General features: G+C 69.0%; 39 protein-coding genes and 7 pseudogenes. 26 read left to right on the top strand and 20 right to left on the bottom strand.

From position 1 onward, the window contains the following. Positions 1 to 273: 273 nt before the first annotated feature. Positions 274 to 696 carry a DUF6207 family protein gene (locus ABD374_RS34175; RefSeq protein ID WP_344500977.1) on the bottom strand — a complete coding sequence of 141 codons (423 nt, stop codon included), beginning with the start codon at positions 694 to 696 and terminating at the stop codon, positions 274 to 276. 528 nt (positions 697 to 1,224) lie between these two features. Here ABD374_RS34175 and ABD374_RS34170 point away from each other — a divergent pair. From ABD374_RS34170 to ABD374_RS34150, 5 genes are all read left to right on the top strand, one after another. After that, positions 1,225 to 1,584 (top strand): STAS domain-containing protein, encoded by a 360-nt coding sequence (locus ABD374_RS34170; RefSeq protein ID WP_344500975.1) that lies wholly within the window; start codon positions 1,225 to 1,227, stop codon positions 1,582 to 1,584. Positions 1,585 to 1,673: 89 nt separating this feature from the next. Continuing rightward, a complete protein-coding gene (locus ABD374_RS34165) occupies positions 1,674 to 2,162 on the top strand; it encodes a hypothetical protein (protein WP_344500973.1) in 489 nt (162 codons plus the stop codon). Positions 2,163 to 2,288: 126 nt separating this feature from the next. Beyond that, positions 2,289 to 2,612, top strand: a complete 324-nt coding sequence (locus tag ABD374_RS34160; protein ID WP_344500971.1) for a hypothetical protein — start codon at positions 2,289 to 2,291, stop codon at positions 2,610 to 2,612. 56 nt (positions 2,613 to 2,668) lie between these two features. Then, positions 2,669 to 2,992, top strand: a complete 324-nt coding sequence (locus tag ABD374_RS34155) for a helix-turn-helix domain-containing protein (protein ID WP_344500969.1) — start codon at positions 2,669 to 2,671, stop codon at positions 2,990 to 2,992. Between the two features lie 551 nt (positions 2,993 to 3,543). After that, on the top strand, positions 3,544 to 4,788 hold the full coding sequence (locus ABD374_RS34150; RefSeq protein WP_344500967.1) for a serine hydrolase domain-containing protein: 1,245 nt from the start codon (positions 3,544 to 3,546) through the stop codon (positions 4,786 to 4,788). A 701-nt stretch (positions 4,789 to 5,489) separates the two neighbouring features. Here the strand turns inward: ABD374_RS34150 and ABD374_RS34145 are convergent. From ABD374_RS34145 to ABD374_RS34130, 4 genes are all read right to left on the bottom strand, one after another. After that, a complete protein-coding gene (locus tag ABD374_RS34145) occupies positions 5,490 to 5,810 on the bottom strand; it encodes a DUF6191 domain-containing protein (protein WP_344500981.1) in 321 nt (106 codons plus the stop codon). Between the two features lie 842 nt (positions 5,811 to 6,652). Further along, positions 6,653 to 8,257, bottom strand: a complete 1,605-nt coding sequence (locus ABD374_RS34140) for a nickel transporter (RefSeq protein ID WP_344500965.1) — start codon at positions 8,255 to 8,257, stop codon at positions 6,653 to 6,655. A gap of 3 nt (positions 8,258 to 8,260) precedes the next feature. Further along, positions 8,261 to 9,472 carry a tetratricopeptide repeat protein gene (locus ABD374_RS34135; RefSeq protein ID WP_344500963.1) on the bottom strand — a complete coding sequence of 404 codons (1,212 nt, stop codon included), beginning with the start codon at positions 9,470 to 9,472 and terminating at the stop codon, positions 8,261 to 8,263. 47 nt (positions 9,473 to 9,519) lie between these two features. Further along, positions 9,520 to 11,007: a DUF4331 domain-containing protein gene (locus ABD374_RS34130; RefSeq protein ID WP_344500961.1), complete on the bottom strand. Its 1,488-nt coding sequence runs from the start codon at positions 11,005 to 11,007 to the stop codon at positions 9,520 to 9,522. A gap of 292 nt (positions 11,008 to 11,299) precedes the next feature. Here ABD374_RS34130 and ABD374_RS34125 point away from each other — a divergent pair, with 292 nt between their 5' ends. Together ABD374_RS34125 and ABD374_RS34875 are read left to right on the top strand one after the other, a co-directional pair. Then, on the top strand, positions 11,300 to 12,001 hold the full coding sequence (locus ABD374_RS34125) for a hypothetical protein (protein WP_344500959.1): 702 nt from the start codon (positions 11,300 to 11,302) through the stop codon (positions 11,999 to 12,001). 537 nt (positions 12,002 to 12,538) lie between these two features. Beyond that, positions 12,539 to 12,667: a hypothetical protein gene (locus ABD374_RS34875; RefSeq protein ID WP_425577428.1), complete on the top strand. Its 129-nt coding sequence runs from the start codon at positions 12,539 to 12,541 to the stop codon at positions 12,665 to 12,667. A 351-nt stretch (positions 12,668 to 13,018) separates the two neighbouring features. On the opposite strand, the gene ABD374_RS34115 is transcribed toward ABD374_RS34875, so the two are convergent. The 4 genes from ABD374_RS34115 to ABD374_RS34100 form a co-directional block, all read right to left on the bottom strand. Then, entirely contained in the window at positions 13,019 to 13,894 is an 876-nt protein-coding gene (locus ABD374_RS34115; RefSeq protein ID WP_344500957.1) for a poly(ethylene terephthalate) hydrolase family protein, read from the bottom strand. An 85-nt stretch (positions 13,895 to 13,979) separates the two neighbouring features. Next, entirely contained in the window at positions 13,980 to 14,630 is a 651-nt protein-coding gene (locus ABD374_RS34110) for a CoA transferase subunit B (RefSeq protein ID WP_344500955.1), read from the bottom strand. Then, entirely contained in the window at positions 14,627 to 15,385 is a 759-nt protein-coding gene (locus tag ABD374_RS34105) for a CoA transferase subunit A (protein ID WP_344500953.1), read from the bottom strand. Before ABD374_RS34105 ends, ABD374_RS34110 begins: the two co-directional genes overlap by 4 nt. A gap of 193 nt (positions 15,386 to 15,578) precedes the next feature. Continuing rightward, positions 15,579 to 16,376 carry an esterase/lipase family protein gene (locus tag ABD374_RS34100; RefSeq protein ID WP_344500951.1) on the bottom strand — a complete coding sequence of 266 codons (798 nt, stop codon included), beginning with the start codon at positions 16,374 to 16,376 and terminating at the stop codon, positions 15,579 to 15,581. A gap of 566 nt (positions 16,377 to 16,942) precedes the next feature. On the opposite strand from ABD374_RS34100, the gene ABD374_RS34095 reads away from it, so the two are divergent. From ABD374_RS34095 to ABD374_RS34080, 4 genes are all read left to right on the top strand, one after another. Then, the gene (locus ABD374_RS34095) at positions 16,943 to 17,851 is read left to right on the top strand and encodes a 3-hydroxyacyl-CoA dehydrogenase family protein (protein ID WP_344500949.1); all 909 of its coding nucleotides are present in this window, start codon (positions 16,943 to 16,945) and stop codon (positions 17,849 to 17,851) included. A gap of 134 nt (positions 17,852 to 17,985) precedes the next feature. Further along, positions 17,986 to 19,863 carry a helix-turn-helix domain-containing protein gene (locus tag ABD374_RS34090; protein WP_344500947.1) on the top strand — a complete coding sequence of 626 codons (1,878 nt, stop codon included), beginning with the start codon at positions 17,986 to 17,988 and terminating at the stop codon, positions 19,861 to 19,863. A gap of 125 nt (positions 19,864 to 19,988) precedes the next feature. Further along, positions 19,989 to 21,641: a tannase/feruloyl esterase family alpha/beta hydrolase gene (locus tag ABD374_RS34085; protein WP_344500945.1), complete on the top strand. Its 1,653-nt coding sequence runs from the start codon at positions 19,989 to 19,991 to the stop codon at positions 21,639 to 21,641. 202 nt (positions 21,642 to 21,843) lie between these two features. Continuing rightward, on the top strand, positions 21,844 to 23,226 hold the full coding sequence (locus ABD374_RS34080) for an MFS transporter (RefSeq protein WP_344500943.1): 1,383 nt from the start codon (positions 21,844 to 21,846) through the stop codon (positions 23,224 to 23,226). 263 nt (positions 23,227 to 23,489) lie between these two features. Here ABD374_RS34080 and ABD374_RS34075 read toward each other — a convergent pair. Beyond that, positions 23,490 to 23,765, bottom strand: a pseudogene (locus tag ABD374_RS34075) (transposase); the annotation flags it as partial. Between the two features lie 273 nt (positions 23,766 to 24,038). Here ABD374_RS34075 and ABD374_RS34070 point away from each other — a divergent pair. From ABD374_RS34070 to ABD374_RS34060, 3 genes are read left to right on the top strand one after another with little or no spacing between them, the layout of a single operon-like run. Then, positions 24,039 to 25,178, top strand: a complete 1,140-nt coding sequence (locus tag ABD374_RS34070; protein ID WP_425577429.1) for a cytochrome P450 — start codon at positions 24,039 to 24,041, stop codon at positions 25,176 to 25,178. 5 nt (positions 25,179 to 25,183) lie between these two features. After that, positions 25,184 to 26,323, top strand: coding sequence for a type III polyketide synthase (locus ABD374_RS34065; protein WP_344500939.1), 1,140 nt, complete (start codon positions 25,184 to 25,186; stop codon positions 26,321 to 26,323). Positions 26,324 to 26,330: 7 nt separating this feature from the next. Further along, a complete protein-coding gene (locus tag ABD374_RS34060; protein ID WP_344500937.1) occupies positions 26,331 to 26,765 on the top strand; it encodes a hypothetical protein in 435 nt (144 codons plus the stop codon). A 4-nt stretch (positions 26,766 to 26,769) separates the two neighbouring features. Here ABD374_RS34060 and ABD374_RS34055 read toward each other — a convergent pair. Next, positions 26,770 to 26,990, bottom strand: a pseudogene (locus tag ABD374_RS34055) (IS5/IS1182 family transposase); the annotation flags it as partial. Between the two features lie 267 nt (positions 26,991 to 27,257). Then, positions 27,258 to 27,620, bottom strand: a complete 363-nt coding sequence (locus ABD374_RS34050; protein WP_344500935.1) for a DUF952 domain-containing protein — start codon at positions 27,618 to 27,620, stop codon at positions 27,258 to 27,260. A 123-nt stretch (positions 27,621 to 27,743) separates the two neighbouring features. On the opposite strand from ABD374_RS34050, the pseudogene ABD374_RS34045 reads away from it, so the two are divergent. Then, positions 27,744 to 28,621 (top strand): annotated as a pseudogene (locus tag ABD374_RS34045) (IS5 family transposase). A 571-nt stretch (positions 28,622 to 29,192) separates the two neighbouring features. On the opposite strand, the gene ABD374_RS34040 reads toward ABD374_RS34045, so the two are convergent. The 3 genes from ABD374_RS34040 to ABD374_RS34030 form a co-directional block, all read right to left on the bottom strand. Then, positions 29,193 to 29,729, bottom strand: a complete 537-nt coding sequence (locus tag ABD374_RS34040) for a cysteine hydrolase family protein (protein WP_344500933.1) — start codon at positions 29,727 to 29,729, stop codon at positions 29,193 to 29,195. A gap of 1,519 nt (positions 29,730 to 31,248) precedes the next feature. After that, positions 31,249 to 32,445, bottom strand: a complete 1,197-nt coding sequence (locus ABD374_RS34035) for a macrolide family glycosyltransferase (protein ID WP_344500931.1) — start codon at positions 32,443 to 32,445, stop codon at positions 31,249 to 31,251. Between the two features lie 58 nt (positions 32,446 to 32,503). Then, a complete protein-coding gene (locus tag ABD374_RS34030) occupies positions 32,504 to 33,157 on the bottom strand; it encodes a CatB-related O-acetyltransferase (protein WP_344500929.1) in 654 nt (217 codons plus the stop codon). 99 nt (positions 33,158 to 33,256) lie between these two features. On the opposite strand from ABD374_RS34030, the gene ABD374_RS34025 reads away from it, so the two are divergent. Both ABD374_RS34025 and ABD374_RS34020 read left to right on the top strand, forming a co-directional pair. Beyond that, complete coding sequence (locus ABD374_RS34025; protein ID WP_344500927.1) at positions 33,257 to 33,883, top strand: TetR/AcrR family transcriptional regulator; 627 nt, start codon at positions 33,257 to 33,259, stop codon at positions 33,881 to 33,883. A gap of 348 nt (positions 33,884 to 34,231) precedes the next feature. Beyond that, positions 34,232 to 34,408: pseudogene (locus ABD374_RS34020) on the top strand (helix-turn-helix domain-containing protein); the annotation flags it as partial. 65 nt (positions 34,409 to 34,473) lie between these two features. Here the strand turns inward: ABD374_RS34020 and ABD374_RS34870 are convergent. The 4 genes and pseudogenes from ABD374_RS34870 to ABD374_RS34005 form a co-directional block, all read right to left on the bottom strand. Further along, a pseudogene (locus tag ABD374_RS34870) lies at positions 34,474 to 34,625 on the bottom strand (YciI family protein); the annotation flags it as partial. 226 nt (positions 34,626 to 34,851) lie between these two features. Beyond that, on the bottom strand, positions 34,852 to 36,531 hold the full coding sequence (locus ABD374_RS34015; protein ID WP_344500925.1) for a membrane-associated oxidoreductase: 1,680 nt from the start codon (positions 36,529 to 36,531) through the stop codon (positions 34,852 to 34,854). 441 nt (positions 36,532 to 36,972) lie between these two features. Then, a complete protein-coding gene (locus ABD374_RS34010) occupies positions 36,973 to 37,143 on the bottom strand; it encodes a hypothetical protein (protein WP_344500923.1) in 171 nt (56 codons plus the stop codon). A 28-nt stretch (positions 37,144 to 37,171) separates the two neighbouring features. Further along, positions 37,172 to 37,528 (bottom strand): PRC-barrel domain-containing protein, encoded by a 357-nt coding sequence (locus ABD374_RS34005; protein WP_344500921.1) that lies wholly within the window; start codon positions 37,526 to 37,528, stop codon positions 37,172 to 37,174. Between the two features lie 513 nt (positions 37,529 to 38,041). Here ABD374_RS34005 and ABD374_RS34000 point away from each other — a divergent pair. The 6 genes from ABD374_RS34000 to ABD374_RS33975 all read left to right on the top strand — a co-directional run bounded on the left by ABD374_RS34000 (position 38,042) and on the right by ABD374_RS33975 (position 42,137). Next, positions 38,042 to 38,299 carry a hypothetical protein gene (locus tag ABD374_RS34000; protein WP_344500919.1) on the top strand — a complete coding sequence of 86 codons (258 nt, stop codon included), beginning with the start codon at positions 38,042 to 38,044 and terminating at the stop codon, positions 38,297 to 38,299. 8 nt (positions 38,300 to 38,307) lie between these two features. Further along, positions 38,308 to 38,676: a PIN domain-containing protein gene (locus ABD374_RS33995; RefSeq protein ID WP_344500979.1), complete on the top strand. Its 369-nt coding sequence runs from the start codon at positions 38,308 to 38,310 to the stop codon at positions 38,674 to 38,676. A gap of 349 nt (positions 38,677 to 39,025) precedes the next feature. Then, positions 39,026 to 39,262, top strand: coding sequence for a chaplin family protein (locus tag ABD374_RS33990; protein WP_344500917.1), 237 nt, complete (start codon positions 39,026 to 39,028; stop codon positions 39,260 to 39,262). Positions 39,263 to 39,328: 66 nt separating this feature from the next. Then, the gene (locus ABD374_RS33985; RefSeq protein ID WP_344500915.1) at positions 39,329 to 39,571 is read left to right on the top strand and encodes a hypothetical protein; all 243 of its coding nucleotides are present in this window, start codon (positions 39,329 to 39,331) and stop codon (positions 39,569 to 39,571) included. 747 nt (positions 39,572 to 40,318) lie between these two features. Next, positions 40,319 to 40,942 carry a cellulose binding domain-containing protein gene (locus ABD374_RS33980; RefSeq protein ID WP_344500913.1) on the top strand — a complete coding sequence of 208 codons (624 nt, stop codon included), beginning with the start codon at positions 40,319 to 40,321 and terminating at the stop codon, positions 40,940 to 40,942. 70 nt (positions 40,943 to 41,012) lie between these two features. Continuing rightward, positions 41,013 to 42,137: a lytic polysaccharide monooxygenase gene (locus ABD374_RS33975; protein ID WP_344500911.1), complete on the top strand. Its 1,125-nt coding sequence runs from the start codon at positions 41,013 to 41,015 to the stop codon at positions 42,135 to 42,137. Positions 42,138 to 42,659: 522 nt separating this feature from the next. Here ABD374_RS33975 and ABD374_RS33970 read toward each other — a convergent pair. Continuing rightward, positions 42,660 to 42,875: pseudogene (locus ABD374_RS33970) on the bottom strand (recombinase family protein); the annotation flags it as partial. Positions 42,876 to 43,709: 834 nt separating this feature from the next. Here ABD374_RS33970 and ABD374_RS33965 point away from each other — a divergent pair. The 3 genes and pseudogenes from ABD374_RS33965 to ABD374_RS33955 form a co-directional block, all read left to right on the top strand. Next, complete coding sequence (locus tag ABD374_RS33965) at positions 43,710 to 45,674, top strand: HelD family protein (protein ID WP_425577427.1); 1,965 nt, start codon at positions 43,710 to 43,712, stop codon at positions 45,672 to 45,674. 259 nt (positions 45,675 to 45,933) lie between these two features. Continuing rightward, positions 45,934 to 46,371, top strand: a complete 438-nt coding sequence (locus ABD374_RS33960; RefSeq protein ID WP_344500907.1) for a VOC family protein — start codon at positions 45,934 to 45,936, stop codon at positions 46,369 to 46,371. Between the two features lie 143 nt (positions 46,372 to 46,514). Continuing rightward, a pseudogene (locus tag ABD374_RS33955) lies at positions 46,515 to 46,734 on the top strand (IS1380 family transposase); the annotation flags it as partial. Between the last annotated feature and the right edge of the window lie 100 nt (positions 46,735 to 46,834).

Here is a 46,834-nt window from a genome sequence, read left to right as displayed (position 1 = left end):
GCGGAGCAGCACGCCAAACAGGTGGCTGCCGCCGCCCTGCGCGAGGCCGGTATCACCGAGGACGATGCCCCGCTGGGCCCGACCGCGGTGACCGGCATCGACACCCAGCCTTTACGCCGTCCCTGAAGGCGGCATCCAGCAGAGGCAGTCGACGGCATCCGCCGGGCACACGCAGCAAGACGCTGCGCATGACGGCAGGCCACCCGCGCAGGCCCGCGAGTTTCATTGACGGTGGGAGAACGGCTCCGTCACTGGTAGCCGACCGCTGCCACGTCATGGTGCGGGGCGTCGGGTGTCCGCGTACACGCGGCCCTTCGCCTTCCTTGGCGTCCCGGGCTCGCGTCGTACGGCGGTGATGCCGGAGGTGGCCCACCGCTGTTCCGGGCCGGTCATCCCCGCGCGTTCGGTGGTCTCATCAGCGGCGGTGACGTCCAGGACCACAAGGCCCGGTGCGCGCAGGTGCCGCTCGTTGATGCTGATGTGCCGTCCGGCGACGTTGCGCGGTGGTGCGGTGCGCCGGTGGCCGTGTGGCCGCCCGGCCGGGTGACTGTCGTACTCGGGTCGGCCTGCCTGCCTGCCGTCGGCTGGTGAGGGGTCGGTCCTGGCAAAGCGTGGCGGTGCTGGTGTCCCGGACGTCGCGCGGACGCAGTCGAACCGGCAGAGCCCGCATGGTTGCGGCGGTGCTCGCAAGCGCACCTGGAATCATCACCAGCCCCTGGGGCTGGACATCCGGCCCCGTCGCCAACGGCGCTGCCGTGCGGCTGACCGGAGTGCGACAACCAGGGTGTCACCGCCACGCCAACGAACGGGGAAGCAGTCGTCCACAGCGCTGAGGGGGGACATCCGCCGGTCGGCGCCGAGTGATGTCCCGGTGAGCGGCTCGTCAGGCAGAGGGGCCTGTGCGGGCTCTGCTTCCACCAGCGCTGTGGTCTCAAAAGCTCGTCGCCGCAGGGCCGTTGGGCGGGGTTGGCGTGAGCGGACTTGGAACCGGGAGGCCCGCTCCGCCTGCCGCTGCCGGGGCGGCCGTGTCTTTCGGTGACGGGGGCATGCACACGCGTCTCAGCAGACAACCTCCTATATCTATCTCAGTCACTAAAGTTTTATTTATGCGACTCAGGAAGATATTCTCCCCTGCAGAGTGCCGGTCAGGCAGTGTGTCCGGCGTGGAGACGAGCCCGCTGCTGTGTGCGCACAAGCGGGTTCCCAGGTGATGAAGGTGGAAACGTGAGCAAGACGACGGGGCCCGAAACTCGCGTCCTGATGCTGCCCGGCAGGGACGGCAGGCGCGTCATCGTCTGTGAGGGGGAGTTCGACATGGGCTCCCAGGCAGCCCTGCGCCAGGCACTGGAAACGGCGCATGACGACGGCATCACGCGGACCGTGGTCGACCTGGCCGGTGTCTCCTTCGCCGACTCCTCCATGCTCAACACCCTGATCCAGGCCCACCGCCGCCAGCACCTGGTCCTCGCCGGCCCCCTCACCCCGCAGGTGAGCAGGCTCCTGGAAATCAGCGGTGCCTACGCGCTCTTCACCATCGCCGCCGACACGGCCAGTACCACCGAACCCACTGCACAGCTTCCGTAGGCCGGACTCATGAGCGGCTTTATGGGCTTTTGGCCAGCCGTCGCGCGGGTCGGTCGACTGGACTGGCGGCCGCTCGACGGCATGCCCCGGTGTCGTCGGCACGGCTTGCAAAGTGGCTGCGGCAGAACATCACCCTGATCGCCGCATCAGCTCTGGACCGTTTCCCTCCCCGTCCGGCGGTGCAGGATGATCGCATGATCAATGCGCGTCGGCCCCTGTCGGCGGAGGCGGTCCCGGACGGGACGTTGCTCACCGGCTTCAACAACGCGTACGCGCAGGCCAAAGACCGTACTGTGCCGCTTGTCCGTGTTTCCCGGGCGCGTGGGCGTGGGACGGTGCAGGCGGACCTGGACACCGCACCGGCGTGGAATGGCATGCCTGGTCTGGGCGGGTTCCTGTGCCGTACGTGCGAGCGCCTGGTGGAGGTGGAGTGCGGTCTGGTGTCGTCCGAGTCGTCGGCCACCGCCACGTACCTCGTGCCCCACGACCCGCGAGACGAGCCGACCGCTCGGAGCCTGGCCGCGTTTTTGCACGCCGCCCTGCACGGAGACATCAAGCCGCTCGCCTTCTTTCGGTGACCACTCTGCGCGGACCTGAGCCCGGTCGCAGACCGCCGGCAGCGCATGGGCGGAGCGTCCGGCAAACCCGTGACACCCTGTTCCCTTCGACTGGACCGCCGGAAGTCCTGGAACGACGCTCTGACGGTGGCCGACAACCAGGCCCTGTACGGCGCCTACGCCGCCTACTTCACACGTCAGGTCGAGGCGCAGGCGGACCCGTCCAAGCAGGTTTCCGACGTGCTGATGGACACCCAGGCGGGCCGGGCCAAGGCCTACTTCTTCCCCCGGGCGACCACGGACGTCATCGTCGACATCCTCAGCACGGTGGACGACCCGGTTGACGGGAAGCCGGCCTGCCACGGCAACTGTGAGCGATCTGGTGGGGGATGCCCGGCATCTGTCACCGTCGGTGCGGGAAGTCCTGCGGCTACGGGCGGTGGCGGCGTTGGTGACGGGGCGGGACCGTGAGGACGTAGCGGCGGTCTTCAGGGTGTGGCTGAAGGCGGTTGACGCGTGGCAGACCGGTGGCCGTGGCGCGTTGGTCATGCAGCCGCAGGGCAGCCGGTGGGAGGCACCAGGTGTTCGGGCAGGCCGAGCAGGCCGCTGTGCGGCAAACGGTCTTCGATCACCGTCCTTGTGGCGTGGGTCTGAGCGGGCATTTGTGGACACGGCGGCTGGTGGGCGAGCTGATCACAAGGCTGTATCGGGTGCGGCTGGCCGAGCCCGGGGCGGGCAAGTACCTGAAGCGGTGGGGGCTGTCCTTTCAGCTCCCGGACAAGCGGGCCGTGGAGCAGGCCCCAAGGTCGTGTGCCGCTGGTACGAGGAGATCTGGCCGGCGATCCGGGTGAAGGAGAGGAAGGACGGGGGGCGAGGTTCTGTTGGCAGACCAGGCCGTCGTCCGCTCCGACCAGGTCACCGGCCGCGTTCGGGGTGAGAAGGGCAGGACCGTTCTCGGGCTGCTTACGCTGGTCGCGGGCGGCAGTCTGCGGAGCAGATCGTCTGTCAGGGTGGTCGCTCGAAGCGAAAGGCGGTGGTTCGCGCCTGAGCGGCGCCCCGTCCGGCAGACACACAGAAATGCCGACACCCCCTCCCTCCCACCGCCCCGGCCCGCCCCGCCCCGCCCGGGACGGTTCTCCTGTGCCCCGGACCGTTTCCGAACCCCGGCGACGTTCCGCGACCTGCCAGCGAAACGGTCCTGGCACCCGGTCGGACGGGATATCGGCACCCCGTGACAGGAACCGATGTGACGCGTTGGCACTCATGCTCCATGGGGATCCCGGACAGCACGCAGTGATCGCTCCTCCCGGGTCCCCACGGCACACCCCACGCGTGTGCCGTTTTTCCGATGAGTCGAGAACGAGGAAGTCACGTGCCCCTGTCGACGCACCGACGTCTGGCCATGAGCGCCACCCTGATCGCCGCCCTCGCCGGCGGTCTCGCCCCCGCCACCGCAGCCTCCGCGGCACCGGCAACCCCCACGGCCACTGCCGGCCCCGCGACCCCCGCCGCGCCCACCCCCACCCCTGCCCCCGACTTGGACGGCGTGACCGCGGCCTTGAACGCCGCCATGGCCAACGGCGCTCCGGGCGCGATGGCCCGCTTCACCGGTCCCGACGGCGTCCGGACGCGCACTGCCGGCGTCCGCGACCGCGTCTCCGGCGAGGCCATGGACACCCGGGCACGCTTCCGCATCGGCAGCGTCAGCAAGACCTTCTCCAGCGTCGTGCTGCTCCAGCTGGTCGACGAAGGACGGCTGGAGCTCGACGCACCGGTCAACCGCTACCTTCCCGGGCTGCTGCCCGACGATCGCATCACGGTTCGTCACCTGCTCACCCACCGCAGCGGCCTGGCCGACTACACCGAGGCCATGTTCGCCAAGACCGTGCCCGGCTTCGAAGCCGTGCGCAACCGCGTCTTCACCTACCAGGAGCTGGTCGACCTCTCGCTGGCCGAACCCCGCACCACCGAGCCCGGTGTGGCCTACAAGTACTCCAACGCCAACTTCGTCGTCATCGGCATGCTCATCGAGAAGGCCACGGGGACCCCGGTCGCCAAGCAGTACGAACGGCGCATCATCAAGCCGCTGAAGCTGCGTCACACCTCTTACGTCCACCCGGAGACCCGGATCAAGGGAACACACGTGCGCGGCTACCTCCACCCCGACGAGGCGGGGGCGCCGCTCGTCGACTCCACGGAGCAGACCGCTTCCTGGGCCCAGTCGGCCGGCGCGGTCATCTCCGACCCGGCCGACCTGAACACCTTCACGACCGCGCTCATGCGGGGCAGGTTGCTCTCGCCCCGGATGCTGGACGCCATGACCACGGTCACCCCGACGGACACCACCCAGACCCGCTTCTACGGGCTCGGACTGCGCCGCTACGACCTGTCCTGCGGCACCCAGGTGTACGGGCACACCGGCACCGTGCAGGGCTTCTACACGTACGCCTTCGCCACCCGCGACGGCCGGCGCGCGCTCTCCGCCATGGCGAACACCTCGAACCGGGGCGCGGCGAACACGGCGCTCGGCGGGACGCTGGAGGCGGCCTTCTGCGGGAAGAAGACCGCGCCCGCGGCGCCGTCGGCCAAGGTGCAGCGCGCGCTCTCCATCCTGCCGGCGGAGGCCGACCTGCCCGAGCGCCGCTGAGGCCGGCCCTGGTCCGAGGCCGCGGCCGACGGAAGGCAGGGCCGACGGCGCGTGTCGTGCATCGCAAGGGATGCAGACCACCGTCTCGCCCGCCGTGGTGAGCGTCGGAGCCCTCCACGCCGGGAGCCGCGGCCACATCATCGCCGACCGTGCCGGGCTCTCCTTGAGCGTGCGCACCTTCGGCCAACTCGTCCGTGACCGCGTCCTGGCCGCGATCGTACGCGTCGTGCGCCGGAGGCCGCCGCCTCCGGCGCTCCCGCCGACCCGGACACCACCGTGGACGTCGGCGTGGTGCTGGCCGGGCGAGGCGGTTCCCGCATGCTGCCGATCTTGGACATCGGGCTCTCGCGATGCACCGTACTGAGCCTCCGCCGACTTGAAGTCGCTGGTCAAAGGGCTGGCGTGCCGATCGGTCAGAATGCTCACCTGGTACAGGACGCCGGTCTGTGGGCTACATCATCCGTCGGAGTTGCCCTGGGGTGGATCGGGCGCCGTATCCACCGACCAGAAACCGCAAGATCACGCCATCGAACTGCTGCCGCAGCCGCTCGGGATACGGACCGTACCTGCCGATCGGAAGGTACGGTCCGACGAATCCCGCACCTCATGGGTCAGCTGTACCCGCGTCATACGCGAGGAACTACCAGATGCCTTATGACAACGAACCCGGAGCATGTGCCGTCGCAGGTTGGGCGATACTCCTACCGCCCGGGGCGCGGCATCCGTATGACCACCGTCCCCGCGGCCGGGTCCACCATCGTCCTGTTCGGCGGGGCCCCGTCATCTTCGTCGTCCGGCATGATCAGTGCCGACTGCCGCTCCTTCAGCTCGCTTTGCTTGCCTGGGCAAAAGCTTGCGTGCAGCTGTTCGAATCCGGTCGCTGATATCTGCCCCTGACGTGCGCTGTTCCGCCACGGCAACCCTCCGGCCCGCCCTGCGCGCAGCAGCAGCTGGTCGACGAAGGCCAGCAGGGTCAGCATGATGACCAGCCCAGGCAGGGTCATGAACAAGACGAATTGCATGTCCCCAGTATCCGGGCCGCAGTTCCAGTCGAGCACGGTTTCGCCCACCTCAAGAACCGGCAGATCCTCGCCGAGTTCCGCACCGACCCAGCACGCACCACCCACCTGCTGCGTGCTCTGCTTGTCCCGACAAGAATCGAAGTCAACCGCTGACGGGCGATCCACTCCGCAGGCTACCGCCCGCGACCAGCGTGAGCACCCCGGAATACCATCACACCAGCCCTTTGACCTGCGGTTTCAAGTTGGTGGAGGCTCACTGTCCCAGCTGACGCGGGTGTCGCTTCCGTCACTGAAGACGCCCCTGGTGCTGGGGGTGGATGACTTCGCGCTCTACGGCGACACCTACGGCCCCCCTTGGCCGACGCCACCACCCGGCTCCCGCTCACGCTCCGGGAAGGACACGACGCCGAACAGCTCGGTCGCTGGCTCCGCGAGCACCAGGTGTCGAGGTCGCCTGCAGGGACAGCTCACTCACCTACCGGCAGGGCATCGCCGCTGACGCCCCGGATGCCGTGCAGGTCAGCGACCGCTTCCAGTGTGCCATAAGGTGCTGAGCAGGGTCGCCCAGCACAGTGATCTGCACCGCGATCGGTCGGACGTGCCGACGGCGAGGAACTGGTCCTACCCGGATTCCAGGTACGCCTTTCCGCCCTGGGTGATGCCGCTGACGCCGGGGGCTACTGCGTTCGCACCTTCAGCGTGCGCAGGTCGAAGGAGATCCGGAACCTCTCGACGCCCTGGGCTTCGCGGCTGCCTTTGGCGGCGGCGCGGGTGAGCGCGAAGCTGTACACCCTGACCTGTGGTTCGCGGGTCTCCCATGTCTGGTTGTACTTCTCTGGGGTTCAGAGTGTGAGCAGACTTCGCAATGTGAGGCTGATGCCTACGGTGAGGACGGCGAGAGCGGTGAGGAGGGTCGCGTAGCGGGTGTAACGGCGCAGAGAGGGCAGGCGGCGTTCGCTCAGAGCGGCGAGTCGGCTTCCGCCGCCGGAGAGCAGCAGGCCGGCGGCGGTCAGGGTGAGGGCCATGCCGAGGCCGTAGCCGACGACGAGCAGGACGCCGAAGAACGTCCGGCTCAGTGCGATGGCACCCAGCAGGACGACGAGGGCCGACGGGCTGGGTACCAGACCTGCTGCGAGTCCTACGCCGAGGAGCGCGGGGGTACCGGTGCGGCGCGGCCTCTTCCCGCCGCGGGGGTCGGTCTCGTGGGCGTGTTCGCCGTGGTCGTGTGAGGGGTCGGCCGCGTGCTGGTGTTCATGACCATGGGGGTGGTCATGACGGTGACCATACGCGTGAGCGTGTTCCGATGTCTCGTCCTGTGCGTGTCCGTGGCTGTGTCCGTGGTGCCAGTGTGCGGGGAGCCGCCCGGTCCGCGATGCCCGTACCGCCGTCACCGCCAGCACCATTCCCAGCACCGCGATCACCGTACCGCTGATCGCTCCTAGCCATGCCAGCAGTTGTTCCCCGACGAATCCGCCGCCCGCGGTGAGGATCAGGCCCAGGGCCAGGACCCCGGCGGTATGGGTGGCCGTGACTGTCGTCCCGACCGCGAGAGCGGCGCGGACGCCGCCTTTCCGGCGGGCCAGGCAGGCGGCGACGGCGAGTTTGGCGTGCCCGGGCAGTGCTGCGTGGCCCGCGCCCAGGAGCAGGGTCAGCAGGACGGCGAGGAGACCCACTGGCAGGGTGAGGTCCCGGCCGGCCGTCAGACTGGTGAGCCGGTGCTCCAGCGCCGGAAAGAGCACGGTACCCCGGTCCGAAGCCTGAACTGCCGGTACCTCATCCGGTTTTACCGGCCCGGGGGCACCAGGAGCGGCCCCGACCGCCCTCGGTTCCGCACGCAGCTCCGCCGTGGCCACATCGAGCGGCTGTTCACCCCCGTCCAGCGGGTAGTGGCGCAGTACATCGCTCGGGCTCTTCGAGGGAACCGACGACTCCGCCAGTCGTACGCGCTCGCCCGGGGCAGCGGTGATCTCCCTCCAGCCGGTCCGTGTCACATCCGCCCCCGAGGCGAAGGAGACATCGGCGGGCCGGGAGAGATCTGCGTCAGCCCGCAGGGTGCAGCTCAGCCGGGCGACGGGAACTCCCGCGGCCCCTTTCCCGTACGTCAGGGTGGAGTGGCCCACCTTCCAGGCGATGCGCTCGCCGCCCACCCAGGTCCTGGTGCGGCCGGCGAGTTGGGCGCACCGCTCGGCTGCCCGGTCCGCCGCTTCGGCTGGTGAGATCGTTCCGTCGCGGTCGGTGTCCGTCGCTTCCTCGTCCTGCGCGGTGGGGATCTCCGCAGTGTCGACGACGGCGGTGTCCTCGATTCGGTCGTGCGACAAACGCAGTCCGTCGTAGTGGTTGACGCTGAAGTTGCCCAGTGGGTGGGCGTGGGCCGTCGGCACCGCGGTCAGGCTGACCAGCACCAGCAGGGGCGCCGCGACGACCGCCGCGCGGCATGGAAACTTCATCGACTACCCATCTCCGTCGGGTCGGTGCAGGGAGAGGTGTGGGTTCAGGGCGACGGCCTCGCGTAGATGACGGGATCCCTCGGGCATGGCCAGTGCCCGCTCGATCGTGCCCCGGTGGTAGCGGAACAGCGCGTTCTTCCAGCCGGTTGCGGCTGCCCGGCGTGCGTAGGTGAGGGCCTCGGTGTTCTGTCCCGCGCGGTGCAGCGCCCACCCGAGTGCATCGGCGACGATGACGCTCCGAGTCTGCTTCCACTCTCTGCGCGCGAGCTCCACCGCGACCTTCGGGTCGCCGTGATCAGCTGCGTAGAGGATGAGATGCGGGTCGACCGGGCCGCCGTCCGCACGGGCCATCCGTACCTGCGCCGACAAGGCGGCCCGCTCGCTCCCTCGGCGGGAATCCCCGCTCGCGCCTCGAAGCTCCAGCGTCTCCAGCAGGAACTGTGGCAGCGGCATCCGTTCGACGAGCCGCGCGTACAAGTCGAGTGCCTTACCGGTGTGCCCGCGAGCGGCGGCCACCCGGGCGATTCCGGCCTGCCCGTACGGATGGTCCGGCACGGCGGCCAGGGCGCGCCGGTAGTGCCGTTCCGCCTGGTCCACCTTGCCCCGGGACCAGGCCAGGTCGCCCAGGCGGGCCTCGGCGAAGCCCCGTTCGCCCGGTGTGACCGCGCTGTCCACGGCGCGCTGGAGTGCGATGGCGGCGTCCTCGGGCCTTCCGCCGGTCTCCAGGTCGTAGGCGGCTCTGCTGTAGGCGGCTGTGGCCGGGGCGATGTCGAGCATCCGCTGTACGGCTGCGCGCGCCTGTGGATAGTTCCCGAGCTGGATTTCGGCGTCCGCCAGTACGGCGTACCCGTCCGGCCGGTCGGGTGCCATCCGGGTGGCGCGCAGCCCGTACCCGCGCCCGTTCGCGAACTCGTGCCGGGCGTTGGCGAGCAGCCCCTGCCCTGTCACGGCCCCGTAGTTGTCCGTGGCGTCGAGGGCGAGGGAACGGCGCAGGGCCCTCTCGGCGGCGTCGAGCCGGCCCGCGTCGAGGGTGGTGCGGGCCTGCTCGATTTCGGCGCGTGCCAGGCCGGCCCAGGCGGCCGGGTCGTCGGGGTGTGCCTTTGTCGCCTTGCGGGCGGTGTCGGCAGAGCTGATGTCAGTGCTGTGGGCGCCCGCGGGGGCGGCGGTGGCCCGGGGCCGGGAGGTGTCAGGACCGAGATGGAGAAGTCCAGCCACACACCCGGCCACGGCCGCCGCCGCGCCCACGGCGGTGATCAGACGCCTCACGGGCCCGCGTGCGGGAGATTGAGGTACGGGAAGACGGTCTGGGCGTCGGCGGGCTCCAGACCGATGACCGGCTTCGGGAGCAGCCCCGCGGCGGACGGCCCGGCGGGCTCGCCCTCCAGCATCCGGATCAGCGGCCCGTCGATGTTGTCGTTGAGCCGCCGCCCGTTCGGGAAGCCCTGGAGATCCCCGTCGAGGACACCGTGCGCCTTCGGGCTGGTGGTGACAGGGGTGTGGAGGTTCAGACGCAGTTGCTCGGCCAGCACAATGCGCTTCGGGTCGGCATCGGCGTTCATCGTGTGGGTGTTGAGGTCGAAGCCGAACGCGGCCCCGTTGTCCTTGCCGACGCCCTTCATGAACAGGGCCTGGATGTCGTGGCGCGGCGTCGCCGGTGCTTTGCGGCCCTGCGCCCTCTCGATTCGGTGCGGCGGTACGGGGTCGAGGGTGGCGGCCAGGAAGTCGCTCTCCAGATGGTCGTCCTTCGGCACGCGAGCCTGGAGCCGGTCCTCGGGCCCGCCGGGCTCGGCCAGCCCGATGGTGGAGCCGAACAGCGCGAACGCGACGTGCGGCATGCCGTGCCGGGAGACCTGCCGGAAGGTGGGGGCCTGCTGGGAGAGGCTGCGCTCCAGGTTCGCGCCCTGCCGGGAGACGGACGCCCACACACCGACGACCGGGTTGCGCTTCGGGTCTCCGTTCAGGGCGATCTCACGCTTGGGCACTTGCAGGACCAGGCTGTTCACGTTCAGCGCCGACAGCGGCTGGGCATCGGGCAGCCATCCCGGCACCGGGCCGCGGGTGCCGACCGTGTACAAGCCGAAGACCTGGGTGTCGGCCTTGAACGATTCCGCCGCCTGCGTGGCCACGCTCCGCCCACCGCCGGGAAGTTGGCGGATCGCCTGCGTCCGCAACTTGCCGTAGTCGGGCATCAGTGCCCGGCCGGTGTGGGTGGGGGAGGCGATCGCGTCCTTCAGCAGTGTCTGGACGGCGCCGTCCGCCTCGACCTTCTCCAAGGTGTACTTCTGGCGTACCCCGAGCGACCGGTCGTCGAGCGAGTTCACCGGCAGAGGCCCGACCTTCGGCCCTGTCCCGAACGGCCTGCGGTCCTCGTCCCGGAAGGTCCAGCGGTAGGTGGTGTCGGGCGCCCCGTCACCGTCGGCGTCCGCGTGGATCTCGTACCGCGCACCGGTCGCGAACGGGAAGTCCACCAGAGCATTGGCCGCGGTACCGGGCGCCTGGAAGGGGCGGACGTTCGCGATGAGCGTGACCATGTCCGCGTTGTCCGGGCTGGTGAAGGCGTACACGTCGGTCAGGTCCGCCGGGGAGTCGAGCACGGTCGAGGGGGCGTCGATGTGCCCGCCCGCCTCGCTGGTTCCCGTGAACTGCCCGGACAGGGCAGCGGCAGTGAGCGCGGCAGTGGTGGCGGCGAGGACAGCGAGCCGCCGATGGGGCAGTGGGTTGGTTCCGGACGTTCTGGGGGTTCCCGGCACGCGTGTCTCCAGGGCTGTGGGTGGGGGAGTCGCTACACCCAACAGCTCATGTGATCTTGGCGCGACCGTTACGCGTGGCACATCACTCGTCACGTGACTCTTTCCCCCCGAATGGCCTAACGAGCCACCCTCGTGGTCGCCAGGCCATGCATCAATGAACATACTCACCGTGAAGTCGATCTTCGTACGCTTCGTTGCCCCGACATCGAACTGGGCCTCGCAATCCCGCTGTTGGGCCTGTCCGGGGAAGGGCTCCGACGCCTTCACACCCCTCACAGACTGGAAACGTTTCATGCGTATGCACGCACTGCGCCGTCTCACCGTCCTTGCCGCCGTGGCCGCGCTCTCCGTACCGCTCGGACTGTCCTCGTCCGGAGCGGCTGCCCAGCAGCCGACCAACACCACCAGGACGGCAGCCGCCGCCGAGCCGCTGCCGGGCGCCTACATCTCCCCTTGGGGCGATGCCCAGGTGAAGATTGGTGACGAAACCCTGGCCTGGATGGAGCGCGAAGGCATCACTGTGGAGGCCATCAGCCCGTTCGTGATGGACGCCGACGGCCGGGGCTTCAGCATGCCGATCGGTTCAACGGCCGGTGACGGCCTCGACACCAAGGGCCGCATCTTCTACCCGGGCGGCCTCGAGATCCACCACTCCCGATCCGGCAAGACGATCACCCTGAAGTCCACGTTCATCCGCGTCATGCCGACGCCCGCCTACTCCGCAGGCGTCTCGATCGATGGCAAGCCGCTCCTTGAGGAAGTCACGATCGCCGAGTCCACCTACACCGAGGTCATGGCCGGAGCCCGCCCCAGCCCCACGGGCTTCCGCATCAAGAAGGCCCCGTTCTACGTCACTCAGGAAGCCGCAAACCTCTTCGCGGCGGGCACCGGAGCCACAGCCCCGCGCGCCGGCAGCCTCTTCGGCACGCTCACGCCCAACTTCGACTACGTCCCGAACGCAGCGAAGCCGCCGACGTCCCCGACCCTCCCGTAACTCCCGCGCACTAACGGAAGGCCAGGCCGACGCCCGGTTCGCGCCACGGCTCCTGGCTCTTCGGGCTGTCGCTCTTCCGCTCCACCGATCTGCTCGGCGGGAGCGGCCGGCGCGGAGGCCGCCAGCAGGGCGCTCAGGGACAGAGGCCGGCCGCAGTGCCCGCCGGATGGAGGCGGACACCCGGTAGGTGCCGCTCGCCGCCGGGGACGGTGCCTCCTCCTCCGAGGCCGCCGAGCCCGAGCTGCCGGCCGTGCAGTCTGCTGGCAATGGCCTGTTCGGGGCCACCGAGGTGAATGCTGTGGCCCCGAACCCCGGCGTCCCGCAGGACCGTTCCGGCCGCCGCACCCAAAATGCGCGAGTTCGCGCACTCTTGGCTGCGGGCGTGCTCCAACCCGCACGCCGACATCGATTTCGAAGGCATCCACGCGCGAGTCCGCCGCTCGGGCAGTCGGACTGTCTGCGCTCTAGTCCGAGTTGCCCCGGATCCGGTCGATTCTCGGGCAGGACCGGCTGTTCGCGGTAGTGCAGGATCTGCTCGTGACCGACATCCGTGCGGGACTGCTCCTCCTCCCTTTCCCTTACGGCTACGGGGACACCGAAGCCGGGCACGCTCCCGACCGGGACACCCCCGGTCGGGCCGCGAACGAGACGACCATCACCGGCTGAAACCCAATCTCCGAACAACCGCTGTTCAAAACCGCCGCGGCAGCGCTGCGCTTCGTGGAACGCGGCGACGGCAGCAGTACGTCCGCCCGGAGCACCACTGCGTCCGCTGTCGCCACTGACAACGCGGGCTTGTACAGGGCCACCTGGAACTCGCCCGCGTCGTCGGCAGAAAGCCGGCCCGGGTCCGTCCTCACACAGCTCTCCTTCGATGCCCTGCGTGAGGACTGTCGGCCAGCCCGTACCCGACCCTTCCCATGTCTTGGTGTGTCGAGCAGTCCGGTCTGCAGAGACACTGCGGCACCTGGTCAGCCAGGCTCAGGCTACGTCGGACTCTCCGCAGGTGGTGTGCGGTCAGGGGCCGGGGACGGCCTTGGCACGGGGGTTGCGCTCGAAGACCGACCAGAACGAAGACGAGCAGTAGGTGCAGTTGGGGCCGAAGTACAGGCCACGAGCCTGCTCGTCACGCATGAGGTGGAAGCGGAACCACGCGGTGACGGGGCCGTGCAGGCCGGGGATGCCGTAGTGGTCGGCGCCGCGTTGTTCGGCGTAGACGGCAGGCACCTGGGTGGCCTGGCTGTAGGTCCTGCGGACCGTCGAGGGTGACACGATGGTGTCGTTCTGGCCGGCGTAGAACACCGCAGGGCCCCGTACCCGGCTACCGCTGCTGAACGCGAGGGGGTAGATCGGTGCGATCGTGTCCACCCGGGGATCGGCTCCGGCGTCGACCGCCGCTCCGCCGCCGAAGGAATGGCCGGTGGCACCCACGTTGGCCAGGTCGACCTTGCCCTGGTAGGCGCTGCCCGCCCGGCCGTTCTCGGTTGTCAGGTAGTCCAGTCCTTGCAGCATGGGCCCTCCGGTGCCCGCGTTGCCCTCCGCCGCGGCGACGATGAAGCCGTGCGACGCGAGGTGGTTCAGCAGGGGGGCATACCGGTCGAGACCGGAGCGGGCTCCGTTGTTCCACAGGACGACCGGGTGTGAGGTGCAGCCCAAAGTACCCAGGTCGGCCGGCCGGAAGACGGTCGTGCCTCGGCCGTTGGACGCGGAGCTGACGGCGAACGGGCCGGGGGCGGCCCACTGGCCGTCGACCGACGGGCAGGCCGAGGTCGTCGCCCCGGCCGCGGTGGTGCCCGTGGCGCCGCCCGCCGCCAGCAGAGCCAGGGCTGCGAGCACGGTGCCGATGGTGCGGCTCGCGCGATGACGTTTCAGGGCGCGGGGTAGGGAAGCCATGATTCTCCTCTGGTTGAAGAAGTGCTGCCTGTGCAGGAATTGGGCAAATTCGCGCGTGATCGGCGGGTCGACCGGTCCGCCTGCTTCAGCAGGCAGCCGACATGTGGTGGAGGAGCACGGGTGCGGCCGTGCTGTTGATGATGTTTTCGACGGTGGTGCCCGGGGCGGTTTCCACCAGGGCCAGGCCGTTGGGCGTCACGTCGAGGACCCCGAGGTCGGTGATGACGCGGTGGACGCACCGCTCGCCGGTGAGGGGCAGCCCGCACTCCTCCAGAATTTTCGGGCTGCCGTCCTTGGCGGTGTGGTCCATGAGGACGATGACGCGGCGGGCCCCGTGGACCAGGTCCATCGCGCCTCCCATGCCCTTGACCGTCTTTCCGGGGATCATCCAGTTGGCGAGGTCGCCGTGGGCGGAGACCTGCATGGCACCGAGGACGGCGGTGTCGATGTGGCCGCCGCGGATCATCCCGAAGGACAGCGCCGAGTCGAAGAAGGAGGCGCCCGACAGGACGGTGACGGTCTCCTTGCCGGCGTTGATCAGGTCCGGGTCGGCCTCGTCCTCGGCGGGGTAGGGGCCGGTGCCGAGGATGCCGTTCTCCGAGTGCAGGACGACGTGCACGCCGGGTGGGAGGTGGCCGGGGATGAGGGTGGGCAGGCCGATGCCGAGGTTGACGTAGGAGCCGTCGGTGAGTTCGGCGGCGGCTCGGGCGGCCATCTGCTCACGGGTCCAGGTCATCGGGAAAGTACCGTCCTTTTCTCGATCGGCTTGTCGGCCGCCTGAACCGGGGTGAGCTGGACGACGCGTTGGACGAAGATGCCCGGCACGTGGATGTGGTCGGGGGCCAGTTCGCCGGGTTCGACCAGTTCCTCGACCTCGGCGATGGTGGTCCGGCCCGCCATGGCCGCGAGCGGGTTGAAGTTGGCGGCGGCCCGCCGGAAGACCAGGTTGCCGTGCTGGTCGCCGCGCCAGGCCCGCACGAGCGCGTAGTCGGTGGTGATGGCGTGCTCCAAAACGTAGGGGCGCCCGGCGAAGACCCGAATTTCCTTGGGCGGGGAGGCGAGGACGACCGTCCCGTCGGGGGCGTGGCGCCAGGGCAGTCCGCCGGCGGCGACCTGCGTGCCGACCCCCGCCGGGGTGTAGAAGGCGGGGATGCCCGCACCGCCGGCCCGCAGCCGTTCGGCGAGCGTGCCCTGGGGCACCAGTTCCACCTCCAGTTCCCCGCTCAGGTACTGGCGGGCGAACTCCTTGTTCTCACCGACATAGGAGCCGGTGACGCGGGATATGCGGCCCGAGCCCAGCAGGATCCCCAGGCCGCGCCCGTCCACGCCGCAGTTGTTGGACACCACTTCGAGGTCATCGGCGCCCTGCTCATGGAGCGCCCGGATGAGTGTGTCGGGTACGCCGCTGAGGCCGAACCCGCCGACGGCCAGAGTCGCTCCGGCAGGGATGTCGGCCACTGCTCGAGAGGCCGAAGGCATCGTCTTGTCCATGGGGGAGAAAAGGCCCTTCGTGTGCCGCGCGCCCCGGACCGGCCGCACCAACGTGTGCTGCGCTGGTCCGCCGTGGAGGGCGCGGAAGTCGAGGTCGGCGTGAGGGCGGGACGAAACCGGTGGTGCGCCGGGCGAAACCGGTGGTGCGGCGCCCGGCACGGCCGGTGCACGTCCCGCTTGACCGGGCGGTGTGTCAGTCGTTCTCGTGCGCGGTGATGAACGAGCGCATCTTCGCCAATGCCGTGGCGTTCGAAATGATCATGAGGTGGTTGGGTGCCATCGGCCCGCTCATCAGGTAGTTCTCGTCGGCGCCGGCCAGCTTCGCGGTGTCGGTCGGTGTGGCGTTGTAGTCCGCGGTCGACCTGATCGTGAGGTAGTCGATCTTCTCGTTGAAGGGGACTTCGGAGGGATTGTTCAGGGCCTGGAGGAACGGGGTGTTCGGGGAGGCGAACTGCTGGCAGGACACGTACCACTGACAGCCGTTGTTGGCGGTGCCGTGCTGCGGTCCGGCGAACCCGACGTACTGGGAGACCTTGTCCGCGCCGTCGAGATTCTTGATGTAGTACCGGGCGGCCAGGGTGGAGGCGGACCACGTGGCGAGGACGACCTTGTCGGCCCCGGTCTGGCTGCGGACCTGATCGACCTTGGCCGAGAGCTCCTGTGCGGCCTTGGCCAGGTCCTGCGTCATCGAGCTGCTGTCGGTCCAGGTGAACAGCCGGTTCGAGGGCCAACCGTTGGTCTGCAGGTTGGACTTCATGGTGTTCATGTTGGCCGGTGAGCCGGTCATGCCGGGGATCATGATCACGGGGCCGTGTCCGGCGGCGGGGACCGGCCGGGGCGCCGCACTGGATGCCTGGGAGGCCAGGCCCAGCAGGCTCGTGGTCAGCAGGGCCGCGATCGAGGCGCTGAGCAGCTGCCGCGCAGAAGCCGTTCGCCGGTTGCCGGTGTGGGCCGAGGCCGTCCCGCTGGGCCTGGTGGACGCAAACAGCATGGGGATGCTCCTTACCGTCGAGCAGTCACCGAGCGCCGATGTGCGGCTCGCACCCGGTAGGTCGCCGACAGGGATGGTGGGGTGGTGTGACACAGAGCACGCTAGAACCACCTGTCGTGGCAGGCAGATGGGCGCAGTGCACCTCTTTCACCTCCCGTGGTGTCCGCTCCAGCCATTACGTCTCGGCCCCACCGGCCGGGATGCGCGGCGAGCGCGAGTGCGGGCCCGCCGCGCGTCACAACCGGTGTGACCCGTCGGAGCCCCGGCTGCGGGCGCCGCGTGGGCATTCGGCACACGTCCAGCGCTTCACATATGTGCGCTGCTCCTCTCATGGCGCCTTGTGAAGGCGTCGTACCGTCGTAGCGGCGCGGCGGGGACCGCTGACGCCGTGCGGTTGTCGTGGCCGCCGCCTGCCGTGCGAGCAGACGTCCCAGCCATTGACGTGTGCGCGACCTTTCACCGTTCCGGCCTGTGCCGGCTGCGTCCCCCGCCGTGCGCCTTCGGCGCTCAGGTGCCGCGAGAGCACTCGTCACCGCAAACATCCGCCCAGACTCGGAGGACAGGCAATGACCCGGTTCGGAATCATCGGCGGCGGGCTCATGGGGCACGGAATCGCTGTTGCTCTCGCCCAGGCGGGGCACCGTGTCGTCGTATATGACGCGGACCCCGCGACCCTTGCCTCACTCGATGAGCGAATCGTGCGGGCACTCGAACGCTGCGACATGCTGCCGGGCGATGCCGGGTTGGTCACCGCACGCATCACAGCGGCGAAAACCTTGTCGGACATGGTGGTGCGCGTGGATGCCGTGATCGAAGCCGTCCCCGAGCGACTCGACGTCAAGCATCAGGTCCTGGAGGCACTGGAAGCGAAGATCCCGGCCGTGATGCCGGTGTGGTCGAACACCTCGGTGCTCTCGCTCACCGAAGTGGCCGAAGGCATGCGGCATCCGCAACGGCTGGTGGGAGTGCACTGGTGGAATCCGCCCTACCTCATTCCGCTGGTCGAGGTCGCCCCGGGCGCGGAAACGGACCACCGGTTCGTGCGAGAGGCGTGCGACGTGCTGAACGGGATGGGCAAGACGACGGTGCGCCTGCACCGTGATGTCCCGGGATTCATCGGCAACAGGCTCCAGTTCGCGCTGGTACGGGAGGCACTGCATCTGTTGGAGCAGGAAGTCTGCGACCCGGTGACGATCGACACGGTCATGCGGGCGAGCCTGGGCCTGCGCTGGTCGGCCGTGGGTCCCATGGAGAACGCGGATTTCATCGGACTGGACCTGACCAGGAACATCCTCGACAGCTTGGCGCCCCACTTGTCGGCCGCGGTCACCTTTCCCGCGCTCGACGAGCCGCTCAACGCCGGACAGCGAGGCCGTGCCTCAGGAGGCGGGCTGCTGACCTGGCCACCCGGGCGGGGCGAGGAAGTGGCACAGCGTCTGGAGAGCGGCATTCGCCGCAACCTCGTCGGACCGTGAAGCGTCAGATGCTGCCGCAGGACGGCAACGACGGCGCGGATGAGGGCGGTTCGCCTCAGATCGCCGCGGTGCCTCACCACCGATACGGCGCCATACTTGCCGGACTCCAAGAAGCGAATCTCGACGGAGGGCCGATGGCACAGACGTACGGTATGTCTTTCCTGGAACTGCTGCTCAACGACGCCGACATGGACTTCTTCGACGAGGTGCTCGCGCTGGCCCGCGCCGCGGGAGAGCCGGCCGACCGCCTCAACGCGCTGGAGAAGGAGCGGGCGATCGCGCTGCGTCTACGGGAGAAGCTTCTTCGGCACCGCCGCAACGAGGCGGAGCTTCAGCTGCTCAACGACACCGCGAACGACCTGGCCTCCTTGAGGGCCCTGGACCCCATTCTCCAGGCGATCGCCGACCGGGCCCGGCGGCTGCTGGACTGCGACCTGGCCTACATCAGTCTCAGCGACCGTGGCCGCGGCGACAGCTATATCAAGGCGGCCGCCGGCAACATCTCCGGTCTGTTGCGTGAACTGCGGTTGCCGGTCGGCACCGGCGTCGGAGGGATCGTGGCGCGGACAGGCGAGCCGTACTTCGTCGCCTCGTACCTCACCGACGATTCCTTCGCCCACACCTGTGAGATCGACAAAACCGTTGCCGCGGAGCGGATCGAGTCCTTGCTGGGTGTGCCGGTCAAACTCAACCAGGAGGTGATCGGGGTCCTGCTGGCCGCACACCGCAGTCAGCGCGAGTTCAGCAGCCGGGACATCAGTGTGCTGATGATGCTCGGTTCACATGCCGCCGTGGCCATCGAGAACAGCCGCCTGCTCAGTGCCGCACAAGAGGCCGTGTCGGAGCTGCGGGTCGCCAACGACACCATCAGCTCCCACATGGCGGACCTGGAACGCACCGCGGAGGTCCACGAACGCCTCACCCGCCTGGTCATCCAGGGCAACGGCGTCGACGAAGTCGTTCAGGCGACCGCGACCGCGGTCGCCGGCACGGTGGTCGTCCTCGACGAGGAGGGCACCATAGTGGCCCGGTCCTGCGGTCAGGACGTGGTGCCGGCCGACGAACTCGGCCGGCTCAGCGCGGACGCCTGGCAGGCGGGGCGCACCGTGATCCGCGCGACGCGGTGCGCCGTTCCCCTGGTCACCGAGTCCGAGCCCCTGGGCACGATCATCCTGAGCGCCACCGCGCAGGTCGACGCCACCGACCGGCGCATCCTGGAGAGAGCCGCACTGGTGGCCTCCCTCGTGCTCGTCACCCGCAGACGCATGGCGGAGGCCGAGGCGCGTGTGCGCGGAGAACTGCTGGGGGACCTGCTGACCGCGCACAGCGAGGACCACGACCTCCTGCGGCACCGGGCCGCCCTGCTCGGCGTCGACCTCACCACCTGCCGCACCGTGGTGGTGGCCCGGGTCGACGACGAACCACGCGAGCGGGTCCACGCCGCCGCCGCGGCCATCGCCCGGCGCTCCCACGGCCTGGCGACCTTCCAGCGCAACACCGTCATCCTGCTGCTGCCAGGAGACGACCCTCGGGCCCTGGCACGCCACGCCGTGGATGAGCTCGCGCGAACCGCACGCCACCCCGTCACCGCCGGGACAGCGCGGGCCGCGGACCTCGGCCACATCGCCGCAGCCTTCCGCGAGGCGGACAACTGTCTGCACGCTCTGATCGCCCTCGGCAGGACCGGCGAGATCGCCGACACATGCGGACTCGGTTTCGTCGGAGCCCTCTTCAGCGGAGAGCCGGCCACCGCCTCCTTCATCGAATCGGTCATCGGCCCGGTCATCGCATACGACCGCACCCACCACTCCGACCTGGTACACACACTCGACACGTACTGCCGCACCGGCCAGCACGCCCGCCACACCGCGCGCGAACTGCACCTGCACGTGAACACCGTCACCCAACGCCTGGGCCGGGTGAGCCGGCTCCTCGGTGCCACCTGGCGCGACCCGGAACGACTCCTGGAGATCCAGGTCGCCCTACGGCTGCTGAAAGTCAGCAAGCCATAGCAGACCCGCCCGCGGACCGGCACACGTCGCGGGCAGCCCATGTGCGCGCTGAGCCCATACCGCCCCTGGCGGCACGCCCCGTAACCTTTGCGCCTCGCGACACGAGGCTGAGCGACGGAGACGCCATGAAGAAGACCATCCCCGCGACAGGGCTCGTCTGCGTTCTGGCCAGCGGCACGCTCCTGTCCCCGGCACTCGCCGTCCAACCACCGGCCGACTGCGGCAGCCTGCGCGGCCTGCGGCTACCCGCCTCAGTGATCGGGCTGCCCACCACGGGCGGCGAGGTGAGCGAGGCGAACACCGTCGCGCCAACCGGCAGCGGAACTTCGGCGACCGGCGCGTACTGCCGTGTCGAGGCCGTCATCCACCCCGTGGACCCGCGGGCTCCCGACATCACCCTGCGCGTCGCCCTGCCCCAGCAGTGGAACAAGAAGTCGATGATGTTCGGCGGCGGAGGCTACAACGGCACCATCCCCGATGTCACGGGCAACGTACCCTTCGGCCCGACCAGCCGACCGCGCCCGCTCAGCCGCGGTTACGCCACCTACGCCAGCGACTCCGGCCACCAGGCGGCCCCGGAGTTCGAACCAGCCACCTCTCTGGACGGCTCCTTCGGCGTCAACGACGAAGCCGTGCGCAACTTCGCGGGCGACGCACTGAAAAAGACCCACGACGCCGCTCGCCACATCATCCGCACGCACTACCGCAGCGCTCCCGCCCACAGATACATCGCAGGCGGCTCCAGCGGCGGACGTGAAGCACTCGCCGTCGCCCAGCGATGGCCCACCGACTTCGACGGCGTCATCGCCGCCTACCCCGCCTGGAACGCCGCCAGCCTCAACCTCTTCTTCGGCTACGAAGCCCAGATCCTCTCCCGCCCGGGGGCCTTCCTCAATCCTGCGGAACAGGACCTTCTGTACCGTGGCGTCATCAGGTCCTGTGACGGCGACGACGGCCTGCGCGACGGCGTCATCTCCAACGAGTCAGGCTGCCGCTTCCAGCCCCGCACCCTGCGCTGCTCGGGCGGCAAGGACACCGCGGACACCTGTCTGTCGGATCACCAGATCCACGCCGCCCTGGCGCTCTCCTCTCCACTGCGATGGAAATACCGTCTGGCCAGCGGCGAGACCGGCTATCCCGGCTTCCCCTTCCTCTCCGGCGCCGACATGACCACCCCCTTGCTGGGCATGGGCGCCCGCGCCCCCGGTCACCCGATGCCGAAGGACAGCGGCTACGGCGTCCAGTTCTGGGACCAGTGGGTGCGGTACCTCGTCACCCGCGACCCGGCACACGACCCGCTGGCCGTCGATCCCCGCCGCCCCGGCGCCTGGCAGCACCGCATCAGCCTTCTCTCCGCCCTGCAGGACGTCAACGACCCCGACCTGCGCCGCTTCGCCGAGGCAGGCGGAAAACTCCTCCTTCTGCACGGCACCGCCGACGAACTCGTCAGCCACCGCTCCACCGTCGAATACTTCCAGCGCGTCCAAAAACGCGTGGGCCCGCATGCCACCGGCGCCTTCGCCCGGCTCTATCTCATCCCGGGCGCCAACCACGTCAACGTCGACGCGTCCTTCGCGGCAAGCTACGACTCGCTCAGTGCCCTGGAAAACTGGACGGAAGACGGCAGGACCCCCTCACGGCCTGTCGTCACCGACACCAACCCCGCCGGAAACGCCCGCACCCGGCCGCTGTGCGCCTTCCCCTCCTGGCCGAAATACCGCGGCCACGGCGATCCCGCCTCCGCACGCAGCTTCACCTGTCACAGCACGCCGTCATGAACCTGATCCGGCCCACGCGCCCCCAGGGAACCGTTCAGCCACACAGGGCGGCAGAGGCCACGCGCGACCCGGTATGGCCGCGGCGAGGACATCCCCGCAGGATCAGTGTCCGCCCCGCACATAACGGATGGCGGGCCAGCGATCCCACTCTGGTGCAAGACCGCAGACAGCTTCAGCCACCGTCCCGAAAGTGGTGCTTCACATGCCGTCCCCACCCTCAGCACAGCCCCAGACCCCCGGTGACCTGAAGAAGATCGTGGCCGCCAGCCTCATCGGAACCACCATCGAGTGGTACGACTTCTTCCTCTACGGCGCCGCCGCCGCACTCGTGTTCAACAAACTCTTCTTCCCCGACTCCGATCCCTTGGTCGGCACGCTCCTGTCCTTCCTGACCTACGCCGTCGGCTTCGCCGCCCGCCCCGTCGGTGCCCTCGTCTTCGGCCATTTCGGCGACCGGTTGGGCCGTAAGAAACTCCTGGTGTACAGCCTGCTGATGATGGGTGGCGCAACCTTCCTGATCGGTCTGCTCCCCACCCACGCCACCGTCGGCTCGGCCGCTCCCCTTCTGCTCACCGCGCTGCGCCTGGTCCAGGGATTTGCCCTGGGCGGCGAATGGGGAGGCGCGGTGCTGCTGGTGGCGGAGCACGGAGACGCCGGACGGCGCGGCTTCTGGGCGTCGTGGCCGCAAACCGGGGCGCCGGCCGGGCAGTTGCTGGCCACAGGCGTCCTCGCCACGCTGACGGCGACACTGTCGGACGCGGCGTTCAACTCCTGGGGGTGGCGGGTGCCGTTCCTGCTTTCCGGCGCGCTGGTACTCGTCGGACTGTGGATCCGGCTCTCCGTCGATGAATCGCCCGTGTTCAAGGCCGCCCTCGCAGCAGCCGAACGCCGCAAGACCCTGCACGCCGCCACGGAGAAGCCGCCTGTGGTCGCCGTCCTGCGCGACCACTGGCGCGACGTCCTCATCGCCATGGGCACCCGCATGGCGGAGAACATCTCCTACTACGTCGTCACCGCATTCATCCTCGTGTACGCAACCGAGCACGCCGACACAAGCAAACAGACCGCACTCAACGCCGTCCTCATAGCCTCCGCCGTCCACTTCGTGACCATCCCCCTCTGGGGCGCCCTCTCGGACAAGCTCGGACGCCGACCCGTCTACCTCATCGGCGCCCTCGGCATGGGAATATGGATCTACCCGTTCTTCGCCCTGGTCGACCGGCAGTCCTTCACGGCAATGATCACAGCCGTCACCGTGGCTCTTCTCTTCCACGGCGCCATGTACGGCCCGCAGGCGGCATTCTTCTCCGAAATGTTCGCCACCCGCATGCGCTACTCCGGAGCATCGATCGGCGCTCAGTTCTCATCCGTGGCCGCGGGCGCCCCGGCCCCGCTCATCGCCACCGCCCTGCTCGCCCAGTACAACAGCGCCGCGCCCGTCGCCCTCTACGTCCTGGCCGCCGTCCTGCTCACCGTCATCGCCCTCGGCTGCGCCAACGAGACCCGTCACCGAGATCTCTCGGACACAGAAGCCTACGAAACCGAGTCGGCATCGGCCGGAGGCCAACCGGTCCGTACGGCGTGAAACCCCTGCGGGCAGCATGCCGTCGTACAGATGGAAGGCGTCGTAGGCCGTGCCCTTCAGGAGCCGCTCGCCCCGGCGGCCCCGCCCGCCCTGGCGTCTGGGCGGCCAGGCTGCTCGGCAGGCAGCCGGCCCCTCTGCCGTCACACTGAGCGTTGTCGGTATCAAGTGGGTATGCCGCCATTGTCTCGTCGTACAGACCGCCCCGGCGCATCGCGCCGGGGCGTTGTCGGCGCGGAACGGCCAGCGGCCTTTTGCGGTCAGGCGAAGAAGGAGGGCCAGCCCGGGATCGTCCGGGCTGAGCTCCTGCCTCGCCCGTAGGTGTGGCAGAACATCCGGACCGGGCTGGTATTCGCTTCCGGCCGCAGCCAGTTGCCCACATCGACCGCCAGGACCAGCCGCCCCGACGCCGTACGGGGAAGCGGCAGCCCCGCCAGCGCTCTGCGCAGCCGTGCCACATCCAGATCCCCGCAGTTCAGGCCGCCGTACAAGGCACCATGTCCACGCTGGTGCTCAGGCTCCAGTGCTGCTGCGCATGGGGTGATCCTCGTCGCGGTGCGTCGGACGAGACTCCAGGTGTCCACGATCAAGGGGAAGCTTCGCCCCTTGCCTGCCCCCTGACGGTGACAGGCAAGGGGCGTCCTGACTCCTGAGCTGTGGCTGGTGCCTGCACCGGCCAGAGCCGCTGGGCGAACGACGAGGCGGTGAAGCGTTGGGTGGACAGCGCCGTAACGGGGCCAGTTCTCGGTCGTTTGATCGACGTGACTCAAGACTATGTGTTCCGCCACGATGTGGCGTTGGAGCCGGATCCGTTCATGACCCGTATGCGGCGGGAGGAACCCATCGCCCGGGTGGCAATGCCCTACGGCAGTGGTCCGTGCTGGCTGGTGACCCGCTATTCCGACGTTCAGCTGGTGACCTCCGACCGGCGATTCAGCCGGGCCGCTCTGGTGGGCAAGGATTTCCCGCGGATCACCCCGGCACCGATCGCGCAGAGCGAAGCAATCAACCTGATGGACCCGCCTGTGCTCAACCGCATCCGCCGGCTGGCGGCGCACGCCTTCGGGCCTCGCCAGCTCGAACGGCTGAGCCCCTGGGTGCAGGCGATGGTGGACGAATCCCTGGCGGCCATGGCCGCAGCCGGACCACCGGCGGATGCCATCTCACACCTGTCGGACCGGCTGCCGCTGGCCACCATCTGTGAACTCCTCGGCGTCCCTGAACCGGACCGGCCGCAGCTGCGTGCCTGGGCCATGGCGATGATGGCCATGACCCCCGAGGGCCGGAGCGCCGCCGCCGAGGCCAAGCAGCAACTGCGCGCGTACTTCGATGGTCTGACCACCCGGCGTCGCGCCGCACCGGGCGAGGACCTCCTCAGCGCCCTTGCGACCGCCCGGATCGGCACCGAGAAACTCACCGACGCCGAATTGGCTGTCCTGGCCATGCTGCTGATGGTCACCGGCCACGACACGACCACCTACGACATCAGCAACATCGTCTTCACGCTCCTCACCCACCCGGCTCAGCTCGCCCAGCTACGGGCACGCCCGCAGTTGTTGGATCAGGCGATCGAGGAGCTGCTGCGCTACATCCCCTTCCGGCAGGGCGTGGGCATCCCCCGCGTCGCCCTGGAGGACGTCACCATCGACGGGGCGACGATCTGCGCCGGCGACACCGTGCACGTCTCGTACCTCACCGCCAACCGCGACGAGCTGGCCTACGACCGTCCCGACGAACTCGACTTCGAGCGGCCTTCCCCACCGGCTCACCTGGCCTTCGGCTACGGAATGCACCACTGCCTGGGCTCGCACCTCGCCCGCCTGATGCTCCGCACCTCGATCGGCAGCCTGCTGACACGGTTCCCCACTCTCCACTTGGCCGTACCGGCCGAGGAGGTGTGCTGGAACACGCAGTCCATCTGGCGTTACCCCCTCACTCTGCCGGTCGCGTGGTAAGCGCCGTGCCGACCCTGTGCCGCCCCCATGTCGCCGTCCCCGAACACGTCGTCACCGCTGAGGAGACCCTCGATCTCGCCCGCACCCTGCACGCCGGACACCCGCAGCTCGAGCTGGCCCTGCGTCTGATTGCCAACACCGGAGTGCGCACCCGCCACACCCTCCAGTCACTGGAGGCCACCCTGAAGCACCCCGGGTTCGAAGAACGCAACCTCCTGTACGAAAAGGAGGCCAAGGTGCGTCTGCCGCAGGTCATCGAGACCGCGCTGGGGCACGCGGAACTCACGGCCCCCGACATTGACATGATCATTTATGTGTCGTGCACCGGGTTCATGATGCCGTCGATGACAGCCTGGCTGATCAACAGCATGGGGTTTCGGCCCGAAACCCGCCAGCTGCCCATCTCGCAGCTGGGCTGCGCGGCCGGCGGCGCGGCGGTCAACCGTGCACACGACTTCTGCACCGCCTACCCACAGCGCAACGTGCTCATCGTCGCGTGCGAGTTCTGCTCGCTCCTCTACCAGCCGACCGACCTCGGGGTGGGCAGCCTGCTGTCCAACGGTCTGTTCGGCGACGCCATGGCCGCCGTCGTCGTACGAGGCCAAGGCGGACATGGAATGCGCCTCGAGCACAATGCCTCGCACCTGGTCCCCGACACCGAGGAATGGATCTCCTACGCGGTCCGCGACACCGGATTCCACTTCCAGCTCGACAAACGAGTGCCCGCCACCATGGGAGTACTGGCGCCCGCCATGCGCAGCATGGCCGCCCCCCACGGATGGGACATTGCCAACCTCGACTTCTATCTCGTCCACGCCGGAGGCCCTCGCATTCTCGACGACCTCGGCCGCCACCTGGACCTGCCGGCGCAGACATTCAGGCACAGCCGCAGTACCCTCACCGAACGCGGCAACATCGCCAGTGCTGTCATCTTCGACGCCCTCGACCGGCTCTTCGCCGAAGGCGGCACACCGCACGGGGGGCAAGGGCTCATCGCCGGGTTCGGGCCCGGCATCACAGCCGAAATGGCCCTCGGCCGATGGGCGGCACCGCACCAGCTGGGCAGTGCTGCAGCAGAGGCTCTGGCATCCGGGCCCGCCCCTAGGACCTGTCCGCCGCTCACGGTTGTGGGCGGTCGGGCATGATGCCTGGGTGAGCATCATCGTCGAGTTCTTCGTGGCTCCGGATGACGCGTCAGCGGCTTTGGTTCTCCAGACCGGACCGCGACGCGCATTCGAGTCGCTCTCCTTCGGCAACTTCGACCCCGAAGAGGTTGTGGTCGAGTGGGAATGCCTCCTTGCCGGTGGCGGCTTTGAGGAACTCGTCGAAGCCGGTGAGCCTCGTATCGTCGCCGGCCAGGACGATGACGGGTATGTCGTGTTCGCGATCTCGCCTCGCCTGTCCGCAGCACTCGCCGAGGCCGAGCGGCCCGAGTTGAAGGATGCCGCTGCCTCGTGGGCCGCGCAGCGCGCGGAGGACGGCGAGGGCATCGACACGGAGATCGCCGAGGTGATCCTGAGCGAACTGGCCGCTCTCGTCGGCAGCGCCCGACGCCAGGGCCGGGGCGTTTTCTGCTGGGTTGCTTAGGGGCTCATGTTGAGAGCCGGATGGCGGGGGAAGCCGCTGTGGTGGTGCCGAGGAAGACGTAGCCGCGCTTGTCGTAGCGCGTGGCGACCGCTCGGGACTGTTTCAGACGGTTGATCGCCTCTCGACGGTGCTCCGCTTTCTGCGGCGGACCTCGTCGAAACCGGGTGGCCGTCCGCCAGGTGAGCCTTTCCGCAGACGCGCGGCCCGGCTGTCGCTCTTCTCCGGAATCGTCCACATCAACGACCCAGGCAAGCGGCGGTCGCATGATCGGCCGGACAGGCTGGTTCCGGCGCAGGACTGCCCCAAGGCGCGGACACGGCGTGTTGAACGTGCGGCTGTGTGACCGCACGCGGGCGAACCCCTCTCTCCCGACAGCTTCATGAGGCCCGCGGAATCCATCCACGGCACCGGCTTTTGCGTAGTTCCCCGTGACCGGGCGAGACCGCTCTGACGGGGCACTGGCCAACGCCGGTTCTGTCACTCGCTCGGGTATCAGCCCAGGGGGACCAGCTCCTGGGCACTGCCCTCGTCGTCCCGAACGATCTCCATCAGTCCGACCACCGCGTTGCGGTTGACGGGACCCACGACCCGCGGAAACAGAGTTCCCGGCACCCGGGCCAGAGGCGAGCCCGCAGCAGGAGCCACCCACTTCACCTCGGCATCGAGCCTCGTCTCATCGATGAGGAGGGCGACGAGAGGATCTGCCGCCGCGCGGTGGAAGCGGGTCGCGGCCGCCAAGGCGGCTCCCTTGTCGGGAGAGCAGTGCACGGACCCGTCCCTCACCAAAGAAGCAGGCGCGTAAGGCAGGTCAGGATCAGCAAGCCAGTCACCGAGAGCAACCACGTGATAGATCATGAGGCAGTTATAGCGGGTTCACGTCCCTGCAGATCCACCCCAAGAGCCGCGTCGGCCCACTTCGCATCGACGTACTGGGCCGTGTATCGAAAGTGGATCTTGAACTGTGAATGATCTCGGTTCATGGGTCGGGGAGATCTCACGGACGAGCAGTGGGCGGTTCTGGAGCCGCTGTTGCCGAAGGGGGGGCCAAGGCGGGACCGCCGCCCGTCTGGCCTCGGCGGCATCTGACCGACGGTATACGGTTCCGGGTCCGTACCGGTGTTCCGTGGCGGGACGTACCCGCCGAGCACGGACCGTGGGGCCGGATCCACGACTTGTTCCGTCGCTGGCAGCGGGACGGCACTTGGCAGCGGATCCTTACCCGGCTCCAGGCTCTGGCCGACGCGAAGGGTGCGATCACGTGGGACCTGAGCGTCGACTCCACGGTCTGCCGCGCCCACCAGCATGCGGCCGGGGCCCGCAAGCAGGGTGACCTGCGGAAGGAACCGCCGGGCGGCGTCTTCGCCGAGCCCGGTGATCATGGGCCGGGACGCTCGCGCGGCGGATCCACCACCAAGCTGCACTTGGCCGTCGAGCAGGGCCAAAAGCCCATGTCGATCCTGGTCACGGCGGGGCAGCGCGGGGACTCACCGCAGTTCGAACGGGTACTGGAGAAGGTTCGCGTACCCCGCATCGGGCCAGGCCGGCCATGCGTCCGCCCCATCACGTGCGGGCCGACAAGGCGTACGCCTCCCGCAAGAACCGGGCCTACCTGCGCCGCCGCGGGATCCGCTGCACCATCCCGGACAAGGCCGACCAGGTCCACAACCGCAAGCGCCGTGGCTCCCGCAGGGGTCGGCCACCGAAGTTCGACCTGGAAGACCACAAGGCCAGACACGCGGTCGAGTGCGGCATCAACCGTCTCCAAAGGCACCGGGCCGTAGCCACAGGATACGACAAACCGGCCGTCCGCTACGAAGCGACAGTTCTGGATTGCAGCCATCAACGAGTGGCTGTGAGGGGGTGGTGACGGGCGCATGGCTCCGCAGGTGACCACGGGGCCCAGGAATGAGCCTCATGCCAGCCGGATCGCCTGCATGCCCAGCCCTGGAGCACCTCAGACGCAGGTTCCACTGTGAAGACCCCCTGCCCGCGAGGTACGCATGTCTGGAAGTGCCTGGCCGGCCCTCCCTCACGGTATTCCACCTGATAGCTCAGGTCGTCATGGAGAAAGACCTGCAGGTAATGCTGGTCGGCGGGTTCCGAATCGAGCCGCCGCACGATGACAAATCGACATGCGAGGTTCATGTCGGCAAGCACGTCGTGCAGCTGGTCCTCGGACGGGCCGTCCCAGGTGGCCCCGTCCGCCTCAACTGCTTGAAGCACTGGTGTTGCCGTGCAGTTGTCTCCAGTCACCCGCCAGGCTCTCAACCCTGGCGGGTTCCACTTCTGAAACACGCCCAGGAGTTTTGGTCAAAGTGTCACGCCCCGTCACGCGTCGCCGCACACGGTCCCGGCGGGCAGCCTCCAAAGCCCCAACCGACCGACACCTCAGCAGGGCCCGTTCGGGGCTGTGGGGGAGCGGCGGCTTCAGTCGAGGGCTTGTGCGGTCGGCACGATGCGGGCGGCCATGTTCTCTTCCATCATGCGCAGGGCGGCGTCGGCCAGGTCCTGGTGGATGTGGGCGACGGCGTCACGGGCGATGGTGACCGTGAGATGGCGGATATGGGCGTCCAGGGCGGAGTAGAGCACGCACTGCTCAGTGACCTGCCCGCACAGGACGAGGTGCGACACGTCCAGGGTTCCGAGCAGGTAGGTGAGCGGCGTCTCGTAGAAGATCGAGTGGCGTGCTTTGACGATGAAGTACGAGCTCTCATCCGGCCGCACCGGCTCGACCAGGTCTGCATGCGGGCCGGCAAGCGCCGTGTCCAAGATCTCCCCGTGATGGGAGCGCCACTTACCGAAATTCTCGTTGACGTAGATCACTGGGAGGTCACGTTCGCGCGCCTGCTCCAGCAGTTTCATTACCGGGGGTAGCGCCCGCTTCACGGAAGGGACGAGCAGTTCGGCGTCTTCGTGGTCGTAAGCGTTGATCATGTCGATGACGACAAGTGCGGTCTTCACCATGGTCACAAGAGTCTCAGATGTCCCACCCGGAGCCCTGCTGATCTGTGAGGAAACACCGCTTGTCTCGATCCAGAACGGACCTCGGACGTCCAGCACTGCAACGCCGTGTACGACCATCTCCAGGCGCAGGCCCCGACCCCGGAGCACCCGCCGCTACATCACACACATCGCAAGCCGCCACCGCGCCGCACACAGGCCGCTCTCCAGTCGACCAGCCACGCCGATGGCCCAGCCGCGCGGTGGGGTCGGGACGACCGGGGGCGCAGACGCTTCGGCACGTGGCCGTTGACCATCGCCGGCCCGGCCGGAAGCAGGGTGACGGAGAAGAGAGCCATGCCGGTCCAGTGCCAGGTCATCAGGGCGGAGGTCTCCTGGGGGTGAGGGGGGCAGGTCGGCTGCGGCGGGTGGCGGCGATCATGACGAGTCCGGTGATGAGCGCGGCGAGGCCGATGGCGAGGATGGGGAAGGAAGCCGGGGCCGGGCAGAACGTACATCACTGCCCCGGCCAGGGCCGGCGCTGCCCCGGCGGCAGCCAGGAACGCTCCGACACGTCGTTCGGACATGCTGCTCCAGATGCCGGCTGATGGTGGTCATGGGCGGGGTGTACCGCGGTGGGCCAAGTGGTCGGTGAGCGCTCCCGGCCGGCAGGGCTCCGGCGGCCGTGGCAGGGACGAAGCGGAACCATGCGAGAGGGGTGGCGGCGAGCCCGGTGCCCAGGGCCACGGTCAGCCGGTGTCTTCGGCCCCTCACATCAGGAAGTACAGGGCGATGGCGAGCGTGCTCAGGACGATGAGGGTGAGCGCGACGTGGGAGTTGTGCTACCACCACGGCAGATCTCGCTCTTCCATCAACCTCTTCCCCTTGGTCCGGCACGTGAAGGCCAGGCTACGAGCAGACTGAGTAACCGGACCTGGTTGCGTCCGTGGTGAGGTGAGCCCGCGGTGAGGCGCGAAGAGGAAGAGAGGGGGTGAGGTGTGATGACGACGAGGGGAATGAGCCCGCCGGGCACGCACTGGCAGTACGCAGTGGCCGGCATCGGACCTGCGGATTCTGTGGCACGCACATCCCCGGCCTCCAGTACGAGCCACTCAGGACGCGGGTGGTCGTACTGCTCGCGGCCTGCATGAGCGACCGCGCCCGGGACGCCCGCCTCGAAGGCCCTGCCGTCGCGGACGTCGCCCCGGCTGAGGCGCTCACCATCGTGGAGCGCTACCCGGTCTCGTCGCTGGAGGGCCGCGGTACCCCCGGTGACGGACACCGGCCGCCACACCGCACCCAGCTCCTCCACCTGTTCGGCACCCCTGGGTTCGACGCGGTCCGCAGCAGGGTGCGCCACGGCATCCACCTGGCCAGAGCCCGGCGCACGGTGGAGGCACGGCCGGGCGGTTGCGCCGCTGTGCGTACATCTTCTGAATCCGCTCCGCCACCCCACCCTTGGCGATGATCTTCCCGCGCTTGTCCTGCACGTACAGGCCCTCGGATGAGGACGGCGCCAGCCGGGGAAGGAAAGCGGCAGTGTTCAGAGCGTGGGACCCTCGGCAGCGCCCAGCATGTTCTCGATGAGGTCAGCAGCGCGCGGGGTGGCGCCCTCGGCCCGGGCGGCGGCCTGCAACTGCTTCGACCGGTCGGCGCGTTCCGGATCCGTGACCAGGTCGTTCAGCGCCGCGCGAAGGGTCTCGGCGGTGGCGTCAGCGGTGTCCACACGGCGGGCGACGCCGAGTTCCACGAGCCGGTCGGCGTTCATGAACTGCTCGGCTCCCTGCGGCACGGCGATCATGGGAACGCCGGCGAGGAGCCCTTCGCCGCAGCCGCCCATGCCGGCGTGGGTGACGAAGGCGTCGGCCTGTTCCAGGATCGCCCGCTGCGGGACCCAGGAGTGCACTTCGACGTTGGGCGGGAGGGTGCCGAGTTCTTCGGGGTCGGTGTACTTGCCGATCTGGAGTACGACGTGCCAGCCGGGCAGGTCGCCGAAGGCCGCGATGCACTGGCGGTAGAACGCGGGCCGGCGTGTGTACGCCGAGCCGAGCGAGATCAGCAGTACACGGTCCGCGGCCGCCGGGCGGGTCCAGCAGTCCGTGTCCGCTCGGGTGTCGAAGCAGGGGCCGAGGAAGGTCACCGTGTCGGTGTCGACTCGATCGGCGTGCGGCTGCATGGCTCGCGGGATCAGGGCGAGGGCCCGGGCGGGCGGGCCGGAGAACGTGTCCACGTCCGTGGTGGTGGCACCGCAGTCGGCGAGCCACCGCGCGAACCTGTCCCGGTACGCGTCGGCGCCCGGCAGCTTCCGCAGATGCGCCGCGACGTCCTCCTGGTAGCCGTCCCAGCCGACGAACGTCGGGGACAGCTGCACGAGGGGACGGCCCTGGGCTTCGGCGAGGGCGCGCGCGGCATAGGCGCCGATGTCGTAGAGGTACAGGTCGGCCGGATCGTCGTCGTAGGCGGCGCGCAGTTGCGGGAGCGCCTGGACGGCGTCGTCGAGGAAGAGGCTCGCCGCGGTGATGGGATCGGCAGGCCAGTCGTTGTCCGCGACGGGCAACGTGGAGGTGCAGGGCACCAGCTCCGCACCGGCGGACTCGATCCGGTCGGCCACGAACGGGTCGTTGGCGTAGGTCACCCGGTGCCCGCGGGCCACCAGCTCACGGATGAGCGCGAGGCTGGGCAGGACATGGCTGACGATGGGGACGCCGACCATCGCGATACGGGCGCGGCGACGGGACATGGGCGATCACTCGTTTCTGGCGCGGGACGGGTGCGGGCGGCGTGGCGAGGACGCGGTGTCAGGGCTGGCCGATCTGCGCGGCGGCCTCCTCCAGGTCGGCGACGGTCCCCGACATGATCGTCCGTACATGCCCGGTGATGTGCTGCACGGGCCAGTCCCACCACGCCACGGCGAGGAGCCGGGCGATGTCCGCGGCGTCGTAGCGGGTGCGGATGAGCCGGGCGGGATTGCCGCCGACGATGCCGTAGTCGGGGACGTCGCCGGTGACCACGGCGCCGGCGGCGATGATCGCGCCGTGGCCGATGCGTACACCGGGCATGACCGTGGCGCCGTGGCCGAACCACACGTCGTTGCCGATGGCCGTGTCGCCCCGGCCGGGCAGGTCGGTGATCAGGTCGAAGTGCTCGGCCCAGGAGCCCCCCATGGTGGGGAACGGGAAGGTGGACGGGCCGTCCATGCGGTGGTTGGCGCCGTTCATGATGAATCGGGTGCCCGTCCCCAGCGCGCAGTACTTGCCGATGACAAGCCGCTCGGGACCGTAGTGGTACAGGACGTTGCGCGTCTCGAACGCGGTCGGGTCGTCCGGATCGTCGTAGTAGGAGAAGTCGCCGACCTCGATCAGCGGCGACCTCACCAGCGGCTTGAGCAGAACCACGCGCGGGTGCTCGGGCATCGGGTGGAGCACGGTGGGGTCAGCGGGAACGGACGGCATCGTGAGGGCGGTTCCTCTCTGGTGGGACTAGAGCGACAACCGTCGCGTTAAAATGCTGGCACAGCCCTGTCGCCTTGATCAACCGGATACTGATTGCCGATGACAGACCCACTGGACACGACGTCGAGCCGCCGTCCGGGCGGTCGCACCGCCCGCATCCGCGCCCAGGTCCTCGATGCGGTGCGCGCCGAACTCGCTGAAGGCGGTCACGAAGGACTCACGATGGAGGGTGTCGCGACACGGGCCGGAGTGCACCGCGCCACGGTCTACCGGCGTTGGCGCGATGTCGGCGGCCTGCTCGTCGACGTCATCGACGCCGCCGGCGAGATCGACTGGCAGCCGCCGGACACCGGCTCGCTGCGCGGCGATCTGACGGCCCTCAACCAGGAGATCCAGGAATCCCTGGTCGTACAGCCGTCGTTCGCCGTCGCCCTGATGGCCGCCTCGTTCCACTCCGAACAGGCCGCACGGGCCCAGACGCAACTGTGGGCAAACCGGTACACCCAGTGCGAGATCCTCGTCGGGCGCGCCATCGAGCGCGGTGAACTCCCCGCACAGCACACGGACGCGCGGAGCCTGTTGATCGCTGCCACGGCGCCGCTCTACCACCAGTTGGTGCTCCTGCGTGCCGATCCGGATCCGCAACTCCCGGAACGGATCGCGGAGGCGGCGGTTCTGGCGGCTGCCGCGGGTGCCTTCTCCGTCCGTCGGGAAGAGAGCGTGTGATCGAGGAGCCAGGGAGCGAACACAAGCACGATCAAGAGCGCGACAAGACCTGGACCACGGGCCAGTAGTCCTGGCTCGGACAAATGAGGAACAGGAGTCAGCGCGGTGACTTCCACCTGACGGTCAACGAGGAACCGGAGACATCGAAGGCTGTCGGTCTACGGCCAGGCTTTGCACGCCAGTTGTACGAAAAGCATCCCCCGGCTGGCGAGTGCTGAGGCCATGCCATCAGCATCGTTGCTCGAACGGCACCGGGGCTCAACGCCCGCTCCGGGGGACTGCTACTGACCTTGAAGGCGGGTTGTCGTGGGGGCTGACGGTTGGTGGTCGTTGCGGTATGCCGGAGGCATGAGGTGTCCGCAGGGTGGGGGCCTGACCGCGGAGAGGCAAGCGTTCCGTGAGCGGGTCCGGTCGGAAGCGGTCGGTATGTCCGCTGAGGGGCGGGGCAGTGCGGAGATCGCGAAGGAGTTACGGGTCGGCGTCCGGTCGGTCCGGCGGTGGCGGCGGGCCTGGCGGGAGGCCGGTGGAACGCGAGGATGCTCAGCGGTTCGAAGGGCTTCGGCGGTGACACAGGCATGGACGTTCTCGGGTCATGACGGCCGCCCGCCGAACTGCCGGTTGTGCACCTCGATGTCGGCATACCGGCCCGGGGACAGAATGACGCGTGCCGTCTCCGGGTCCGGTGACCGGACCAACGCGCCGTGCCCAGCCAGGTGGCGCCGTCGTCGGACAGCAGCAGCCCGCTGCAGCAGGTCCCGTGCGACTGCCGTCGCTACCGGACCGATCCTCCTGGTCTTCGGCCCGCCTGCGGATCGCTCGGAGGCAATGAGGGTGCCTCAGGAATCCCGAAGTGCCGTCACCCCGTCGTCCCCCACTCGAAAACGGAAGAACCTCCTGGCCACGGTGGAAATGACTCAACGGGCCCTGAGGGAACTCAAGGATGTCCCACAAACTGCGGCTGTTCCTCGTCATTGGCGGCTGACCGTGCGGGTGACGCCCGCCGCGATCGTCGTCGCGAGGACCCAGCCCGTGATGATCAGGGCGTAGGCCAGCGACTGGAGTCCCGTGCTGGTCGGCGTATACGCATGTTCCTGGCCGAAGGCGATGATCGGCAGCAGAAGGTCGAGTGTGTAGAAGAGCGCGCTGAAGGGCGGGGCCTCGTCCGGCTTCAGGGCGCGGGGGCGCTCGGCCGTGTAGGCGAGTGTGCCGATCAGCAGGAGTGAGAACAGCCAGGAGGCCGCGCGGACGGGGCGGAAACCGTAGCCGACCGTGGCGTCCTGGACGTAGCCCCACAGACGTGCGTAGGGCGGCAGAGTTGCGCGGTGCCGGCGCTGTTTGGCGAGTTGGACCGTGCGGGCCGCGCCGTCGTCGCCGATGCGGCGGTAGGCGGCGGTGAGTTGTTCGTACGAGAACGGGACGTGGCCGTCTCTGTCCCGCCGCAGCAGCGCCAGCCGGCGTTCGGCCGGCTCGTGCGGGGCGAGTGTGGTGTAGGTCAGGCCGTCGAGCCGGACCTCGTCGGGCCAGGTCTCCGGAGTGATGTGGAGCAGATCCAGTTGGGAGCGGCGCAGTGACACCATGCCCTGGATGGGCGGGGCCTCGCGGAACCAGAGTTCACCGGCGACCAGGCTGCTGGCTCGCAGAGCGACACCGCCCGGGTGGGAGAGCGTTGCGTAGGCAAAATTGAGCTGGCCCGGTATGCGCGCACCGCGCAGATTGATCCGGCCGTTGGAGACGAGCCGCATCGCGTGCAGATCCGCGCCGACACTGAGCGTCGAGGCGTGCAGGGTGGTGTCAGTGGGGTTGTCGAGCCGCGAGTCGCTGAGGACGAGCGTGCCGGCGATCGTCGCCCCCTTGAGGCAGAGTTCGCCGTTCGCCCTCAGGTACCGGGCATTGAGGTCGGAGCCAACCGCCAGGCCGGTGCCGGCCAGAGCCACGCCCGCGGGGCAGTTGAGCTGCGCCTCGGCGAGGTCGAAGGTGCCCGCGATGCTCGCGCCGTACAGGCGGAGCGTACCGTGCACGGTCAGGCCGCGTGCCGAGAGGTGGTCCTCGATCACGGCGCCATTGAGTTGCAGGACGTCCTCGCGACGCCGGTCCGGGACAAGCGGCGGGGCGGAGGCGTCCTCGGGCAGCGGCGCGGAGGTCGCGTCGGCCCCCTGAGCCGGTTCGCCGATGCGGGCACCGTCCAGGAACAGCGCCCCCGTGATCCGCGCCCCGGCCAGGCGTACGGGGCCGCGCACCCGGCACAGCGTCAAGCGCAGTGAGTCGTCGAGTCTGAGCGCCGTGGCGTGCAGCGACGGCAGGACGGAGACGCCGAGACTGAGTCGGCGTAACTGGGCGCCGTACAAATCGACTTCTTCCTCGAAGTAGCAGGCCCACAGGTGGACGGGACAGTCGACGGACGCGTACTGGAGGTCGAGCCGGCCCGTGATCCGGGCGCCCGCCACCTTGAGGACGGCGGTCTCACCCGCCGTGCGGGGCCCGTTGAGCAGCAGGGTGCGCAACACCTCGGCGCGCAGGGTGCGTTCGGGTCCCCAGGTATTCCCGGCTGTGGCTTCCTCATCGGGAGGCGTACGGAAGTTGACCTCGGTCCCGCGCGAAAACGCCTGCCAGACCCGCAACTCGGCCGGCGTCAGTTCATCGATCTCCATCGCGCGACTGTGGCCATGTGGGCCGGCCTTTGTCAACGGGCCTACGGGGTCACCACGATCAACCGATCTATCCCTTCCATCGGCTTTGTCCCGTCCATGAGCGCGATTCCGCGAAAGCCATGCCGGTTGAGGACACTGAGGCCCGGTGTTCTCCATCAACGTGTCATCCCAGCAGGTCAGCGACTTGCCGTCTGGCAGATGCATGCAGATGCATTTCGACAGGACAGCGGCGTCCGCCTCGCGGCCGTTCCGAGAATGTGGATACGACCGTGAGACCGACCGGCTGGACACGCTGTGAGACACCGCAAGAAGTCGCAGGTCACAGCGACTGTCACGAACCTCCCGGCCGGCCCGGGTGGTCTTCGTGGCACGACTGGTCAACGCCCGGCGCCCGGGACGAATCAGCCCGGCGTGTCGCCGGACGAGGCGGCAGCTGACCAGTCAGCGCAGCGGGCGGCGTCGGCCGGAGCGCCGCATGTGCAGACCCAGGTAGACCAGGGCCGCGACGAACACCGCGATGCCGATGATCAGCAGAGAGAACAACCCTTCGATGAGGACACCGATGAAGCCCAGCACGAGCGCCGCGATGACGAGGACAAGGAAAAGCGTCATGAGTATGGGCCCCTCTTTGACGGGCCGGTCAGCGGCGGGCGAGCTGGCGCTCACCGTTCGCACCGGGCTTGTACGGCAGGCCGTAGTGTGCGAAGACCGCGGCCTCGTCCTCGGCGGGCAGGACATCGTCCGTGCCGATCGACGGGCACTTCTTCACCAGCGACCGGTCGTAGCCGACCTTGACGTAGTCCGGGCCCACCAGCGCGTCGGCAAGCGGAACGAAAACCAGATGGCGCCGGGTGGGCAGCCCGACCTGGACGGTCGCCATGGCCGGCTCGTCGGTACTGGTGTCCACGTAGACCGCTTCCAGCACACCGATCTTCTGACCACCCGCGTCGACGACATCACGGGTGCGCCACTCACGGATATCCGCGATCTGGATCATTGCAGGTTCCCTCTCGCGCGATGTTCTTCAATGCGGTGCACTGCACAGCCTGCCCCGCAAAGGCCGCCCACACCAGCTCGGACACCCCCAATTCCCTGCACCACCTCACTCCAGTGCTGCTCAGGCGCAGAACGCATCCGTACGGGGCGTCTTGACACCCCGGCCGGTGGCGAGGGCGCAGATGCAGCCACCCGGAGAGAGGACGGTGCTCTCCGCAGGGTGGCGGCAGCACACCGTCGGTACGCGGCTCAGCCGACTTCCGGCCGGTAGGGCGATCCCCGCCACAGCCGCCACGACCGGTGGATCGGCGGCCCCGGTTCGGACCGATGGGCGACCAGCCGTCGGCTTACCGCCCTCACACACCTGCCGCGCGGCATCTGCTGCAGCACCGGCATCGTCCTGGCCGGGGTCCTCGGCATGTGGATCCAAAACCGTCCGCGACCGACGGTTCGAGCCCGGTCGACGGGTACGGGTACGTACCCGTACCCTTTCGGGGTGGGAAGGAGTACCACCATGTCCGACGCCAACGTCCGTATCCCCGAGGAAGCCAAGGACCGGCTGGCCGCCGTAGCTGCCGCCGAGGGCCTCTCGCTGCGCGCATATCTCGCCCGCCTCGCTGAGACGCTGCTGACCCCGGCCGAACGGGCCGAGCGCGCCGAGAAGGCGAAAGCCGCCCTGAAGGAGTGGAACGGCTACGCGCCGACCACTGCCGAGGAGCAGGACCTGGACAGTGAACTGGACCGGCGCCTGGCCCAGGTGTCCGCCCGGTGAGCGACGCCATGCACATCGTCCTGGACGACACCGCGATGACCGCGGCCGGCCGGGGCAACGTTCTCGCCTCCCGGCTCATCCACCGCGCCCATGCCGAGGCGGGCTGGTTCCTGTACGCCCCGGCGTGCGCCTTGGTCGAGGCCGACCGGGCCCGGCCCGGCACGGCCGAGCATCTCGCCGCACTGCCTGGTATCACTGTCCTCGGTCTGGATCTCGCTGCGGCCCTGGCCGTTGCACGGCAGGAGACCTGGGCTACGGCGCACAGCCAGTACGCGGCGCAGCCCACCGCGGACCGTCCCGACGGTGCGGTCGTCGCGACCACCGCACCGGACCGGTGGGCAGGCGAGCCGGTCCGCGTGCTCGATCTCACCCCCTGACGGAGTCATGCGTCTCGGGGGCGGATGCTGCCGCTTGCCGCCGCCACGGGCGTGGCCTCACAGAGAGCTGGGGGGCCCGCTACGAGGCGGCCTGCGGCCCGCTGCGGCAACCGGACCGGCCGCAGTATCAGTGCGCCGCCCCGAGCTGGGAGGGCCGGGGCGGCGCCCGGGGGCGCGTGTCATGTTGAAGGAGGAGACATGCATGGGTATCTGAAGTCAGTCCGCGACCGGGCTGCGCAAGCGCCTGCTGGTCACGGCTGCTGCCGCCGGGGCGGCCGGTGCGGTGCTGGGCACGGCTTCGGCCGCGCAGGCGGCAGCAATGCGGGTTCGGTCGTCGCGGAGCCGGACGGTGTTCATCAGCGTGACGCTGGGTGCGCTGGCGCTGTCGGCGGCACCGGCGCACGCCGGCATCATCGGCGCGGGCAACTCTGCTTTCGGGAACTCCTGCACCACCCTGGGCGGTGGTGCCCAGGCTTCGGGCTCCACAGTTGCCGGCAGCGGCGTGCTGGGCGGCAACCTCGGGCAGCTGCCGCTGAACCTGACCCGTAACAAGTGCGGCAACAGCGGCATCATCTGCGGAGGTTGATGTGCGCCTGGCCGGAGAAGGGGATGGTGAGGAACTTGCGGGTGCTGCTCAAGGTATGACTGTCCGTTGTCCGAGGCTGTGGAGTGCTGTCACCAGCTCCTGCGGGGCAGGATCGCCCAGTGGGAGCGCGCACGGGGCCGTGCCGACAGTGCTGCGTTCTTTGCTGACGGCAGCCTGTCCCAATGGCACCAGGCTCTGGACGAGTGGACCGCCGGCTGGATCCTGTGGACGCAGTACTCCCCGCGTTACGCCCTCCTCCGGGCCCCGCTGCCCCGCAGCGCCGTCCGGATCGATCAGGTCCGCCCGTAGCCGACGGGGGAGCGGGAGTGTCGGGGCGACAGGTGCGCGTGTGGGCCGGAGGAACAGAGGGGGCGAGAGCGAATCGAAGCGGAGCCGACGGATGCCGCGGAAACGACGTTGTGGGCGGTGTACCACCGGGCGGCGAGGCTGGCCGGCCGGACACCGTGTGGGACGATCCTCGCGCGGTGCAGCTGGTCGACGGCTTGGACTTCCCTTTCCGTGAACGCCTGACGGCACCTACGGAGCTCCGCGGATCACCGCTGAGCTCCGCGCCGGTCGCCGTGGGCTGGGCGAGGACTGCGTCGGTGTTGAAGCTCAGGCCGGCCTCCTTGATGGCGTGGTCCACCTCCACCTGCCAGTCGGTCAGAGAGCGCCGACTGCCGTAGGCGGGGCTCGCGTCCGTGACGCCGTGCGGGCCGGACCCGCTCCGCACGGTCTTCGCGCCGGTGCCGGCCTTCGGGCGGGGCGGCAGCTCGTTGCCGTCGGCCAGAGCCTTCTGCCCCGGCAGGGGTGAGATTCCAGATCCGGTGCTTGCCCTTTGCCCGGGTGAGCCAGACCCCACCCGCTGACCTGCGCTTCCGAATTCCATCCGCCGGATTGGCGTTCACAGGGTTGTCAGAGACATGACGAACTCCTACAATCGCGATCGAAACCGATAAGTGGGAGCGCTCCCACCTCTCTATCGATGGGAGCGCTCCCGAAAACCGCCCAACCTCCCCTCCTGCCGGCTCCGGTTTCCTCGGAGAGAGGCCCCGCATGCGATCGTCACCGCACCGCCTCCGCACCGTCCGCGCCCTGTTCGGCGCGCTGCTGACCACGGGCCTCCCGAACGACGAGGGCAGGCATGCGGACCCGATGCGCAACCCGAACTGCACGGCGCCCAAAACGGCGCCCAAGGCGGGCAACGGTCCGATCGCCGGGATGCCGGACGCGTCGCTCTCCGGGCACTGGTTACACGACCAGCCCTCCATGCTCCTACGCAACGCCCAGTCGGCCGTGCCCACCGACGGCGGCGGCGACCCCGACAGGACCGACACCGGGCTGAGCGCCTCGACGGCGTACCGCTCCACCGTGCGCGCTCGTGACGGCGGCTCGCCCACCGTGAACGCCTGGTGCGACCACGCGGTCGTCGGTTGCGCCAACGTCGCACTGCGAGTGGCGCCGCTGAGCACCCCGGTCGCGGGCACGGACGCCTACCTCGAGATCGGGTTCAAGAGCGGCAGTCCGGCCGGCAGGAGGGACACCTGCGACCCCCGGCTGAGGACGAGCGAGCCCGGCTGTTCCGCCTTCGACGAGGCCGGCGACTACAGCCGCAGTACCGCCGCCTCCTGTGCCGACGCCCCACAACTCCCCGTTTACGCGGGCGGCGACCCGGCGTAGGACACCCCGCCTGACCGGCCCGGCGACTGCCGAGGAGAAAGACACAACTCCACCCACAACAGGAGACACCATGGCTCGAAGCAAGAGACGATCACTGTCCTTACTGGCGGTGCTGGCCACCCTGCTCAGCGGGCTCGGTCTGGCCCTGATCGGCCAGAACAGCGCGCAGGCGCACGGTGTGACGATGACGCCCGGATCGCGGACCTACCTCTGTTATCTGGACGCCAAGACCAGCAGCGGCGGGCTCGACCCGACGAACCCGGCGTGCAAGGCGGCGCTCGCGGAGAGCGGTTCGACCGCGCTGTACAACTGGTTCGCCGTGCTCGACTCCAACGCGGGCGGGCGCGGCCCGGGTTACGTCCCGGACGGCAAGCTGTGCAGCGCCGGCGACCGCTCCCCGTACAACTTCACCGGTTACAACGCAGCCCGCGCCGACTGGCCCCGGACGCACCTCACCTCCGGGGCGACGATCAAGATCAAGCACAGCAACTGGGCGGCGCACCCCGGCGACTTCCGGGTGTACATCTCCAAGCCCGGCTACTCACCCACGAAGTCGCTGGGCTGGGGTGACCTGGAGCTCATCCAGACCGTCACCAACCCGCCACAGTCCGGTTCGGTGGGCAGCGAGTCCGGTCACTACCACTGGGACCTGAAACTGCCCTCGGGCCGCTCCGGTGACGCGATGATGTTCATCCAGTGGGTGCGGTCGGACAGTCAGGAGAACTTCTTCTCCTGCTCCGACATCGCCTTCGACGGCGGCAACGGCGAGGTGACCGGCATCCGCGGCTCGGGGAGCACCCCCACGCCGACCCCGACCCCCACGCCGACCCCGACCCCCACTCCGCCCCCGACTCCCACTCCGCCCCCGACGCCGACCGACCCTCACAACGGGTGCATGGCCCTCTACAAGGTGACCAACTACTGGAACGGCGGCTTCCAGGGTTCCATCGAGGTGATGAACCACAACACCACCGCGCGTGACGGATGGGCCGTGCGCTGGCAGCCGGGCGCCGGCACCAAGATCAACCAGGTTTGGAACGGTACCCTCAGCACCGGCTCCGACGGCACGGCCACGGTCAAGAACGTCGACCACAACCGCACCATCCCACCGGACGGCACCGTGACGTTCGGCTTCACCGCCACCTCGACCGGGAACAACCTGCCGGTCGGCTCGATCACCTGCGTCAATCCGTAGCACCGGCAACGATGGCGCTGGCTTCCGCCTCCGCGAGGGCCGGCGCTGTCGTGTGCGCGGGATCCGGGCAGACCTTGTCCGGCATGTCGAGGGCGACCGCCGGTTCCGGGGCGGGGCGCCCGGGGCGGGGGCCGTGTACTCGGGCAGGAGGTCGGCGACGGCGGTACGGATGGCGCCGCGGCTGACGTCATGGCCGCGGGCGAGGCGGCGATGGAGCGACCGTCCGGGTACGCGGTGCGCACGTCGTCGGCCTTCGTGGCTGGGACGGTGGGGCGGCGCCCGCCCTTGTTGCCCCTCGCCTCGGCGGCCCGCAGCCCGTCGTAGGTCAGTTCGCGCTGGACTTCGCCGGTGGCGGCGAGGGTCTGCACCGTGAATTTCACGGTGGACAGCGGATCGCCGGTATGCGGGTGGCGGGCGGTGAGGTCCATCGCGGAGAACGCGCCGTCGTGGATGCGGCAGGGCGAGGCGGTCGCGGTGCAGGACGTCGAACACGTCGAGGATGTGCCCGGTGCCGTGCACCAGGCGGAACATCTCGGAGATGTGCACAGCGTCGCCCGGCCGTGCGTACGCGAGCGGCTCGCCGAACTTCGGCCGCTCCAGCGGGTGAAGGCGGCTGGAGGTGCCGGCCTGCTCCTCGAAGAGAACCGGGGCCTCGATCCCGGCCTCGTCCAGCACCAGGTTCTGGCGGTCGGTCGACTGCTGGTCGGCCGACACCCGCTTGTAGACCAGGCTGGCCATGCAGCTCCCCGTTGTGGTGGTCGCATTCGACCCCAGCTGTCAGCAAACCCTGTCGTCAGCCGTCATCGGATCTGATGGGATCGGCGCCGCCGCCGGGCCCCGGAAAGCCCGGGTTCATCGGACGCCCGCCGCGCCTGTCGTCATTCGTACCTTCGACGACATCAAAGACGCGGAGGCCGAAGATCGGTGGATCCAGGTTGGGCGGGGCCGGGTCGGATGGTCCGGGCACGGACGGGCCTGCCGCCGGGCGCCGCGGCGGTGAACGGGGTGAGAGTTCACCGATCCGTTCTCTGGGTCGGCCGCGACCGACGGCGGCGTGGTGCTGCGGTCCTGAGACGGGGCCGTCGGCACGGGGCGGGCAGTGGTGGTCCGGTCGAGAGCTTGACCCGTTCTGTGCTCGTCTCCTCGGTCGGGGCGCCGGACGAAGCGACCGGATGCCCCTGGCAGTGTGAGCTCGATGGCGCCGGTCGCCTCGCCGGATCTTCCCCTTTTTTCCCGAGCGCGGCAAAACATCGCCGGCCTCCAAGGGCGGGCTCGCCATAAGGCAGGCGGGTATCGGGAGCGCAATTAGTTAATACGGAACGGCGGAATGCGTGACACACCATGCGGTCAGCCGTCATGGATTCAGTCTTAGGGCCATGGCTTGCCAAGTAAGTCAAGACTTATCTTCAGGGGGCTTTGGCCGTATGGTGTGGCTCGAATCGAAGGAGCCCCCTGTTGTCGAAGATGAATGACCCCGCTGTGCGTGCGGTTGAATCGGAGCGGGATTATGTGTCCTCCTTGTATGAGTTGCTCACCGAGCGGATTTCCGAGGCGCGGGTACACCGAGCGAGTGTGCTGAAGACCCCGGCGGAAAGCTCCGGTGAGGCATACGAGAGAGAAATCGCCGCCGAACGCCTGGCCAAGGAAATCGGCCGGCTGGAGGGCGCCGAAAAGGGGCTGGTCTTCGGGCGCATCGACTGGACGGATGGCACGGCCCTGCGGATCGGGCGGATCGGACTGCATACGGAGGAGGATGACCTGCCTCTGCTCGTGGACTGGCGCGCGAACGCGGCGCGGCCCTTCTACGAGGCGACACCGGTCCACCCGATGGACCTGCGACGGCGCCGGCACCTGCGCCTCGAGGAGCGCACGGTCATCTCGGTGAGCGACGAACTGCTGGACGGGACCGCCCCGACCGACGAGGACGTCGTGGGGGACGGCCCGTTGACCGAGGCTCTGTCGGCACGGCGTACGGGCAGGATGCACGCGGCCGTCGCGACGCTGCAGGCCGAGCAGGACGAGATCGTCCGCTCCGCCCACCGCGGGGTGACCGTGGTGCAGGGCGGGCCCGGCACCGGCAAGACGGTGGTCGCCCTGCACCGGGCGGCCTACGTCCTGTACGCGTTCCCGCGCGCCGCGGAGGAGGGTGTGCTGGTGGTGGGCCCGAACGCCCGGTTCCTCGACTACATCTCCCAGGTCCTTCCCTCGCTCGGAGAGAACGACGTCGTTCTGGCGACCTGCCGGGAACTGGCCGGAGTGTCCACGGACACGGTGGACCCGTTCGATACGGCGCGTCTCAAGGGCAGCTCCGACCTCGCCGACGCCTTGGCCGGCCTGCTGCGCATCCACCAAGCCGCCGCCGGTGACTTCACCGTGCGGGTCGGACGGGAACTGGTTCACCTGTCCGGCGAGGAAGTCGCCACGGCACGCGACGCCGCCGTGGCAGCCGCACCGGGGCACAACCCCGCGCGCCAGGTGTTCAGGGAGCTCTTGGTCGACGCCGTCACCGACGCGATGCAACGAGACATGGGTGACCTCCTGGAGCAGATCGACGCCGATGCCGAAAGGATGACGGGCATCAACCTCGACCGGTTCACGGGAGCCGCCCAGCGTCGTGCCGAAGGTGCGGCCGACGAGGGTCCGGTCCACGCGCTGGACCTGGACGCCGTCCGAGCCGATCTCCTCGACGACGCCGGCGTCGACCGAGCGGTCGAGGTGTTGTGGCCGCGGCTGGTACCCGGTGACCTCGTGAAGGCGCTCCTGACGAACGCCGGCGCTCTCGCCGAGCACCTGCCCCGCCTGACCGCGCAGGAGCGGTCCCTTCTGCTGCGCGGTCCGGACGCCCCGTGGACCGATGCCGATGTGCCGTTGCTGGACGAGGCGGCGAGCCTGGTCGACGGTCCCCCCGAGCAGACGTACGGGCACGTCGTCGTCGACGAGGCGCAGGAACTGACCGCCATGCAATGGCGGATGATCGTCCGCCGCTGCCCGGCAAGGGCGATGACACTGGTGGGTGACTTCGCCCAGGCAGGCCCGGTCGCGACAGCACGCGACTGGAAGGAAGCACTGAGCCCCCACGTCGGACCGCGGTTCAAACTGCACAACCTGACCGTCAGCTACCGCACCACGCAGGAGATCCTGGAGAGCGTCCGGGACCTGCTCACGCGGATCGCTCCGGACCAGAAGCCCACACGGTCACTGCGAAGCGGTGGGAGCCCTCGCACCGTGACCACACCTCCGGACGGGTGGGTCTCCGCCGTCGTTCAGGAACTCCGTGCCCAGAGCACCGCGCACCCGGGCGAGCTTCTGGGAGTGATCTGCGCGGACACCAGGGTGAGCGAGCTGACGGCCCAGGGCATCGCCCACCACGCACGCATCGTGCCGGCGTCCGAAGCACGCGGCCTGGAATTCGACGGGGTCGTCGTCCTGAACCCCGAGGAGGTCATCACGGCCCGCCCCGGTGGGGAAAGGGACTTGTACGTAGCCCTGACCCGGGCCACCAAGCGCCTCTGCACCATCACGGTCCAGCCCGCCTGACGACTCGGCGCCCGCGTCGTCGCCGCGGGCGCACCCGGCGCGGTACAGACACCCGCCCGCGCGCACGGGGCTGCTCGCCGCGCAGTCCCCCTCTGACCGACGTCCCTGCCGCCGGACAGGCACGCTCCAAACGCCGATGGACAGGCCGCGGTCGACAAACGCCGATGGACAGGCCGCGGTCGACCTTGACGGCGCCCTCGTACTCGGCCGCGCCTTTGCCGGAAGCACCCGATCGTCCCGGCTCGATAACATGCAAATCATGGCCATCAAACTTGAGAACATCGGCATCGCCGTTCGCGACCTCGAAGCAACGATCTCCTTTTTCACCGACCTCGGCCTCACGGTCGTCGGCCGTGACACGGTCAGTGGTGAGTGGACCGACACTGCCGTCGGCCTTGACGGCAATCACGCCAACATCGCGATGCTCCAGACGCCAGACGGTCACGGCCGCCTTGAGCTCTTCGAGTACATCCACCCCGAAGCGATCGAGTCGAAGCCCACTCGTCCCAACGAGATCGGCATGCATCGCGTCGCCTTCTCGGTCGACGACATCGACAAAGCCCTTGAGGCAGCCGCAAAGCACGGATGCCGCCCGCTTCGCGGGGTGGCGACCTATGAGGACGTCTACAAGCTCACGTACGTCCGCGGTCCCAGCGGCATCATCGTGATGCTCGCCGAGGAACTGAAGAAGAACTGACGGCCGATCGGGTCGATCAGCCTCGCGCTTACACGGGGCGGGCTGTCCGGCCGATGGCCGAGAAAACAGAAATTTCCTCTGGCCGGCGAGAACAAGGATTGCTGAGATCCTTATTCCCCGCCACCGTCGGAGGCGCTTTCCGGATGGAGAAGCGTATCGGGCCCTACCCGCGTATCCGCGTCGAGGGGGCGATCGCGGAGTGGTTCGCAAGCTGGTGCGGTACTGCTGGTCGAGACGGTCCGCAAGACCGGTGTGAATGCGGCGCTGTCCGCAACTCTGGCCCCGTGGCGGAAACCCCGGGCCATGCACGATCCCGGCATGGTCCTCCTGGACGTCGCCCTGGCGGTCGCGCTCGGCGGTGACTGATTCCCAATGATTCTTGTCAACCCTGTGAGCCGTAAGGTGCGGCCCATGGAATCGTTGATCGCTGCCGTCCGTGAACAGGACGAAGCTGCCCGTTTTC

Origin of the sequence: Streptomyces enissocaesilis, assembly GCF_039533765.1 — a bacterium.
GTDB classification, from domain to species: Bacteria; Actinomycetota; Actinomycetes; order Streptomycetales; family Streptomycetaceae; genus Streptomyces; species Streptomyces enissocaesilis.
This window is presented reverse-complemented; position numbering and strand designations above follow the sequence as displayed.

Bases quoted from the DNA above. Each gene is read 5' to 3' on its own strand.
- ABD374_RS34150 (WP_344500967.1), top strand. From the start codon at position 3,544: ATGAGCGCCACCCTGATCGCCGCCCTCGCCGGCGGTCTCGCCCCCGCC.
- ABD374_RS34145 (WP_344500981.1), bottom strand. From the start codon at position 5,810: ATGCAATTCGTCTTGTTCATGACCCTGCCTGGGCTGGTCATCATGCTG.
- ABD374_RS34140 (WP_344500965.1), bottom strand. From the start codon at position 8,257: ATGAAGTTTCCATGCCGCGCGGCGGTCGTCGCGGCGCCCCTGCTGGTG.
- ABD374_RS34125 (WP_344500959.1), top strand. From the start codon at position 11,300: ATGCGTATGCACGCACTGCGCCGTCTCACCGTCCTTGCCGCCGTGGCC.
- ABD374_RS34115 (WP_344500957.1), bottom strand. From the start codon at position 13,894: ATGGCTTCCCTACCCCGCGCCCTGAAACGTCATCGCGCGAGCCGCACC.
- ABD374_RS34110 (WP_344500955.1), bottom strand. From the start codon at position 14,630: ATGACCTGGACCCGTGAGCAGATGGCCGCCCGAGCCGCCGCCGAACTC.
- ABD374_RS34105 (WP_344500953.1), bottom strand. From the start codon at position 15,385: ATGGACAAGACGATGCCTTCGGCCTCTCGAGCAGTGGCCGACATCCCT.
- ABD374_RS34100 (WP_344500951.1), bottom strand. From the start codon at position 16,376: ATGCTGTTTGCGTCCACCAGGCCCAGCGGGACGGCCTCGGCCCACACC.
- ABD374_RS34095 (WP_344500949.1), top strand. From the start codon at position 16,943: ATGACCCGGTTCGGAATCATCGGCGGCGGGCTCATGGGGCACGGAATC.
- ABD374_RS34090 (WP_344500947.1), top strand. From the start codon at position 17,986: ATGGCACAGACGTACGGTATGTCTTTCCTGGAACTGCTGCTCAACGAC.
- ABD374_RS34085 (WP_344500945.1), top strand. From the start codon at position 19,989: ATGAAGAAGACCATCCCCGCGACAGGGCTCGTCTGCGTTCTGGCCAGC.
- ABD374_RS34080 (WP_344500943.1), top strand. From the start codon at position 21,844: ATGCCGTCCCCACCCTCAGCACAGCCCCAGACCCCCGGTGACCTGAAG.
- ABD374_RS34070 (WP_425577429.1), top strand. From the start codon at position 24,039: ATGACCCGTATGCGGCGGGAGGAACCCATCGCCCGGGTGGCAATGCCC.
- ABD374_RS34050 (WP_344500935.1), bottom strand. From the start codon at position 27,620: ATGATCTATCACGTGGTTGCTCTCGGTGACTGGCTTGCTGATCCTGAC.
- ABD374_RS34040 (WP_344500933.1), bottom strand. From the start codon at position 29,729: ATGGTGAAGACCGCACTTGTCGTCATCGACATGATCAACGCTTACGAC.
- ABD374_RS34035 (WP_344500931.1), bottom strand. From the start codon at position 32,445: ATGTCCCGTCGCCGCGCCCGTATCGCGATGGTCGGCGTCCCCATCGTC.
- ABD374_RS34030 (WP_344500929.1), bottom strand. From the start codon at position 33,157: ATGCCGTCCGTTCCCGCTGACCCCACCGTGCTCCACCCGATGCCCGAG.
- ABD374_RS34025 (WP_344500927.1), top strand. From the start codon at position 33,257: ATGACAGACCCACTGGACACGACGTCGAGCCGCCGTCCGGGCGGTCGC.
- ABD374_RS34015 (WP_344500925.1), bottom strand. From the start codon at position 36,531: ATGGAGATCGATGAACTGACGCCGGCCGAGTTGCGGGTCTGGCAGGCG.
- ABD374_RS34010 (WP_344500923.1), bottom strand. From the start codon at position 37,143: ATGACGCTTTTCCTTGTCCTCGTCATCGCGGCGCTCGTGCTGGGCTTC.
- ABD374_RS34005 (WP_344500921.1), bottom strand. From the start codon at position 37,528: ATGATCCAGATCGCGGATATCCGTGAGTGGCGCACCCGTGATGTCGTC.
- ABD374_RS34000 (WP_344500919.1), top strand. From the start codon at position 38,042: ATGTCCGACGCCAACGTCCGTATCCCCGAGGAAGCCAAGGACCGGCTG.
- ABD374_RS33995 (WP_344500979.1), top strand. From the start codon at position 38,308: ATGCACATCGTCCTGGACGACACCGCGATGACCGCGGCCGGCCGGGGC.
- ABD374_RS33980 (WP_344500913.1), top strand. From the start codon at position 40,319: ATGCGATCGTCACCGCACCGCCTCCGCACCGTCCGCGCCCTGTTCGGC.
- ABD374_RS33975 (WP_344500911.1), top strand. From the start codon at position 41,013: ATGGCTCGAAGCAAGAGACGATCACTGTCCTTACTGGCGGTGCTGGCC.
- ABD374_RS33960 (WP_344500907.1), top strand. From the start codon at position 45,934: ATGGCCATCAAACTTGAGAACATCGGCATCGCCGTTCGCGACCTCGAA.